General features: G+C 65.8%; 41 protein-coding genes (2 of these 41 running past the window's edge). 24 read left to right on the top strand and 17 right to left on the bottom strand.

All coding sequences use genetic code 11. The annotated features are described in order from the left end of the window. The 3 genes from NS6_RS28270 to NS6_RS28280 all read right to left on the bottom strand — a co-directional run. Window positions 1–1,854: the 5' portion of a serine/threonine-protein kinase gene (locus NS6_RS28270; protein ID WP_168443485.1), read on the bottom strand. It extends 480 nt beyond the left edge of the window; the window shows 1,854 of its 2,334 coding nt (coding positions 1–1,854); it begins with the start codon at window positions 1,852–1,854; its stop codon lies beyond the left edge, outside the window. 277 nt (window positions 1,855–2,131) lie between these two features. Continuing rightward, window positions 2,132–3,682, bottom strand: a complete 1,551-nt coding sequence (locus NS6_RS28275) for a flavin-containing monooxygenase (RefSeq protein WP_068048073.1) — start codon at window positions 3,680–3,682, stop codon at window positions 2,132–2,134. Between the two features lie 30 nt (window positions 3,683–3,712). Next, on the bottom strand, window positions 3,713–18,298 hold the full coding sequence (locus NS6_RS28280; RefSeq protein ID WP_084471491.1) for a type I polyketide synthase: 14,586 nt from the start codon (window positions 18,296–18,298) through the stop codon (window positions 3,713–3,715). A gap of 768 nt (window positions 18,299–19,066) precedes the next feature. Here NS6_RS28280 and NS6_RS28290 point away from each other — a divergent pair. After that, the gene (locus NS6_RS28290; protein WP_068048082.1) at window positions 19,067–20,005 is read left to right on the top strand and encodes an SAM-dependent methyltransferase; all 939 of its coding nucleotides are present in this window, start codon (window positions 19,067–19,069) and stop codon (window positions 20,003–20,005) included. Window positions 20,006–20,152: 147 nt separating this feature from the next. On the opposite strand, the gene NS6_RS28295 is transcribed toward NS6_RS28290, so the two are convergent. Further along, the gene (locus tag NS6_RS28295; protein ID WP_157112995.1) at window positions 20,153–20,377 is read right to left on the bottom strand and encodes a hypothetical protein; all 225 of its coding nucleotides are present in this window, start codon (window positions 20,375–20,377) and stop codon (window positions 20,153–20,155) included. 218 nt (window positions 20,378–20,595) lie between these two features. Here NS6_RS28295 and NS6_RS36070 point away from each other — a divergent pair, with 218 nt between their 5' ends. The 3 genes from NS6_RS36070 (at window position 20,596) to yczE (ending at window position 23,689) form a co-directional block, all read left to right on the top strand. Continuing rightward, window positions 20,596–21,342, top strand: coding sequence for a hypothetical protein (locus tag NS6_RS36070; protein WP_245669538.1), 747 nt, complete (start codon window positions 20,596–20,598; stop codon window positions 21,340–21,342). A gap of 574 nt (window positions 21,343–21,916) precedes the next feature. Then, entirely contained in the window at window positions 21,917–22,414 is a 498-nt protein-coding gene (locus NS6_RS28310; protein WP_068048092.1) for a MarR family winged helix-turn-helix transcriptional regulator, read from the top strand. Window positions 22,415–23,017: 603 nt separating this feature from the next. After that, a complete protein-coding gene (gene yczE, locus NS6_RS28315) occupies window positions 23,018–23,689 on the top strand; it encodes a membrane protein YczE (protein ID WP_210747141.1) in 672 nt (223 codons plus the stop codon). A 176-nt stretch (window positions 23,690–23,865) separates the two neighbouring features. Here the strand turns inward: yczE and NS6_RS28320 are convergent, their stop codons facing one another. The 5 genes from NS6_RS28320 to NS6_RS28340 form a co-directional block, all read right to left on the bottom strand. Beyond that, complete coding sequence (locus NS6_RS28320) at window positions 23,866–24,396, bottom strand: carboxymuconolactone decarboxylase family protein (RefSeq protein WP_068048098.1); 531 nt, start codon at window positions 24,394–24,396, stop codon at window positions 23,866–23,868. 112 nt (window positions 24,397–24,508) lie between these two features. After that, on the bottom strand, window positions 24,509–24,721 hold the full coding sequence (locus NS6_RS28325; protein ID WP_068048101.1) for a heavy-metal-associated domain-containing protein: 213 nt from the start codon (window positions 24,719–24,721) through the stop codon (window positions 24,509–24,511). A 96-nt stretch (window positions 24,722–24,817) separates the two neighbouring features. Then, window positions 24,818–27,190 carry a heavy metal translocating P-type ATPase gene (locus NS6_RS28330; protein ID WP_068048104.1) on the bottom strand — a complete coding sequence of 791 codons (2,373 nt, stop codon included), beginning with the start codon at window positions 27,188–27,190 and terminating at the stop codon, window positions 24,818–24,820. A 41-nt stretch (window positions 27,191–27,231) separates the two neighbouring features. After that, on the bottom strand, window positions 27,232–28,188 hold the full coding sequence (locus NS6_RS28335) for a DUF8832 domain-containing protein (RefSeq protein WP_084471494.1): 957 nt from the start codon (window positions 28,186–28,188) through the stop codon (window positions 27,232–27,234). A gap of 19 nt (window positions 28,189–28,207) precedes the next feature. After that, the gene (locus NS6_RS28340; RefSeq protein ID WP_068048107.1) at window positions 28,208–28,423 is read right to left on the bottom strand and encodes a heavy-metal-associated domain-containing protein; all 216 of its coding nucleotides are present in this window, start codon (window positions 28,421–28,423) and stop codon (window positions 28,208–28,210) included. A 210-nt stretch (window positions 28,424–28,633) separates the two neighbouring features. Between NS6_RS28340 and NS6_RS28345 the strand changes: the two genes are divergently transcribed. Continuing rightward, window positions 28,634–28,906 (top strand): CDGSH iron-sulfur domain-containing protein, encoded by a 273-nt coding sequence (locus tag NS6_RS28345; protein WP_068048110.1) that lies wholly within the window; start codon window positions 28,634–28,636, stop codon window positions 28,904–28,906. 73 nt (window positions 28,907–28,979) lie between these two features. Then, window positions 28,980–30,428, top strand: a complete 1,449-nt coding sequence (locus tag NS6_RS28350; RefSeq protein ID WP_068048113.1) for an MFS transporter — start codon at window positions 28,980–28,982, stop codon at window positions 30,426–30,428. Between the two features lie 168 nt (window positions 30,429–30,596). Here the strand turns inward: NS6_RS28350 and NS6_RS28355 are convergent, their stop codons facing one another. Beyond that, entirely contained in the window at window positions 30,597–31,157 is a 561-nt protein-coding gene (locus tag NS6_RS28355) for a GNAT family N-acetyltransferase (protein ID WP_068048268.1), read from the bottom strand. A 321-nt stretch (window positions 31,158–31,478) separates the two neighbouring features. On the opposite strand from NS6_RS28355, the gene NS6_RS28360 reads away from it, so the two are divergent. The 5 genes from NS6_RS28360 (at window position 31,479) to NS6_RS28380 (ending at window position 35,845) form a co-directional block, all read left to right on the top strand. Next, on the top strand, window positions 31,479–32,321 hold the full coding sequence (locus NS6_RS28360; protein ID WP_245669539.1) for an AraC family transcriptional regulator: 843 nt from the start codon (window positions 31,479–31,481) through the stop codon (window positions 32,319–32,321). A gap of 159 nt (window positions 32,322–32,480) precedes the next feature. Beyond that, the gene (locus NS6_RS28365; protein WP_068048119.1) at window positions 32,481–33,446 is read left to right on the top strand and encodes an alpha/beta hydrolase; all 966 of its coding nucleotides are present in this window, start codon (window positions 32,481–32,483) and stop codon (window positions 33,444–33,446) included. A 10-nt stretch (window positions 33,447–33,456) separates the two neighbouring features. Next, window positions 33,457–34,332, top strand: coding sequence for an enoyl-CoA hydratase/isomerase family protein (locus tag NS6_RS28370; RefSeq protein ID WP_068048122.1), 876 nt, complete (start codon window positions 33,457–33,459; stop codon window positions 34,330–34,332). Window positions 34,333–34,435: 103 nt separating this feature from the next. Further along, window positions 34,436–35,134 (top strand): type 1 glutamine amidotransferase domain-containing protein, encoded by a 699-nt coding sequence (locus NS6_RS28375; RefSeq protein ID WP_068048125.1) that lies wholly within the window; start codon window positions 34,436–34,438, stop codon window positions 35,132–35,134. A gap of 39 nt (window positions 35,135–35,173) precedes the next feature. Further along, the gene (locus NS6_RS28380) at window positions 35,174–35,845 is read left to right on the top strand and encodes an SDR family oxidoreductase (protein WP_245669540.1); all 672 of its coding nucleotides are present in this window, start codon (window positions 35,174–35,176) and stop codon (window positions 35,843–35,845) included. Between the two features lie 353 nt (window positions 35,846–36,198). Here NS6_RS28380 and ligA read toward each other — a convergent pair whose 3' ends face one another. Further along, complete coding sequence (gene ligA, locus NS6_RS28385; protein ID WP_068048131.1) at window positions 36,199–38,190, bottom strand: NAD-dependent DNA ligase LigA; 1,992 nt, start codon at window positions 38,188–38,190, stop codon at window positions 36,199–36,201. A 725-nt stretch (window positions 38,191–38,915) separates the two neighbouring features. On the opposite strand from ligA, the gene NS6_RS28390 reads away from it, so the two are divergent. Together NS6_RS28390 and NS6_RS28395 are read left to right on the top strand one after the other, a co-directional pair. Continuing rightward, complete coding sequence (locus tag NS6_RS28390) at window positions 38,916–40,169, top strand: cytochrome P450 family protein (RefSeq protein ID WP_068048134.1); 1,254 nt, start codon at window positions 38,916–38,918, stop codon at window positions 40,167–40,169. Between the two features lie 345 nt (window positions 40,170–40,514). After that, complete coding sequence (locus NS6_RS28395) at window positions 40,515–41,783, top strand: FAD-dependent oxidoreductase (protein WP_068048137.1); 1,269 nt, start codon at window positions 40,515–40,517, stop codon at window positions 41,781–41,783. A gap of 124 nt (window positions 41,784–41,907) precedes the next feature. Here NS6_RS28395 and NS6_RS28400 read toward each other — a convergent pair whose 3' ends face one another. Further along, window positions 41,908–43,020 (bottom strand): helix-turn-helix transcriptional regulator, encoded by a 1,113-nt coding sequence (locus tag NS6_RS28400; RefSeq protein WP_068048140.1) that lies wholly within the window; start codon window positions 43,018–43,020, stop codon window positions 41,908–41,910. A gap of 161 nt (window positions 43,021–43,181) precedes the next feature. On the opposite strand from NS6_RS28400, the gene NS6_RS28405 reads away from it, so the two are divergent. Next, a complete protein-coding gene (locus NS6_RS28405) occupies window positions 43,182–44,645 on the top strand; it encodes an FAD/NAD(P)-binding protein (RefSeq protein ID WP_068048142.1) in 1,464 nt (487 codons plus the stop codon). Window positions 44,646–44,949: 304 nt separating this feature from the next. Here NS6_RS28405 and NS6_RS28410 read toward each other — a convergent pair whose 3' ends face one another. Continuing rightward, complete coding sequence (locus tag NS6_RS28410) at window positions 44,950–45,837, bottom strand: SDR family oxidoreductase (protein WP_068048147.1); 888 nt, start codon at window positions 45,835–45,837, stop codon at window positions 44,950–44,952. A gap of 515 nt (window positions 45,838–46,352) precedes the next feature. On the opposite strand from NS6_RS28410, the gene NS6_RS28415 reads away from it, so the two are divergent. Then, window positions 46,353–46,820, top strand: coding sequence for a winged helix DNA-binding protein (locus NS6_RS28415; protein ID WP_068048150.1), 468 nt, complete (start codon window positions 46,353–46,355; stop codon window positions 46,818–46,820). 152 nt (window positions 46,821–46,972) lie between these two features. On the opposite strand, the gene NS6_RS28420 is transcribed toward NS6_RS28415, so the two are convergent. Beyond that, entirely contained in the window at window positions 46,973–47,977 is a 1,005-nt protein-coding gene (locus NS6_RS28420; RefSeq protein WP_068048152.1) for a helix-turn-helix transcriptional regulator, read from the bottom strand. An 83-nt stretch (window positions 47,978–48,060) separates the two neighbouring features. Here NS6_RS28420 and NS6_RS28425 point away from each other — a divergent pair, with 83 nt between their 5' ends. From NS6_RS28425 to NS6_RS28440, 4 genes are all read left to right on the top strand, one after another. Beyond that, the gene (locus NS6_RS28425; protein ID WP_068048156.1) at window positions 48,061–48,645 is read left to right on the top strand and encodes a VOC family protein; all 585 of its coding nucleotides are present in this window, start codon (window positions 48,061–48,063) and stop codon (window positions 48,643–48,645) included. A gap of 116 nt (window positions 48,646–48,761) precedes the next feature. Beyond that, window positions 48,762–49,790, top strand: a complete 1,029-nt coding sequence (locus tag NS6_RS28430; RefSeq protein WP_245669541.1) for an ATP-binding cassette domain-containing protein — start codon at window positions 48,762–48,764, stop codon at window positions 49,788–49,790. Then, the gene (locus tag NS6_RS28435; protein WP_068048159.1) at window positions 49,787–50,551 is read left to right on the top strand and encodes an ABC transporter permease; all 765 of its coding nucleotides are present in this window, start codon (window positions 49,787–49,789) and stop codon (window positions 50,549–50,551) included. The genes NS6_RS28430 and NS6_RS28435 overlap by 4 nt, the downstream gene beginning before the upstream one ends. A 16-nt stretch (window positions 50,552–50,567) precedes the next feature. Next, window positions 50,568–51,383: an NAD(P)H-binding protein gene (locus NS6_RS28440; RefSeq protein WP_068048162.1), complete on the top strand. Its 816-nt coding sequence runs from the start codon at window positions 50,568–50,570 to the stop codon at window positions 51,381–51,383. Here the strand turns inward: NS6_RS28440 and NS6_RS28445 are convergent. Together NS6_RS28445 and NS6_RS28450 are read right to left on the bottom strand one after the other, a co-directional pair. Then, entirely contained in the window at window positions 51,380–51,586 is a 207-nt protein-coding gene (locus NS6_RS28445) for a hypothetical protein (protein ID WP_068048165.1), read from the bottom strand. The genes NS6_RS28440 and NS6_RS28445 overlap by 4 nt on opposite strands. Further along, the gene (locus tag NS6_RS28450; protein ID WP_068048168.1) at window positions 51,579–52,226 is read right to left on the bottom strand and encodes a type IV toxin-antitoxin system AbiEi family antitoxin domain-containing protein; all 648 of its coding nucleotides are present in this window, start codon (window positions 52,224–52,226) and stop codon (window positions 51,579–51,581) included. Before NS6_RS28450 ends, NS6_RS28445 begins: the two co-directional genes overlap by 8 nt. A 198-nt stretch (window positions 52,227–52,424) precedes the next feature. Here NS6_RS28450 and NS6_RS28455 point away from each other — a divergent pair, with 198 nt between their 5' ends. Further along, on the top strand, window positions 52,425–52,820 hold the full coding sequence (locus NS6_RS28455) for a Gfo/Idh/MocA family protein (RefSeq protein WP_247610739.1): 396 nt from the start codon (window positions 52,425–52,427) through the stop codon (window positions 52,818–52,820). Window positions 52,821–52,992: 172 nt separating this feature from the next. On the opposite strand, the gene NS6_RS34985 is transcribed toward NS6_RS28455, so the two are convergent. After that, the gene (locus tag NS6_RS34985) at window positions 52,993–53,241 is read right to left on the bottom strand and encodes a hypothetical protein (protein WP_157112996.1); all 249 of its coding nucleotides are present in this window, start codon (window positions 53,239–53,241) and stop codon (window positions 52,993–52,995) included. Between the two features lie 26 nt (window positions 53,242–53,267). On the opposite strand from NS6_RS34985, the gene NS6_RS28465 reads away from it, so the two are divergent. The 4 genes from NS6_RS28465 to NS6_RS28485 form a co-directional block, all read left to right on the top strand. Next, on the top strand, window positions 53,268–53,705 hold the full coding sequence (locus NS6_RS28465; protein WP_068048273.1) for an NUDIX domain-containing protein: 438 nt from the start codon (window positions 53,268–53,270) through the stop codon (window positions 53,703–53,705). Between the two features lie 511 nt (window positions 53,706–54,216). Then, complete coding sequence (locus NS6_RS28470; protein ID WP_197986988.1) at window positions 54,217–54,552, top strand: helix-turn-helix domain-containing protein; 336 nt, start codon at window positions 54,217–54,219, stop codon at window positions 54,550–54,552. A 401-nt stretch (window positions 54,553–54,953) separates the two neighbouring features. Next, the gene (locus NS6_RS28475) at window positions 54,954–56,429 is read left to right on the top strand and encodes a hypothetical protein (RefSeq protein ID WP_043736662.1); all 1,476 of its coding nucleotides are present in this window, start codon (window positions 54,954–54,956) and stop codon (window positions 56,427–56,429) included. Between the two features lie 177 nt (window positions 56,430–56,606). Further along, window positions 56,607–57,671: the 5' portion of a metallophosphoesterase gene (locus tag NS6_RS28485; protein WP_228806990.1), read on the top strand. Its footprint extends 387 nt past the window's final position; the window shows 1,065 of its 1,452 coding nt (coding positions 1–1,065); its start codon is at window positions 56,607–56,609; its stop codon lies beyond the right edge, outside the window.

Raw genomic sequence — 57,671 nt, forward strand, 5'->3', positions numbered from 1 at the left:
GCGGTCGTAGATCTCGGGCGTGGAACCGCGCTCGGCGAGGACGAATCCGTCGACGAAGACATTCCAGTGATCGGCACCGATCTCCTCGACCGAATCGCGCCGGAACACCTCTTTCCCGTCTTCGAGCCGGATCACCCGGAATTCCCATTTCGACAGCGGTCGAGCCGGAGCCGGTGCGGACTTGATCACCGCCAGCCGGGCCGCGCCGAAAACGTCGATCCAATGGTGAGGTTCGAGCGAGGGCCGGGAATCGGGCCAGCTGATCGCCGGAAGTTCCCCGCCGTCCGCGCCGATCGACCGCAACGTCGGCGGCCAACCGTCGTCGGTGCTGTCCACGAAGACGAACCGATCACCAGCGGCAGTCAGATCGAAAACATGTTCTCTCGAAGCAATGGTGGTGATGATCCGCCCGGCGACGAGATCGATGACCACGACCGCATCATCCGGTACCGACGCACCTTGCAGAGAGCAAGCAGCAGCCGCACGGCTTTCGACGACGACGCAGCGGCCCAGGTTTCGCTGCGCTGTGTCCACCGGAATCGGCGCGGTACCGTCCCGGAGCCGACCGGTGTTCGCATCGACGATATCGAGGTAGTCGATGGTGGTTCCCTCGGCCAGGCGTACCTCACGGTTGACGAGAACGATCTCGGAGTCGCCGCCGAGCACTTCCGTATCCTGAGTCTCGGCACCGGGTGGTCCGGGGGTTTCTTGCAAGGTCCAGACAGGGGTGCCCGGTCGCGTATCCAGCGCCGGCAGGATCGGCGTCACAGGACGGCGGGGCAACTGTGCGGCTTCCCCCGCGACGGCGTCCTGTTGAAATGCCCACACCCCGAGCACACCGGCAACGACCAGCACCGACACGGCAGCAAGCGCTGCGATGAGCACCCCGGTCCGGCGCCGAGTCGCACCGGGTTCCGGGAGAGCCGAGCCCGGCGGCGGGTTTCGGTGGTGCGGTGCGCGGACGGTCGTCGACTGGTTGACAACCGTTGCCACATAGCGGCCGGCCGGCGATTGCGGCGGCCGCAGCGCGAGTGTATTGGCGAGGGCGGCCGCGAAATCCTTACTGCTGGGAAAACGCTCTTCCGGAGTTTTCGCCATCGCCCGCGTCAGCACCCGATCCACGTACGGCGAAAGATCGGGCCGCCGCTCCCGCACACTCGGTACCGGCTGCTGCGCATGAGCCATGATCACTGCGACCGGATTCGTTCCGGTGAACGGCTGCACCCCGGTCAGCAGATGAAACGCGGTGGCAGCCAGTGCATACTGGTCCGATCGCGGACCGACCGGTAGTCCCTGCATCTGCTCCGGAGACGCGTAGGCGACGGTGCCGACGGTCAGGCCGGTCCCGGTGAGATCCGAAGTCTCCGGCCCCATCCGGGCGATCCCGAAATCGGTCAGCAGGTAGTGCCCCGTACCCGCAAGCAAGATATTGGCGGGTTTCACATCCCGGTGAACCAGCCCGCGCGCACCCGCATAATCGAGCGCATCCGCCACCTCGGCGACAGCGCGCACCACATCGGTAACGGCTATCCCGGCCGGCGCGGCCCGCAGCAACGCCGACGCGTCGACACCGTCGATCAGCTGCAACGCGATCCATAGTCGCCCGTCGAATTCGCCACGATCGTGCACGCTGACGATACCGGGATGCGATAACGACGCCGCAAGATCGGCCTCCCGCTCGAAACGACGCCGGTACGAATCGTCATACGTGAGCGGCGCGGCAAGCACTTTCACCGCATCCGACCGGGGCAGCCGAGGATGCCGGGCCGCATAGACCTCCCCCATACCACCGGCGCCGAGCAGCCGTTCGATGATGTAACCGGCGAACACCGATCCGGGCGCCAACGCAGCCAACGTCCGATACCTCCCATATACGCCGGTGCGATGATCACACCGCATCCCGGACCCACAGGCAAACCCGCGCCCGGATCGAGCGGACAACCCGGACTTCATCAGGGATCAAGTGCCGGCCGCGCCGGAGGAGAATCTGCTCCACACACGGCTCAGAGCAGCCGCATAACCCCTGCGCAGCAAACGTGACGCGGAGCCGGGCGGACCCCTGTGCGTATCGATCGGAGTTGCCCCGCGCCGTTGCACTCTGCGTTGCACCTCGAGTGGAGCCGGGGGTACATCACCCCCCGACTGTGGGAGGGAACCTCAATTCCGCATCGAAGTGATAGTCGCTGAACGGAAAATGTCTGCCACGCCAGCGTGTTTCGAGAGCACCGGCAGGACGGAAATAGGGCATGTCCCCCTGGGAGTTGCGGTAATAGGTTCGAATGCCCTTGTTTTGCGTGCCGACGTAGTGCCGAAGGACCTGACCGCGCCGGCAGATCTCGGCATGGTAGGCGGCGTGCGCCTTCTCGCTCACCTCGACAGTCGACGCCTGCCGGCGCCGGGCCTCCACTATCGCTCGAATAGCGTGTGATGCAGTTGTTTCCACCATGCCGTGCCATCCGATATCGGCCATCGCGTACGGTCCGACCAGCATCCAGCGGTTCGGCAGGCCGGCTACGGCGACACCTTCGTAGGCCTGTAACCCATGGGCGCCGAAGAACCGACCGAGGTCGAATCCGTCCCGCCCGACGACGGTGCCTTCGGCGTAACTTTCCGGATCGGTGTACATCTCGTAGCCGGTTGCCAGCACGATGACGTCATAGTGATGCTCGGTGCCGTCGCCGGCCCGGATGCCCTGCTCGGTGAACCGCTCGATATCGTCGGTGACCAGGCGAACGTTGTCGCGATTGAACACCGCCGGATATCCGGTCGACAAGGTGGGTCGCTTCGCCATGGGGCCATAGCCGGGTGTCAGTGCGGCGGCCGTTTCGGGGTCGTCGATGATCCGCCGGAGATACGCTCGGTAAACCCGCTTGGCGAAGGCATCGAATGCGGCCATCAACGGTTTCGCCACTGTCAAGGGCATAATCGTGGCCAGTCTGGCAATAGGTTCCAACCCCAGCAGTAACATCCCGCACTGGGCCGCTGCCACGCCCGGCACCCGCAAGGCGGCTTGGAACCAGCGTGGGACCGGGAAGTTGGGTTTGGGTATGCACCACACAGGTGTGCGCTGGTAGACGTCGAGCTGACCTACCTCGGGCGCGAGCGCGGGCGTGATCTGCACGGAACTCGCGCCGGTCCCGACCACAGCCACGCGCTTACCCGACATATCGTGAGCATGGTCCCAGGCGTCCGGGCGCTGCACCGGACCGGCAAAATCACCGAGACCCTTTATGCCATCGACCTTGGGGCGCAGAAAGGCGCCGACCGCGCTGATCACGAACCTGGCCGTGATGATCTCGTCGTCAGCGGTGTGCAATGCCCATCGGCGGTGTGTCTCGTCCCAAACTTCGCGAACGATCTCGGTGTGGAACCGTAGATGCCGATAGAGACCGAAGCGGCGGGCGACATCCTGGTGATACGCCTGAACCTCGCCACCCGCCGGGAACGCCGTCGGCCAATCGGACTTGCGAGCGAACGAGTACTGGTAGACGAGCGCCGGTACGTCCACACTGATCCCCGGGTAGGTATTGTCGCGCCAACTGCCACCGACCTCGCCCGCGCGTTCCAGGATGGTGAACTCTTCGATCCCCGCGCGTTTGAGTAGCACACCTGCCGCGATGCCGCCGGGACCCGCCCCGATCACCACGATCTCGTGATCGGGGCGGGTTGTCCTGGTGCTCATTGCGTCTCCTTCACTGAAGTTGAGTCTCCCTCACCGAATGGGTCGTGCCCCGGCACTCAGCTGCGTGAGCCATCGGTCTACCAGCTGTGCCGTGGCTCCGACCTCGGATCCCTGCAGCGCACCGTGATCCGCATCCACGCTCTGGACCGTTTGCGTGGTCGACCACGCTTCTGCGGGCTGCTCATCGAGGCGCTGATGCCGAGACGACGATCCGGTGAACTCGACCGAAAGCGTTGTGGTTTCGAGAGGCCGGTGTTCGATCTGCATGGCCAGGTCGAACCACCAGCCGAATGCGGTCAACCGTGCGGTGGTGAAGCCGGCGAGGTCGGGGATGGTCGTGTGCATCTCGAGCATCTGCTTCCCACGGCCGTTGAGCCGGCCTTTATTCGCCTCGCGGGCGAGACATCCATCGAGGATGACCAGGCCTTGCAACTGGGTATTTCCTTGTTCCGATAGCCGAGCCGCCGCTGCGTGGGCGATGTTTCCGCCTACCGAGTAACCGCCCAGGACGAAGTCGTCCTGGCCCACGGTATGGAGGATCGTCTCGACAATGCCGTCGATGGCGGCATCGAGCGAGGCAGGGAGCGGCTCGTCCGGATCGTATCCCGACAGCGGGATAGCCGAGACACGGCGGTGACTGCCCAAATGGGCGGCAAGCTGGGTGTACTGAATGGATCCGCCGAGGAATTCCGGGGCATTGACGAACACCATATGTGGCGAGACATCCCCACCACTGTCGCCGGGCGAACCGCCGCTGATTCCGATGCCGGCCGGCATTCCCACAGTGAAGTGGTTGTACGCCGGGCGGAGCTTCGCTGCTGCTCGCAACAGCGCCACACCGTGTCCGAACCTATTGTCTGCGATCACCTGCCGGATGACACCGACCAAAGTCTCTGCGGAAGCATCGGGGTCTGCCGCCGGAGTATCGGCAGAATCGCAAGCTGCGTCCGGCAACTGCACCGGCGCTGCCACGCTTTCCCCGTGGGCTCCGCGTAGTTCGTGCAAAATGTGCCGGGCGACCGTGGCCGGCGTGGGGTGGTCGAAGATCAGGGTGGCGGGCAGTCGCAGTCCCGTGACCGTGTTGAGCCGGTTACGGGCCTCGATCGCGGCCAGCGAATCGAAGCCCAACTCCCGGAAGTGGCCGGCCGGATCGATCGCGTCGGGACCATCGTGGCCGAGCACCGCCGCCATCTGGTCTCGCACCACCCGCAGCAGCATCGGCAGTTGCTCGGCTTCCGCCAGCACTGAAATCCGCTCTCGCAAACCCGTGCGCTGCTCCCGCGACGGCTCCGGCACCGAACGACGTCGTGCACTCGATACCGATCCCCGCAGCAGCGGGATCAATGTACCGGCCCGGACCTGAGCATCCAGGACCACATGATCCAGAGGTGCCGCAAGAAGCGCGGCACGGTCCGCAACGATCGCGGAGTCCAACATTGCCAGACCTTGCCCGGTCGAGATGGGTGACAACCCAGCACGCGCCAACCGAGCGGTGCCGCTATCGCCGAGATGCCCGGTCATCCCGGTATCGGAAGCCCACAATCCCCAGGCGATCGAAGTCGCGACCAGCCCACTCGCCCGCCGATGCTCGGCCAATGCATCCAGGAACACATTCGCAGCCGCGTAGTTGCCCTGCCCCGCTGCGCCGAATACACCGGCCGCCGACGAGTAGAGCACGAACATCTCCACATCCGTCCGGCTCGTGGCCTCGTGCAGATACCAGGCCGCATCGGCCTTTGCTGCCAGCACCGCATCTATCCGGTCCGGTGTCAGTGACGCGATCACACCGTCATCGAGCACACCGGCCGCATGCACCACACCTGTCAACGGGAACTGTTCCGGCACCGCCGCCACCAACTCGGCCACCCCATCGCGAGTCCCGGCATCACAAGCCACGATCCGCACCCGAGCACCCAGCCGGCCCAACTCTGCCGCCAACAGCGACGCTCCCGGCGCAGCCGCACCACGACGACTCGCCAGCACCAGCGACCGCACCCCATGGTTGGTCACCAGATGCCGCGCCGACAGCGCACCCAAACCGCCCGTACCTCCGGTTACCAGCACCGTCCCGGCCGACACCACGCCACCCGTGCCCGATTCCGGCCGTGGCAAATCGGCGGGCACCGTGCGGACGCTCTTCCCGGTATCCCGGGCTCGAACAGGTAGCCGGGCCAATCGGGCTACGTGCAGGACACCGGTACGGATCACCACCTCGGGCTCGCCCGAATCGATCACCATCGCCAGTCCCTCGGCGGTCAGCTCTTCGGTGTCGATGTCGACCAGGACGATGCGGCCCGGAGCCTCCGATCGAGCCGAACGCACCAGCCCCCAGACCGCTGATCCGGCCAGATCGGTGACATCGTGCCCAGTTCGGCCCACCGCGCCACGAGTGACGACAACCAGGGTGCTCGCCGCGAACCGCAACCCACCCAGCCATGCCTGCAAGACGCTCAACATCTCGTGCGTCGCATCACGGACACGGCTCGGCACATCAGCACCGGCACCGGCACGGTCGAATACGACTACCGCAGGTACTGTCACGTCCTTGTTCTGCACCCAGCTACCGAAACCCTCACCATCGGCGAAGGTTTCGGCATCGACCGGCGAGGTGATCTGCACCGCTCGGGGCGTCCACTGCACAACGTGCAGCCCGTCCTGCACCGAGAAGGTGTCCAGCTGTGCGGGGGAAACCTCCTGCACGGTCAAGGACCGCGTGGTGAGCACCAACCGGCCGAACGCATCGACGACCTGGATCGATACTGCATCGACATCGCCGGGTACCGGAGTGATACGCGCCCGCAGCAGCGACTGTCCGGTGGCATACAAAGTCACCCCCTTCCAGCAGAAGGGCACCTTCACTCGCCCTGGATCCGGATCGGCATCGACCAGCTGTCCGTGCAGCATCGACTCCAGCAACGCCGGATGCACACCGAACCGCGAGACATCGGTCATCGACTCGGGCGGCTCGACCTCCACGAACAGTTCCGCACCACGGCGCCATACCGCTCGCAACCCCCGGAACGCCGGGCCATACCCGTCACCGGCTACCGCAAACCGGTCATACAGACCTTCCACAGGTACGGCGACCGCACCACCGGGCGGCCACACTGCCGGCGCCGCATCCTGTTCCGGCACACCCTCGATGCCCAACACACCTCGTGCGTGCAGAACCCAGATACCGTCGGCGGCCTCGGCACGGGAATAGACCGACACCGACCGGCAGCCGAGCTCGTCGGCACCGTCCACCACTACCTGCAACTGCATCCCGGCCGCGCCGGGCAACACAAGAGGCTTGATCACCGTCAGCTCGTGCAGCAGTGCACAACCCACTTCCGCTGCCGCACGCAACACCAACTCGAGGAAGGCGGCCCCCGGTAACAGCACGAACCCACCCACAGTGCGATCGGCCAGCCATGGATGGGTCGCCAGGCCGACTCGGCCGGTCAGTACTACACCGTCCCCGTCCGGGGACACCACCACCGCCCCCAACAAGGGATGTCCGGCAGCCGATAGCCCCAACGACGCTGCATCCCCACCATTCGATACTCCATCCAACCAATACCTGCGTCGCTGAAACGCATACGTCGGCAAAGACACCCCGCCCCCATGAACAGGGCCCAGCAAAGCCGCCCAATCCACCCCCGCACCCGACACCTCCAACTGCGCCGCCGACAGCAGGAAAGCGCCCATGTCCCCTTCGTCACGTCGCAGCGAACCCACGACGGTCACGGGATCGGCACCCACCCGAAGGTCACAGATCTGCTCGATATCGACCGTGAGCAGCGGATGCGGACTGACCTCGACGAAGGCGTTGTACCCGTCCTCCAGGAGGGCTCGAGCTGCTTGGTGGAAACACACCGGCTCCCGCAGATTCCGGAACCAGTAGTCCGCATCCAACTCGGTGCCGTCCAGTACACCACCGGTCACGCTGGACCAGAACGCCACTTGTGACGATCCGGGCCGAAGGCCGGCCAGCACCTTCAGCAGCGGTTCGCGGAGCACGTCGACCTGCGGCGAATGTGAGCCGTAGTCTACCGAGATCCGGCGCGCGTGAACGTTGTCTCGTGCGCAGGCTTCCAGGAAATCCTCGAGCTGCACTGCCACACCGGACACCACCGTTGCCTGCGGGCCGTTCACCGCAGCCACCGACAAGTCGTCGTATCCGGCCAGCAGCGTGGTGACCTGGTCGACCGGCATGGACACCGCCACCATCCCGCCCTGCTCAGTCAAGTCGATCAAGGCAGCCGACCGCAGGGCCACTACCCGCGCGGCATCCTCGAGCGACAGGGCCCCCGCCACATATGCCGCAGCAATCTCGCCTTGGGAATGACCCACCACCGCGTCCGGAACAACACCGACCGAGCGCCACAGCTCGGCCAACGACACCATCACCGCGAAAAGCACCGGTTGAACCACGTCGACGCGCTCCAGGGACGGCGTTCCTTCCGCACCCGCGAGCACGGCGGACAACGACCAGTCCACCAGCGGCGAAAACGCCGCATCACACTCGGCCATCTTCCGAGCGAACACCGGCGAGCAGTCCAGTAACTGTCTTCCCATGCCCCGCCATTGAGACCCCTGACCGGGGAATACCAGCACAGTTTTGCGCGGCACTCCAGTCACACCGGTAACCACACCGGGCCCTGGAGTCTGCTCAGACAGCGCAGTCAGCCCCGCAAGCAACTGGTCACGATCCGCGCCTACAACCACCGCACGGTGGTCGAACCGCGACCGCTGCGACACCAACGCCCGCGCCACCGCTTGCACATTCATCGACGGGTCACCGGCCACGAAATCCCGGAGACGCCGCACCTGCCCCGTCAACGCCTCCGGAGACCGACCCGATACCACCCACACCACCGGCCCATCCCCACCAGCACCAGCACCAGCACCAGTCACCGATTGCGGCGCCTGTTCGAGGATGACGTGCGCGTTGGTGCCACTGATACCGAACGCCGACACCGCCGCCCGACGCGGCCGATCGACCACCGGCCAATCACGCTGCTCGGTAAGCAACTCCACCCGCCCAGCATCCCAATCCACCTGCGAGGACGGGGTATCCACATGCAAAGTTTTGGGCAACACCCCATAACGCATGGCCTGCACCATCTTGATCACACCAGCCAACCCCGCCGCAGCCTGCGTATGACCGATATTGGACTTGACCGAACCCAACCACACCGGCCGATCCACCGACCGACCCTGCCCATAAGTCGCCAGCAACGCCTGCGCCTCGATCGGATCACCCAACCTAGTGCCGGTCCCGTGAGCCTCGACCACATCGACCTCACCCGCCCCCACACCCGCATTCGCCAGCGCACGCCGAATCACCCGCTGCTGCGACGGACCATTCGGCGCAGTCAAACCATTCGACGCACCATCCTGATTAACCGCACTACCCCGCACCACCGCCAACACCTGACGTTTATTACGCACGGCATCCGACAACCGCTCCAACACCAGCACACCCGAACCCTCACCGAATGCGGTCCCGTCGGCAGCCTCTGCGAAGGGTTTGCACCGGCCATCCGGCGCCAACGCCCGCTGGCGGGAGAACTCCACAAACGTTCCCGGCTTTGTCATCACGGTGACCCCGCCGGCCAATGCCAGCGAACACTCCCCCGCACGCAACGCCGCCACCGCCTGATGCAACGCCACCAGACCCGACGAACAGGCCGTATCCACCGACACCGCCGGCCCCTCCAACCCCAGCACATACGACACCCGCCCCGACACCACAGCGCCGGCTGTTTCGCTGTGCGGGTAGTCGTGATACATCGCACCGACGTACACACCGGTATCGCTGCCGCGCAGGGTGGCCGGCCGTATCCCGGCGTGTTCGAGTGCCTCCCACACCGTTTCCAGCAGGATCCGCTGCTGCGGATCCATCGCCATCGCCTCACGCGGACTGATCCCGAAAAACTCCGCGTCGAACTCTGCCGCGTCGTACAGGAATCCGCCCTCATCCGTATACGACTTGCCCGCCACACCCGGCGCGGGATCGAATATCGCGTCCCAACCACGATCGGTCGGGAACTTCGAGATCACGTCGCGACCGTCGACCACCGTCCGCCACAACTGTTCCGCGGAAGTCACCCCACCCGGGAACCGGCATCCGACCCCCACAATCGCCACCGGCTCCGACGACGACGGCGGCACCACCGGCCCCGATTTCGATGCGGCGGGGATATCGGTGTCAGTGAGCTGAGTGAGGATATATGCGGTCACCGCGTCGGGTGTCGGATAGTCGAAGACCAGAGTCGCGGGCAACCGCAACCCGGTGATCGTGTTCAACCGATTACGTGCCTCGACCGCGGTCAGGGAGTCGAATCCCAGGTCCCGGAAGTTGCGGCCGGGATCGATACCCGTGCCGCCGTCGTGTCCCAGCACTGCTGCGACCTGACCACGAATCGCATCCAGGACCAACGAATGTTGTTCGGTCGGTGGCAGCCCCACCACCCGCTGCCGCAGACCCACTGCACCTGCCGCATCCAGGGTGCTGCGTCGGCCCGTGGAGAGCATCCCCTCCAGTAACGGAGCAAGGACACCGGCGCGGGAACGCGCCGCCATTGCGGCCGAATCGATGCGGGCAGCCACCACGCTCGCACGTCGCTGGTCGAGCGCGGCGTCGAAGAACGCCATTCCCTGTTCGTCCGACATCGCCGGTACCCCGTCACGACCCATCCGTGCGGTATCTGAATCACCGAGGTGTCCGGTCATCGCGGTGCCGGTAGACCACAATCCCCATGCGATCGACACCGCGGCCTGTCCGCCCGCCCGGCGGTGTTCGGCAAGCCCGTCCAGGAATGCGTTCGCCGCCGCATAGTTGCCTTGCCCAGGGTTGCCCAGCACACCGGCGACCGAGGAATACATCACGAACAGTTCCGGATCCAGCTCGCGGGTCAGCTCGTGAAGATGCCATGCCGCGTCGGCCTTGGCCGCCAACACCGTGTGCACCCGCTCCGGGGACAACGACACCACTACACCGTCGTCGAGCACACCCGCGGTATGGACCACCCCGGTCAACGGCGCGTCCTGGGGGACTGCGGCCAGCAACTCCACGACCGCACCGCGATCGGACACATCACACGCCACGATCCGCACCCGGGCACCCAACCCGGTCAGCTCCGTGGCCAGATCCTCTGCCCCCGCCGCGGCCGGGCCACGGCGACTGGCCAGTACCAACGACCGCACCCCGTAATCGGTCACCAGATGCCGGGCCAGCATCGATCCCAGCCCGCCGGTGCCACCGGTGATCAATACCGTGCCCGCCGCCACCACACCCGAATCCACACCGGTCTCCCCGGCCGGGAGCCGGATCAGTCGAGCGGTGTGCAACACCCCGGAACGGATCATGACCTGGGGTTCACCACACCCCACGACTTCGGCGAGGCCCACTGACGGTGTGGCAGTACCGATCCCGGACGCAATGCCCGCGGTCAGGCCGTTGGGTAGGTCGGTGTCGACGAGCAGGATCCGGCCCGGGTCTTCCGATTGCGCCGAACGCACCAAACCCCACACCGCGGCACCTGCCAGATCGTCGACCTGCTCGCCGGTCCGCGCGACCGCCCCACAGGTCGACACCACCAACATGCTTCGGGCGAATCGCGACTCGCTCAGCCAGCCCTGTAACACGGCCAGTGTGTCGGCGACCGCCCGATGCACCCGCCCCGGCACATCGACATCGCCGGCAGCAGCGTCACCGTGGTCGCTGTCGCGTCGATCGAACACCACGACCGGTGGTACCGGCGTGGCCTCGTCCTTGGTCCAGGTCAGGAAGTCCTCCACCGTGGTGAACATCCGCGATTCCGGCACCGACACCGGGGTATCGACCCGGGTCGGGGTCCATTGCACCGCGCACAGCCGCTCGCGTGACGTGCGGGTGCCCAGCTGTCCGGGAGACAGGGGCCGTGATGTCATCGATGCGGCGGTCAGCACGGGCCGTCCGGTGGTATCGGTGACATGTATCGCGACTGCGCCCGTACCGGTCGGTGAGATCCTGGCCCGCACCGTGGATGCGCCGACTGCGTACAGGGTCACCTCCGACCACGCGAACGGCAGCATCACACCGGTGTCGGCATCGGTGATGGCGATCGCATGCAGTACGGAGTCCAGCAAGGCCGGGTGTAGTCCGTATCGTGGCGCGTCGGTGACTGTGTCGGGCAGCGCTGCTTCGACGAACAGTTCCTTGCCGCGGCGGCGGATCGAGTGCAGTCCTCGGAATGCCGGGCCGTATCCGTATCCGATGTCGGCCAGCGCCGCGTACATGTCGTGGACCGGGATCTCGACCGTGTCGTGTGGGGGCCACACCCCCATCCCCTCCGATACCGAGCCGCCGGGCAGCGTGTCCGGGGAATCGGTGCCGTGTCCGGCTTGCCCGGTCAGGACGGCCTCGGCGTGGATCATCCACTCTGCTCGCGGGTCTTCGGCGTCGCGGGAGTACACCACCAGCCGGCGCGTATCGCGTTCCCCGGCAGCATCGACCACGACCTGGAGCTGTACCGCGGTGTGACCGGTCAATACCAACGGGGTCATCAACGTCAGGTCCCGCACCACCGGGCATCCGACTTCCTCCCCGGCCCGCATCGCCAACTCCACGAACCCGGTACCGGGGAACAACACCACTGCACCGACCGCGTGATCGGCCAGCCACGGCTGCGACGCCGACGACAACCGGCCCGTCAACACCACCGCACCCGTGTCCGCGGACACCATCACCGCACCCAGCAGCGGATGCCCGGCCCCGGCCAACCCCAACGACACCGCGTCACCGGTCGCGGTCGAGGTCCGCCAGTAGCGGCGACGCTGGAACGCATACGTGGGCAACTCGACCCGGCGACCACGATCCGGACGTAGCGCCTCCCACACCACACCCACACCCGACACTTCCAACCGGGCCATCGAACGCGTGATCGAGACCGCGCAATCCTCGCCACGCAGCAGCGAACCCACGATCACCGGGTCATGGCGGATCGAGGGACTGCCGCTGTCGGGATCGGCGGCCGCACAGATTTGTTCGATGTCGACGGTAAGGAGCGGGTGTGGGCTCGCCTCGACGAACACGCTGTGTCCGTCGCGGTGCAATGCCTGCACGGCCTGCTCGAAACGTACCGTTTCCCGCAAATTGCGGAACCAGTACTGGGCATCCAATTCGGTCGGATCCAGAATCGTGCCGGTAACGGTGGAATAGAACACCACCCCCGACGAAGTCTTCGAACCGGTGGAACCTTTCGCACGCGGCCGGATTTCGGTGAGTGCATCGAGCAGGTGATCGCGGAGTAGTTCGACCTGGGGAGAATGCGAGGCATAATCCACCGCGATCCGACGGGCGCGAACATCGCGTCGCGCACATTCGTCCAGGAACAACTCCGCCTGCCCGATGTCACCGGACACCACTGTCGATCCAGGGCCGTTGATCACAGCCACCGCCAACCGATCGAAACTCGCGAGCAGTCGCTCGACCTGCTCGACCGCGAGCCCGACCGACACCATCGCGCCCCGTCCGGCCAACGCCGTCAATGCCGCCGAGCGCAGGATCACGATCCGGGCGGCATCCTCGAGCGCTAACGCACCGGCCACATAGGCTGCGGCGATTTCGCCTTGGGAATGACCCACCACGGCGTCGGGTTCGATACCGACCGAACGCCACAGCTGCGCCAGCGACACCATCACTGCGAACAACACCGGCTGCACAACCTCGACACGCTCCAGCGAGGGCGCGCCTTCACCTCCGGCGAGCACCTCGAGCAGCGACCAGTCCACCAACGTGGAGAACACATGATCACACTCGGTCATGGCCTGCGCGAACACCGGCGAAGAAACCAGCAACTCTCGCCCCATCCCCAGCCACTGCGCACCCTGCCCCGGGAACACCAACACCGTCTTGCCGTGTGTACCGGCACACCCCGACACCACCGCACCGGCACCAGCACCGGCTGGTAGCCCCCGTGCCACCGCGTCGAGCCCGCCCAGCAACTGCGCCCGGTCCCCGCCCACGATTGCCGCACGATGATCGAACCGCGAACGTCCCGACAACGTCGCGGCCACATCCGCCGCATCCACTTCCGGACGTTGCCCCAGATAGGTCGACAACCGAGCCGCCTGCCCCGCCAACCCATCCTGGGTCCGCGCCGACACCACCCACACTACCGGTACCGGCCTGGCCGTCGGGGTCTGCCGTTGCGGTGCCGGCTCGCTCGCCGGTGCTTGTTCGAGGATGACGTGCGCGTTGGTGCCACTGATACCGAACGCCGACACCGCCGCCCGACGCGGCCGATCGACCACCGGCCAATCACGCTGCTCGGTAAGCAACTCCACCCGCCCAGAATCCCAATCCACCTGCGAAGACGGCGTATCCACATGCAAAGTCCTGGGCAACACCCCATAACGCAACGCCTGCACCATCTTGATCACACCAGCCAACCCCGCCGCAGCCTGCGTATGACCGATATTGGACTTGACCGAACCCAACCACACCGGATCCACACCCCGACCACGCTGCCCATACGTCGCCAGCAACGCCTGCGCCTCGATCGGATCACCCAACCTAGTCCCCGTGCCGTGAGCCTCGACGACATCGACCTCACCCGCCTCCACACCGGCATTCACCAGCGCACGCCGAATCACCCGCTGCTGCGACGGACCATTCGGCGCAGTCAAACCATTCGACGCACCATCCTGATTAACCGCACTACCCCGCACCACCGCCAACACCTGACGTTTATTACGCACGGCATCCGACAACCGCTCCACCACCAGCACACCCGAACCCTCGGCCCACCCAGTACCATCCGCAGCCTCCGCGAACGGTTTACACCGACCGTCCACAGCCAGCCCCTGCTGCCGAGAAAACTCCACAAACATCGAAGGCGTGGACATCACCGTTACCCCGCCGGCCAAGGCCAGCGAACACTCCCCCGCACGCAACGCCCCCACTGCCTGATGCAACGCCACCAACCCCGACGAACAAGCAGTATCCACCGACACGGCCGGCCCCTCCAACCCCAGCACATACGACACCCGCCCCGACACCACACTCGCCGTACCGCCGGTCAATCCATAGCCATCGGACCCCGTCGAGTCGCCGAGAGCCGAACCGAGGTCGTACGATTGATCGGTTACGCCGACGAAGACACCGGTATCGCTGCCGCGCAGCGTGGCCGGCCGTATCCCGGCGTGTTCGAGTGCCTCCCACACCGTTTCCAGCAAGATCCGCTGCTGCGGATCCATCGCCATCGCCTCACGCGGACTGATCCCGAAAAACTCCGCGTCGAACTCTGCCGCGTCGTATAGGAATCCGCCCTCATCCGTATACGACTTGCCCGCCACACCCGGCGCGGGATCGAATATCGCGTCCCAACCACGATCGGCCGGGAACTTCGAGATCACGTCGCGACCGTCGACCACCAACCGCCACAACTCCTCCGGCGAGGACACCCCACCAGGGAAGCGACAGCCCACCCCCACGATCGCCACCGGCTCCGACAGCGACACCGGCCTCGAATCCGACCCCGCGGCATCCCCGGCATCCCCGGCATCGGTGAGTCGGGTGAAAATGTAGGTGGCGACAGAATCCGGTGTCGGGAAGTCGAAGACCAGGGTCACGGGCAATCTCAACCCAGTGATCAGATTCAACCGATTGCAGAGCTCGACCGCGGTCAATGAATCGAACCCCAGATCCCGGAAAGTACGGTCGGGATCGATTGCCGAGGCATTGTCACGCCCCAGAACCAGCGCACTTTCATCCCGGATGATTCCGGTCAGGAGCATCCGGGCTTCGTCCGCCGGAAGCTGGGCCAGCCGCCGCCGGTCTACCACCGCGTCCTCGATATCCGACGGCTTCGGGTCCAGGCGACCGACGTTCGCCGACCCCCCGGCCGCTTTGTATCCGTTGTCCAGCCAGAACCGATCTCGCCTGAAGGCGTAGCTCGGCAACGCTACCCGCCGGCCGCCCGGGAAAAGTTTCACCCACTCGACCGCAGTGCCCGCTACGAAGAGGCCGGCCAGCGCCCGCAGGACGGCCCGCGCTTCAGATCGCTCTTTCCGCAGCGTGACTACTGTCATCACATCATTTGCCGGTTCCAGCTGACCGACCGACCCCGTCAGGCCCGCGGCAGGGCCGAGCTCGACGAATTTCGTCACGCCGAGCTCACGCAGCAGTTCCAATCCGGATCCGAAACGCACCGGCTCTCGAACATGGCGCACCCAATATTCTGCCGACCCGTAGCCCGGCCCCGTCAACCGGCCATCTACATTGGACACCAGCGCAATCGTCGGTTCGGTCACGGTGATAGTCGCCGCCGATACCGCGAGCTCGTCCAACACCGGCTCCATCATCGAAGAATGAAACGCGTGTGAGACATTCAGACGGCTCACACGGATGGAGTGCCTTCGAAGATGGTCGGCAAGATCATCGATCGCGCGTTCGGCCCCCGCAACGACGACGGCCTCCGGTCCATTGACTGCAGCGATATCGACTTCGTCGACCGCCAAGTCATCGAGCACCGCCCGGACGTAGTCCTCGCCGGCTTGCACTGCGACCATCGCGCCACCCGCCGGTAGCGCTTGCATCAACCGTCCACGCGTCGCGACCAGCATCGCGGCATCCTCGAGGGACAACACACCGGCCAGGTGTGCGGCGGCTATTTCTCCGACGGAGTGCCCGAGCAGAAAGTCCGGTCCAACACCCCAATGTTCGAATAGCCGGAACAATGAAATCTCGACGGCGAACAAGCCTGCTTGGGCAAATTTGGTTTGTGCAAGCTTCTCGTTCTCCGACCCCCACAGCACTGCGCGCAAGTCGACCCCCAGATGAGGGTCCAGCGCGGCGAGGACCGTATCCAGCGCTCTGGCGAATGCCGGGAAGCTCTCATACAGCTCCCTGCCCAGACCAACCCACTGGGAACCCTGTCCCGGCAGAACGAACGCCGTCTTCCCAGACCTCGTCGCCGTTGTGTGCACAGGCATATACCCGGGCCGTGATTCCGCTAGTTCGCGCAGCTCACCGAGCAGCTCCGTACGATCGAATCCCACCATTACCGCGCGATGGTCGAACAACGACCGAGTCGTCAACAGCGAATAGCCCACATCCGCCGGCGACAGGCCGGGACGTTGTTCGACATACTCCAGGAGCCGTCGTGCCTGGCGGTGCAGTCCGTCGCGGGTGCGTGCCGACACAACCCACACCAACGGTGTACATTCCGGCGCAAGATCGGCTTCGGATGCGGTCGACGGCATCGTTTCCGCGGCCGCCGGAACCTGTTCTTCGTATACGGGTGCCTGTTCGAGGATGACGTGAGCATTGGTGCCACTGATACCGAACGCCGACACCGCCGCCCGACGCGGCCGATCGACCACCGGCCAATCACGCTGCTCGGTAAGCAACTCCACCCGACCCGCAGCCCAATCCACCTGCGAGGACGGGGTATCCACATGCAAAGTTTTGGGCAACACCCCGTAACGCATGGCCTGCACCATCTTGATCACACCCGCCACACCAGCAGCCGCCTGCGTATGACCGATATTGGACTTGACCGAACCCAACCACACCGGATCCACACCCCGACCACGCTGCCCATACGTCGCCAGCAACGCCTGCGCCTCGATCGGATCACCCAACCTAGTCCCCGTGCCGTGAGCCTCGACCACATCGACCTCACCCGCCCCCACACCCGCATTCGCCAGCGCACGCCGAATCACCCGCTGCTGCGACGGACCATTCGGCGCAGTCAAACCATTCGACGCACCATCCTGATTAACCGCACTACCCCGCACCACCGCCAACACCTGACGTTTATTACGCACGGCATCCGACAACCGCTCCACCACCAGCACACCCGAACCCTCGGCCCACCCAGTACCATCCGCAGCCTCCGCGAACGGTTTACACCGGCCATCGACAGCCAGCCCCCGCTGCCGGGAGAATTCGACGAACGTCGCCGGTGTGGACATGACCGTCACTCCACCGACCAGCGCCAGCGAACACTCCCCCGACCGCAACGCCTGGACTGCCAGATGCAGCGCCACCAGCGATGACGAGGCCGAAGTATCCACCGAGACCGCCGGGCCCTCCAACCCCAGCACGTACGAGACCCGGCCCGACACCACGCTGGATGTACCGCCGGTCAATCGATAGCCCTCGACGTCGACCGGAACCTGCTCACCGCCACCGGCCGCATAGTCGTTGTGCATCACCCCGCAGAACACTCCGGTGTCGCTTCCGCGTAGTGCCGATGGGTCGATGCCCGCCGATTCCAGTGACTCCCAGGCGGTTTCCAGCAGTACTCGCTGCTGGGGGTCCATCGCCAATGCCTCGCGCGGACTGATCCCGAAGAACTCGGCGTCGAACTCCGATGATCGATGGAGGAATCCGCCCGAGCGCACATAGGACTTGCCCGGTACACCCAGCTCGGGGTCGTACAGCTGTTCCAGGTCCCAGCCGCGGTCTGCCGGAAAATCCGATAGACCATTGCGACCGTCGATTACCAACTGCCACAGGTCTTCCGATGACTCCACGCCACCCGGAAACCGGCAGCCCATACCCACTATCGCGATCGGCTGCGTCCGCTGAGGTTGATCGTCGAGAAGGTCTGCGCACCCTGGATACAGCCGAGTCATACCAATCCCCTATCCAAGTCGAGTGAAGTTGGGTTGCGATGTGTTGTCGTAGGTGTCCGTCGGGATGAACCACGAAATGGTCGTGCACGGGATCGGCCATATCGAAGATCCGGCGCGTCGCGGGCGGCACCGGCCCGAGACCGGACTAGGCCCAGAATTTCTGGGTGTCGGCCCAGGCATAAGCCGCCGAAATCGGCTTCGGCCGAGGAACCATCCACGTTTCGTGCCGAGCGGTGGTCACCACAAGGTCGGCAATGCATTCGCCATGATCGGCGCAGGCATTCGATATCCGAAACGCCGCGATCGCCGATATCCGACTCCTCATACCTGATTTCCCACCCCTCAGACCTGGCCGAATCGGCAAGCAGAACCCGAAAGTCAGAACGGGTGCGCTCGCAGGGACGGTCGATCCCCCCGAAGCCGTTTTGCCCGTACCCGGCAGGATCGTCGGGCCCGTCAGAACCACTCCACCAAGTTAGAACACGTTCCTGTCCGGTGCAAGCACTCGCTACGAACGCCCACATGCAAGCCGTTACCATGTCTTCGTTTGCCACGACGATTGCTGGTAGACAGCAGCAATTCGTGAACTCGTCGACGACTCGCCTCCCGAAAGAGATCGGTTGGCCGCCGTCTCCAGGCCGGAGATTCCCTCGCCGGATTGTCGACCGCATGCGACTGAACACGTTCCGACGACGGTGCAGACACACTGCTAGCATCGGCAAGCGGCCCCGCAGTTCAGCTGGGTTCCATCGCCTGAGGGGGCAAACCATGACAGTTATGGAATTTCGTGACTCCGAGAGCTCGGCCCGGCGCATTTTACGGTGGGCTCGCGAATGGGGGCGGTTTGCCTCGTTGGCCTTCGTGCCCGCGATTCCCGATCGATTCGGTCGGCTGTACGACGATATTCTCACTGCATCCAACACGTTGGGTGCGGAATCGCTGTTTCTGAACCTGGGCTACTGGAAGGACAGTCCCCAGACCATCGATCAAGCGTGCGCGGCGTTGGCTCGGCTGGTAGCAACCGAAGCGCGCCTCGGATCCGATGATGTGGTCGTCGACGTAGGCTGCGGATTCGGCGATCAAGATTTTCTCTGGGCGGATGAATTCGGCACGAAACGAATAACAGGCGTGAATATCTCCGCGAAACAGATAGCGATCGCGACGGCACGGGCCGCAGAATCGGGACTCGGCGATGTCATCGATTATGTGCACGGGTCCGCAAGCGATCTGCCTCAATCCGATGCGTCCGCAACGAAAGTGACCGCGCTCGAATCCGCGCTTCACTTTCCGTCGCGTTCGCGATTTTTCGATGAAGCGTTCCGAGTTCTGGCACCTGGCGGCCGATTGGTCACCGCCGACGTTGTGCCGCTCGCACGTGAGTATGTTCCGAACAGGACCAGCCGGTTACTGGGCCGTGTGGTACACGGCATATTCACGACTGCCCGCCAGAACCATACCAATGCGGAAGAGTACCGCGAAGCGCTCACAGCAGCCGGATTCGAAGGTGCGAGAGTCTACTCGATACGCCATCACGTCTTCCCCCAATACGCGGAATGTATCAGTCGCGAACTCGGACAGCCGGAAATGAGGAGAGTCAATCCGTTGACTCGGATGTTTTTCGGCAGAAAGGGAGTCTCGCTTTGGGCCCCTTGGCTGGACTATATCGTTGCGGTTGCAGACAAGCCGCCTGCGGGGGATGGCCTTTAGCCTCGATCTTTCTCACTGATCCCGCGCCGCCGTAGCGGACGCAGGATCAGTGTTTTCCGGTAGCGGTCGCGGGGCACCGGCCGCGGACGTGCGGAACCTCGGCCGCCGGCCGGGGCAGCTTTCTTCGCCGCCTCGTTCGTCGGGCGCTCAGAGATCGCCGGCCATGCCACCCGATCGGCCGGTCACCACACCTACCTCCGGGGTGAACCCCCACCCGGACGGTATCTGGCCGGCGGCCGATGACACGTCCGTGCCGAGGTCGACGATCGCCCGCTCGACGGTGAGTGCCGGAAGACCCTCGACCGGCAGCACATCTCCGGGGGTCGGGTGCCTGATCCGGAGCCGCACACCGGACAGCCGAGACCCCTTCACGCGGGGACGATGTAGTCGAGAGAGAATGCCGCGCACGGTAACCATATGAAAGCTGGCGATCGGCAGAATGCAAATATTGTCAGGTCGGGCCCATATTCCAGCGAATTGCAGGCCTGTCGATCGCGTGGCGAGTCCGCCGATATACGAAAGAGGATATCGGGCCGTATCGGAAATCTTGCCGAACTTAACTATCCAGATCGAATATTTAATCGCAGATAATGATATTTTTCGGCACCCGGTTCGATGGTTTCGACCACGGAATGATTAGAACAGGCTATATTTTAAACACCCATTTCGGGTGTCCGACATCCAGTCGTACCGTTGCTCAACATTTCCTGGAGACAGCCATGAGATCGACCTCATCCCTGCTTCGTGCCGGCATTATTGCTCCGATCGCCGTCGCTACCACCTTTTGTTTGGCCGCACCGGCGAGCGCCGACCCCGTCAGCGTGAACTGGAGCTGCCGGGGCACGATCCTCGGTGTCGGCCAAACCTCGACCATGACCACATCGGTCACCGGCGAGGCGCCGAGCTCGGCAGCATCGGGTTCCGCGGTGGCCATCACAATCACACCGGGCGCCTCGTCGGTTCCCAGTTCGGCTTCCGGCTTCACCGTGAACAATATCAGCAATCTCAAGATGACCATTCCGACTCCGGTGAATTCGACATTGGTCTCGGCTACCGCCTCCGGGGGTACCGTGGCCGGCACCGTCACCACGTCGGGCGGGAATGTCGTCCTGACCGTGCCGGGTCCGATTGCCGGCGGCACCAGCTTCACCCCGCCCGCGGTGACCGTCAATGTCACCGCCGGCGCCGCCGGAACACCGATCACCAGCAAATACGCGGGGACCAGCTACACCAGCCCCGGCATGACCATGACAACCAACGTCGCCTTGGTCGGCAATGTCGCGACCTCGTGCTTCCCGGACCCATCCCCCACCCTCACCACCACAACCGTCAGCTGAGCCTGGGAACAGGCGCCACGACGTAATGACCGGTTCCCCCGCCGGCAACCTGTGGTGAACATGTCCGGGCCGGGTTGCGCCAGCAGCCCGGCCCGGATCTCACCCTGGCCGGAGCGGGCGGGACACGTTCCTGATAGTGATTGCCCCGCTTCGATTTTGGTGTGATGGCGACCACTTCGTCCGGATAATGAGAAGCACAGTATCGCATCGGCTGCCGTGTCGTACAGTGCATATCCGACACAGCCACGGTCGCTTCGACGGCCGCAGCGGTGCCCACTTTCGTGCTGATCGCCAGCTGCGGTTCGGGCTGCCGGTCGATCGATCGACAGGAGCCCACATGCCCGCTACAGACGCTCGGCGGCGATTCCTATCGCACGCAGGGAAAACGAAGGCATCCGCTCGCGATCACCCGGCCGCCCTCGATCCGGGCAGCGCCACCACACCCTGCGGCATTGATCGAGTCCACCGATCTCCCTGACTTCCCCGGACGGAATCGGGCGGCCGGGTATCGGCACGCCCCGATCGCTGAATTCTGCTGAGCATTCCATGTTTCAAGTGATCGAGGGGAAGGCCTATGTGCGCGAGAACCACCGAACCCGCCCGAATCTCGGTCGAGCTCAAAAGGGCCCTGGAGTTCTATCACGGAACCGTCGAGGATCTGATCCGCGAATTGATCAGAGTACTGGGTGTGAACGAGACCGATCGGCGGGCGCTGGAGATCGTTCTGCTGGAAGATGAAAAGGCCACGACGCCAGGAGTACTGGCCGAGCGGCTCGGCCTCACCGCCGGCGGCGTCACGATCATGCTCAACCGGCTGGAGAAACAAGGCTACATCGCCCGATCACTACACCCGACCGACCGTCGTCGCGTAATTGTGATGGCCACCGAACTTGCGGCCCATCGCGTACAGGAACTCGTCGTACCCATGATCGTCGAGAGCTACAAGATGCTGCTGAGCTCGTACAACTCCGCCGAACTCGACATAATCGCCGATTTCCTCACCCGCGCGGGCGAACTGCAACAGATCCACCGGCAACGGCTACGGCAAGTAGATCCCTACTCGAGATCCTGACACTTCGATCACGAAGCCTCAGCGGAAGAACGCAGTAGCCGGACCCGACGAGCCCGACTCCGCGACCACCCACGGCTTCCACCAGCAGGATTACTTCGGCGACCCACGCGGGGACGTTGGCCGAGGGCCCCTCTTTGTGTCGTGGACATATGACCTGGCGGGCGCTCGGCACAACCGTTGATACGAGCACTCGGATCGCGATCCGTAGTTCATTGACCCGCTGACTATCGGCAAGATCACATCCGGTTGCGGTGCCCGAGCAGGTGGACCATTACTGAACAGGCATTTTCTAGCCCCACCCCCGGTCACACACCTACCTCTTCCATGTGCCGTTAGATGACGGTACAGTTGGTGACGGTACAGTTGCGCAGGTCCAAGTACTGCGGACATCACTCGATCGACCGACAGGAGAGGAAGCACCGTGAGCCAACGCGCTGTCGCATATCGCCGATTGCCCGGCGCCCGGGTCCGGCGCGCTCCAGCAACCGGCATAGCTGAGCCGATGCCAACGATTGCCGAGGCCCGAGAGTTGACGCCGGCGAGCGCCGGAAAGGCCGGGAATCGGCCTGGAGGTACCTCGCCTCGTGAGCGGAAAGATGACGAATGACTTCCGTAATTGAATTGAACAAACCATCCGGCTTCACGCCGGCCCGGATGACCACGCCGGACCGGCTCCGGGCCGGGCAAATACCTCTCAGACTTTCCATGCTCGTCATCGGGACAATTACATTCGGTGTAGCCACGGAATTTCTGGTGAAATCTTCACTGGGGGCGGCGAGCTGGAATGTACTTGCGGAAGGTATTTCACTTCTCACCGGCCTGACTTTCGGGTGGTCCACCAACATTATTGCTGTCGCCGTCCTGCTCCTCTGGATTCCATTGAAGGAGAGGCCGGGACTGGGGACATTCTTGAATGTCTTTCTCGTAGGCATTGCCGCGGACGCGACAGCCGAACTGATACCCTACGCCCATTCTTTCCAGCATCAATTGCTGTATTACAGCGTCGGCCTGGTGATGCTGTCCTTCTCTTGCGCGCTCTATCTCGGAGCACAGTTCGGCGCCGGCCCCCGCGATGGTCTCATGACCGGACTCGTTCGAGTGACAGGTAAGCCCATCTGGATCGTTCGTACCATTATCGAACTCTTTGTCGTTGCTATCGGCTTTCTACTGGGTGGAGTGGTTGGCTTCGGCACCTTATTGATCGCGATCACGATGGGCCCCCTGGTACAGCTGTTCTTGCGGGTGACTATCCTGCGGCCGGCCCACAACGTGTAGAAGTCGCAGATAACAGCCTCGAGCCGAGGAAGAGCGACAACGGCGTCAGCTCTGACTCAAATCTTCGGACGGCTCGCTCTCGCTCGAGTGAGACGCCTTGCCTCGAGGACAGCGAATGATCAGATGCCGACCGAAACAAGGACTGCTGACACGAGGAAGTCGGGCCCTGGGAGGGTCTACTGCTCCGGATCGTCCTCGGGTGTGAGCCCGGCGACGAGGTTGAATGCGCCGGTGAGAAGGTTGAGCGCGACAATGCCGACTACATCGGCGATCTCGCGGTTGCTGTACCCGTGGTCGCGCAGGGCGGCGATGTGCTCGTCGGTGACCGCGGTGGGATTACGGTAGACCCGTAGTCCCAGATCGATGATCGCCGCCGTAGCAGGATCGGCCGAGGTGCCCGCCTTCGCGCGTTGGATCTCATCCTCGGGGATACCGTGGGCTCGTGCGGCGGCGACGTGGGCGTCCATGCACAGCCCGCAGCCCTGCTGGGCCTGAACGGCGATCGAGACCCGCTCGCCGGCCTTTCGGCTGAGCTTGGCGCGTTTCATAGCGCGGCTGAGCTGGAGGTAGCCGGTCAGCAGTGCCGGCGAGTGGGCCATCGTCGAAACCATCTCGCCGATCCGGCCGTGCCGGGTGGTCAGGTCGGTGAGCAGGTCGCGGGATACGCCGACGGCGGTTTCGGGGGTGAGCGGGGCGAGTCGTGACACGTTGATCCTCCTTGTCAGGGTGATGTCGCACCGAACCGGCTGTGCCCCCGGACACCCGCCGCCACAGGGGCGGCGGGGCGAGCGCCGGGGGCACAGAGTTCGCGGAGCGTGATCAGTTGGTGGCGAGCTGGTACCCGGCTTGCCGGACCGCGCGCTGCACGTCCTCGTCGCTGACCGGGCTCTCGGTGGTGAGGGTGATCCCGCCGGTGGCGAGGTCGACATCGACGTCGATGACGCCGGGAATCTGCTCGACCTGTCCGGTGACCTTCCCGGCACAACTGCCGCATGTCATTCCGGCGACGAGGTAGGTGCGGTTGGTGGGCATGGGCGAACCTTCTTTCTTCAGTGTCCTGTCCGGGCCGGGTGACCTGCACAGAGGAGCGGAGGGCGTCCGGCTCGACGCCGGGGACGACGCGGAGGATCAGACCTCGACGGGTGTGCGGCGCTGCGGCTGGGGATCGCCGGCGGTGGGTACCTCGGACGTGCTGTCATTTGCTGCCTGGAAACGGCGCAGCCGCTGGCTGTTGGAGACGACGAACACCGAGGAGAACGCCATCGCCGCGCCGGCCAGCATCGGGTTGAGCAGCCCGGCCGCGGCCAGCGGGAGCGCCCCGACGTTGTAGGCGAACGCCCAGAACAGGTTTGCCTTGATCGTGCGCAGCGTCTTGCGCGACAGGCGGATGGCGTCGGCGGCGGCGCGCAGGTCGCCACGCACCAGGGTCAGGTCCGATGCCTCGATCGCCACGTCGGTTCCGGTGCCCATCGCCAAGCCGAGATCGGCCTGAGCCAGTGCGGCGGCGTCGTTCACACCGTCGCCCACCATCGCCACGGACTTGCCCTCGGCCTGGAGCCGTTTGACGACCTCGACCTTGTCGGCGGGCATGACCTCGGCGATCACGGTGTCAGGTCCGGAGTCGATGCCGACCTGCTCCGCAACTGCTGCCGCGACCGTGGCGTTGTCGCCGGTGAGCAGTACCGGGGTGAGCCCGAGCTCGCGCAGTTGCCGGATGGCCTCGGCCGAGGTGGGTTTGATCGCGTCGGCGACGATGAGGACGCCGCGTGCCTTACCGTCCCAGCCGACGGCCACGGCGGTCTGTCCCTTCTGCGAGGCCGTGGTCATCGCGGCTTCCAGCTCAGCGGGTAGGTACTGCGACCATTCGGCCAGCAGCCGCGGCCGGCCCACCAGCACGGCTCGTGTCGTATCGCCATCGGCGACGACACCCTGCACGCCCAGCCCTTCCAGATTGGCGAAATCCTCCACGGTAGGCAGATCGCCGACTCGCTCGGCCGCGCCCTTGGCGATGGCCTGGGCGATCGGGTGTTCGGAAGCGTTCTCCAGCGCTCCGGCCAGACGCAGGAGCTCGTCGGTGTCCTCGCCATCCGCGACGATCGCGTCGATGAGGGTCATCTGCCCGGTGGTGACGGTGCCGGTCTTGTCCAGCACAACGGTGTCCACCCGCCGGGTCGTCTCCAGCACCTCCGGTCCCTTGATCAGGATGCCGAGCTGGGCGCCGCGGCCGGTGCCGATCATCAGTGCCATCGGCGTGGCAAGGCCGAGCGCACACGGGCAGGCGATGATCAGCACGGCGACGGCGGCAGTGAATGCCGAGGAGAGGGCGCCGCCCGTGCCGGCCCAGAACCCGAACGTGGCAAAGGCCAGCAGAATCACGATGGGCACGAAGATGCCGGAGAGGCGGTCGGCGAGCCGCTGAGCCTGGGCCTTGCCGTTCTGAGCATCCTCGACCATCCTCGCCATCTGGGCGAGCTGGGTGTCGGACCCGACACGGGTGGCCTCGACCACGAGCCGGCCACCGGCGTTCACAGTGGCGCCGACCACGGTGTCGCCTGCGCCGACCTCCACGGGCACGGACTCGCCGGTGATCATCGAGGCATCGACCGCGGAGGAGCCCTCCACGATCCGGCCGTCGGTGGCGATCTTCTCGCCGGGGCGGACGATGAACCGGTCGCCCACGGTGAGCTGGTCGATACCGATGCGCTCCTCGCGGCCGTCGCGCAGGACGGAGACCTCCTTGGCGCCGAGCTCCATCAGCGCGCGCAGCGCGGCTCCCGCGCGGCGTTTGGAGCGGGCCTCGAAATAGCGGCCGAGCAGGATGAACGTGATAACTCCTGCGCCGACCTCCAGATAGATGTTGCCCGCGCCGTCGCCGCGGGCGATGGTGAACTCGAACGGGTGGGTCATTCCCGGTTCGCCGGCCGTGCCGAAGAACAGGGCGTACAGCGACCACAGCAGCGCGGCGCCGGTGCCCATCGAGATGAGCGTGTCCATCGTGGCGGTGGCGTGCTTGAGGTTGGTCCAGGCTGCCCGGTGGAACGGCAGCCCGGCCCACACGATGACCGGTGCGGCCAGCGTCAGCGAGAGCCACTGCCAGTAGGTGAACTGCAGAGCGGGGATCATCGCCATCGCGATCACCGGCACCGCCAGCACTGCGGAGACGATCACTCGGTTACGAAGTGCGCGTACCGGCGCGTCCTCGTCGTCGGGCGCCGAGGCATCCGAGCCGCCGGAGCCGGTCGCGGAGGCCGCGGGTTCGGGGGCCTGCGCGGTGTAGCCGGCCTGCGCGACCGCCTCGATCAGGTCGTCTTGCTGGACACCCCCGTCATAGACGATCTTGGCTTTCTCGGTCGCGTAGTTGACCGTCGCAGTGACCCCGTCGAGCTTGTTCAGCCTGCGCTCGATGCGGTTGGCGCACGAGGCGCAGGTCATCCCGCCGATCGCGAGTTCGACCTGGTTAGCGGCGCTTGGGGCCGACGTCACGTCATTGGGCGCACCCATCGCTCATCCTTTCTCGTAGAACAATTCGCCGGTGGCGATCGTCAGCCGTGATTGCCGTGGCTGTCGGAGTCTTCGCTGCCCGGGGCACTTTCGCCGGGTCCGGAGCCTGTGGCATGCACCGTGAAATCCACGGTGTGCACGGTGCCTTCGTGCTGGAAGTCGAGGAACAGCCGGTACGCACCCGCCGAGGGAGCGGTGGCGACGAAAGTGACGTCCGGGCCGGGCTCGGTGGTGCCGTCACCCGGTTCCCCCTCCGGGTGGACGTGCAGATAGCCCAGGTCGCCGACACGGAGGGCGACGAGGTGGCCGTAGGCCGCCAGATACGGCTGAAGATCGGTGACCGGTTTGCCGTCCCGGCTCACCGTGAGGGTGAGCTCACCGGCTTCGCCGGGCACCATATCGCCGTCGAGGGTGACCGTGTAGTCGCCGGTCTGCGCGGTCCGGTTCGGCTTCGGGAGCGGTTTCGGGTCGTAGCCGCCGGCGACGGCGGTGTCGATCCCGAGCGTCATCGTCTCGTCGTGGCCGGTGGGGTGGAAATCGGCGAAGAACCGCCAGTCTCCAGGGGTCAGTTCGAGCTCGGCGCGCCACGTTCCCGTCTTGTCCATGACTGGATGCACATGCTGGAAGCCGGTGGTGTCACGCCGCACGGCGATCAGATGCAGCTTCTTCTCATGGGTCGGTTCGAACTCGGTCACGGGCTTCCCGTCGGGGCCGGTCACCTGGAAGGTCACCTTCCGAGTGCCCGCCTCGAAGATCGTGGAGGCCGGGTTCAGGGTGTAACCGTGTTCGGAGACCAGCAGGCCGCCGGGGCCGTCGTGTCCCTCGTGTCCGCCCTGGTCGCCGCCGCTTACTTCGTTCGTCATGTCCTGTCCGGCCGAATGGTGTGAGTTGTCGCTGTCCTGCCCGATCGGGCCGACTGCATTGCCCGCACCGAACGCGAGACCGGCCGCAGCGACCAAAGCGATCCCATAGCCGCCGAGCTTCATCGGTGTGTTCATGGATATACCTCCCGACTGCTCAGTGCTCGTCGGCGACGCCGTAGCCGGCGGCGGCGACTGCCTCGCGGATGTGCTCATCGCGGACCGATTTCTCGCTGGTCACGGTGAGTCGGCCGGAAGCCAGGTCGACGTCGACATCGGTGACGCCGGGGACCTCGCCTACTTCCTCGGTCACCGACAGCGCGCAGTGACTGCAGGTCATCCCGACGACGGTGTAGTCCTTCGCGGTGCTCATGGTCGGTTGTTCTCCTTCTCGATCGGTCTCGGGGTCAGGCTCGGACGAAGCGGGCGATGGCGCCGGAGACCCCCGACTGCCACTGTGCAGAAATACTATACCCCTGTTGGGTATTTATCTCGCACAGTACACCATACCCCCCTATGGTATGCAAGATGTACGCCGGGCACCACACCGACGGCGAGCTCGAGCGAGTGAGAAGGACCGCCCATGACAAACGACCCCACTCCCCCCTCGCCCACACCCGAGCAGCCACCGCCGACGACCATCAAGACCGTCGACAACGGGCCGCTACAGGTGAAGGGGCCGATCCGGATCGTCGACCACGACGGCACCAGCTACGACCTGGGCCGCAGGCGGACCGCCTTTCTGTGTCGCTGCGGGCGATCCGACACGAAACCTTTCTGCGACGGCGCCCATGCGAAAGCGAATTTCGTCGCCACCGAACGCGCTCCCGCACCTGAGCCGGACGAGAAGGTCTGACCCCTCACCGAGAACCGGAACGACCGGCTTCGGCGCCACGTCATATACCCCTTACGAGTACGGAGTACGAACCATGTCAACGGCAAACACACCCCAACGAAGCAATGCCAGATGGTGGGCGCTCGCCCTGATAGCCCTGGCGCAGTTCATAGTGATCATGGATTCCTCGATCATCGGAGTCGCGCTGCCGCATATGCAGGCCGACCTCGGCTTCACCCAATCCGGCCTGTCCTGGGTGTTCAACGCCTACGTCATCGCGCTGGGCGGCATGCTACTGCTCGGCGGACGGCTCTCCGACCTGTTCGGGCCACGGCGGATATTCACCACCGGATGGGTGGTCCTCGCCATCGGCTCGCTGGTGGCCGGATTCGCCACCGATGTCGGAGTCGAGCTGACCGGGCGCGTCCTGCAAGGAGTGGGATCGGCACTCATCGCGCCGGCGGCACTGACAATGCTGATGATGCTGTTCGGGTCGAACCCGAAGGAGCTCACCAAGGCAATGGCATTCTACGGCGCGGCTGCTCCGGCCGGTGGCACCGCCGGAGTGTTCCTCGGTGGCGTGATCACGGAGTTCATCTCCTGGCAGTGGGTGTTCTTCATCAACATTCCCGTCGCGGTCATCGCGCTGATCGCCACCGGCCCGCTGATGCCGGGTGGCAAGCCGGGCGCGCACGGTTCGGTCGACGTGTTCGGCGCGCTGACCGTCACGCTCGGCCTGGCCGCTGTCGTATTCGGCATCGTCCGCGCCGAGGTCGCAGGCTGGAGCTCGAGTGAGCCCTGGATCGCGATCGGGATCGGCGTGGTGCTGCTGGTCATCTTCTTCGTCTCGCAGAAGGTGAAGGCCGAGCCGCTGATGCGGTTGTCGATCTTCCGCAGCCCCAACCTGGCGTCGGCCAACGTGGCTCAATTACTGCTGGGGGCGGCGTGGATTCCGATGTGGTTCTTCCTGAACCTCTACCTGCAACAGGTACTCGGCTTCACCGCCTTCCCCGCCGGCGCGGCACTGCTGCCCATGACGATCCTGATCATGATCGGCATAATCGCATTGGCTCCGCGGATCATCGCAGCCCTGGGCCCGAAGGTGCCCATCGTCCTCGGCCTGCTCGTGTTCGCCGTCGGCCTGGGCTGGATGTCCTTCATCCGGCCCGACGGGAACTACTGGGTCGATGCCTTCGGACCATCGCTACTCGTAGCGTTCGGGCAGGTGCTGGCCTTCATCCCGTCGCTGGAGACCGCCATTTCCGCGGCACCGGCCGAAGAAGGCGGGCTGGCCTCCGGCATCGTCAACACCAGCTACCAGGTCGGCTCCGCGCTCGGCCTCGCCGTCGTCACCGCCGTTGCTGCGAGCTATGGCGCCGGCCGGCTCGGTAACCCCGAGGCACTCACCAACGGGTTCTCCGCAGCATTCATCGGTGCAGGCGTCATCGCCCTGGTCGGCGCGGTCCTCACGCTCATCACATTCCGCACCCGAAGTGGCGCACCCGAGCCCGACTCGACCGAGCCCAGCCCGGTAGCGGGATGAACACCTGGGTCCGGCCGGATCACATCACGACCCGGCCGGGCCCGGCGTACCTCCTCGGCGACGCCGGCCTGCCGCGCAGGCGGATCCGGATCGGCGGGACATCCACTCGAGTGTCTCGCTGATTATGAAGCAGCTCATCGAGCGGCTGCCGATGGTGGCGGAATTGGATCAAGCTTTGAAGGTGCGCAGGTGGGCAGAGGCGAGGGTCTGCTGCGCGCCGTGCGCCTCGAATGTAGTGACGGGTTGGAACCCGAGGCGAGTGGCGAGCTTCAGCGAGCGTCGGTTCGCGGTCTGGGTTATGACCAGGACCGGTTGGTCCGGTAGTTCGTCGGCGGCGGCACGAAGCGCTGCTGCCGACGCTTCGAAGGCGAGGCCCGCGCCCCAGGCACTGCGCAGAAGGAGATAGGTCAGCTCCAGCTCTTCGCCGTCTTCGGTGAGGTGGCCGGGTTCTTCGGCGGACCTGCGATTGAGCATCAACGTACCGATGAGAAGGTTCGTCTTCTTGTCCGCAATGACGAAGACGCCGGGTGCGGCCGTCACATTGACGATGCCGGCCGCATCGAGGTATTGCTCGACAGCGTTGCGAGGCCGCGGACCGCCGAGGTATGTCCGTACTTGGGGATCGGTCTGCAACTCGATGAATCCGTTGCGATCGCTGTCGAGTGCCTTGCGCAGTAGAAGGCGCTCGGTGGCGATTTCGGGGAGGGAGAGCGTAGACAGTTGGCTCACGAGGTGAGTATGGCTGAGGTTGAGCCGTTCAACCATGTCGGCCGTGCTTCAGCCGAGATCATGGCCCAGGCCGGCATCGAAGGCGGCGGCGCCGTCGCGGCGTTTGCCTGCCGCCGGGTTTCTGCCGACACTGGGAGACATTCCGCAGTAGCCGTTTCCCTGTGTCGTACCGAGAGCAGGCGCATGCAGACCCTCTTCGATTCCGGACAGTTCGCCCCGGCGGATCGCACCGAAGCATTCCAGACTGTGATGTCGGAGGCTTCGGGATTAGTACACCGAATCCGCTTCCTCACCGAGGAGCCGCCGTGCCATCGAGCCCGCATGTCCGGGAACCAACTGGACCGTGACGTCCTCTTCATGCACGAAGTCAGCACCGGCATCGTGCATGAACGCACCACAAAGCACCTACGCCGGACCGGACCCGAGCGGATCGCTTTCGTCCTCCCCGACGCCGGCCACGGCTACTACGAACATGACGGTGTCAGCCGCCCGTTGCGTCGCGGCGACCTCTACGTCACGGATCTGAACGCCACCTACAGCTACTACCGCCGGAACACGGGCGAGGCCAATATCATCCAGATCGAACGCTCCCGTCTGGAGGTCAGCGCCGAGACAATCCGCCGGGCCGATCGGCGTCTGGCGCACAGCCCCTTGTACGGCCTGGTCCGCGACCACCTGGCCTCGCTGTCCAACCAGGCCGCGCTGCTGATCACCGACCAGGCCCGTGCGGCTGCTGCCGAAGCGACCGTCGCCCTGCTGAAAGGACTTGTGACCAGCGCGTCACAGGACGATCCCCGGTATCACCCCGCGGTCCAGGACCATCTCATGGACCGGATCCTGCTCTACCTCCGCATGCACGCCACGGATCCCGACCTCAGCGTCACCGAAATCGCTGCGGCTCATGCCATCTCCACACGGAAATTGTTCCAACTGTGGCAGTCGCAACCGCTTTCGCTCAGCGAAACGATCATGCAGCTGCGTATGGAGTCCGCTCAGCGACGCCTGATTTCACAGCCGAACCTCACCATCGCCGCCGTGGCCCGCGCGTGCGGGTTCATCGACGCATCGCACTTCTCTCGCCGCTTTCGCAGTGTTCTGGGCTGCACGCCGACGGACTGGCGCGCCCGGCATCGCGATGATCCTCCCGGGCGCCGGCGCGAATAGGGCGGCGGCTCAACCAGATCAAACCACTTGGCGGATCAGCTGATTCGGATCTGTGCACGCTTGGACCCGGGTCGTGCACGATCAGCACATCCGGGTATCCACGGCTTGTGCCACGCTTGCCACGACAGCGATCATCCGTCACCAAAGGGAGCCGCAATCGTGCCCGAATACGTTCCGACGCCTCCAGTACTCGAGCCCGCAGCCGCCGAGTTCGCGGCGGCGACCGCGAAGCCACCGTTCCTGTTCGATCTGGGCCCGGTCGAGGGCCGCAAGACTGTCGACGAGGTCCAGTCCGGCGATATTGCCAAGCCCGCAGTCGATGACGAGTGGGTCTCGGTCAGCGGTGGGCCCACCGGCTCCGTGGATGTGCGCATAGTCAAGCCCGCCGGAGCCACCGGCCCGCTTCCCGTGATCATCTACATCCATGGCGCCGGCTGGGTGTTCGGCAATGCCGGCACCCATGATCGCCTGGTCCGTGAGCTCGCTGTCGGCACTGGCGCCGCAGTGGTCTTCCCCGAGTACGACCTGTCGCCGGAGGCCCGATACCCCGTCGCCATCGAGCAGAGCTACGCGGCGGCGGCATGGGTGGCGCGGCAAGGCGCCGAACGCGGGCTGGACAGCACGCGCATCGCGATCGCGGGTGACTCGGTGGGCGGCAACATGTCCGCCGCGGTCACCCTGCTCGCCAAACAACGCGGCGATATCGAGTTCCGCCAGCAGGTGCTGTTCTACCCGGTGACCGACGCCGCCTTCGACACCCCCTCGTACCACGAGTTCGCCGAGGGCTACTTTCTGCGCCGCGACGCCATGCCTTGGTTCTGGGACCAGTACACCACCGACCCCGCAGAGCGCGCGGAGATCACCGCGAGTCCGCTGCGCGCGAGTGTCGACGAGCTCGCCGGGCTGCCGCCCGCACTGATCATCACCGCCGAGGCCGACGTGCTGCGCGACGAGGGCGAAGCCTATGCCAACAAGCTGCGCCGCGCCGGGGTGCCCGTAGTCGCCACCCGCTACCAGGGCGTCATCCACGACTTCGTCATGCTCAACGCCCTGCGCGATACCCACGCGGCCGAAGCCGCGATCGGACAGGCCATCGCCACACTGAAGAACGCACTGACGGCCTAGGAAAACACCGATGACATACAGCGGCTATCAGACCCTCGTCGTCCGTGTGGAAGACCGGGTCGCCCGGGTGACCATCGACAACCCGCCCGTCAACACTCTCGACGGCGCGCTGGCCCGCGACCTCGGGGCATTCGCCACCGAGGCGCGTTCCGACGACGATATCGCCGTAATCATCTTCCAATCGGCGAACCCTGAGTTCTTCTGCGCCCACGCGGACTTCGAGTGGTCGTTCGACCCGAGCATGCTCACGGCACTCGCCGACCCCGATTCCGACTCATCGCTCAACCCGTTACAGCAGCTCAACGAGCGGATCCGTGCACTTCCCCAGGTGACGATCGCGAAGCTGCGCGGCTACGCCCGCGCCGGCGGCATCGAGCTGGCGATGGCCGCGGACATGCGATTCGCCGCAGCCGACCGGACGTGGCTGTCGCAGCCGGAGTCGCTGATGGGCATCTTCCCCGGCGGTGGCGGCACCCAGTACCTCAACCGCCTGGTCGGACGGGCCCGCGCGCTGGAGATCGTGCTCGGCGCGGAACTGTTCGAGACCTCGCTCGCCGAACGCTACGGATGGCTCAACCGCGCAGTGCCCGATGAGCACCTCGACGCCTTCGTCGACTCGCTTGCACGGCGCATCGCAGCGTTGCCGCCCGGAGTGGCCGCCGCGGCGAAAGAGGCACTGGACGCGGCCGAAGCGAGCGGACCTGTCCCGAATCTCACGGAGGAGGCGGCCGCCCATGCGAAGGTGTACCCGTCCCCTGACGACGTCGTCGACCGGCTCCGGGTGGTGATGACCCACGGCGGGCAAACCCGTGACGGCGAAGTTCGGCTCGAACACCTGCTCGAGGCCGTACCTTGGGCGCACAGATCCCCGACGACGCACCGCTGACCATCGAGTTCGGCCATGAATCGCTTTTTCTTGCGCCACCCGACCGCGTACTCACCCTCGTCGTCTCATCCGAGTCGACCGACCCGATAGAAGGAGCCATACCGTGAAAGTTGCCCTCATTCTGACCTCGCACGACGAACTCGGCACCACCGGCCGCAAGACCGGCTTCTGGCTGGAGGAGCTGGCCGCCCCGTACTACCTGTTCAAGAACGCCGGCGTCGACGTCGTACTCGTCTCTCCCAAAGGCGGGCAAGCGCCGCTGGATCCCAAGAGCAACGAGCCCGGCTTCCAGACCGACCTGACCCGGCGTTTCGAGACCGATGCCGAGGCCATGGCCGCGCTGGCGAACACAGTGCGCCTCGACTCGATCTCGGCCGACGACTTCGACACGGTCTTCTACGCGGGCGGGCACGGCCCGTTGTGGGATCTGGCAGAGGACGAGCACTCCGCCCGGCTCATCGAGACCATCCTGCGTGCGGGCAAGCCGCTCGCTCTGGTCTGCCACGCGCCCGGTGTACTGCGCCACACCACCAATCCCGACGGCACCCCGCTGGTCGAGGGTAAAAAGGTCACCGGGTTCACCAACTCGGAGGAGGCCGCCGTGGGACTGACCGAGGTGGTCCCGTTCCTGGTCGAGGACGAGCTCACCAGGCTCGGCGGCATCTACTCCAAAGTCGGCGACTGGGAGCCCTACGTCCTCCAGGACGGCCTGCTGATCACCGGGCAGAACCCCGCTTCCTCCGGGCCGGCGGCCGACCGGCTGCTCGAACTGGTCGACGAGGTCAACAGGGCGCGCGCATGAGCGGCTACGTCGTGATGCCGCTCGCGCAGCGCTGGAAAAGTGAGTGACGAAGTGAAGGTCTTCATCGTCGGAATCGCCGGTGCCGTCGGTTCACGCCTGGCGCGGCTGCTGGTCCTCGCCGGTGACCAGGTAGACGGACTCTACCGACGCCCCGAACAGGGCGAACGCCTCGCCGCGGACAACATCCACGCCACCCTGGGCGACCTGACCCGCCTCGACGTGCCCGCCCTGGCCGACCTGCTGCACGGCACGGATGTCGTGGTCTTCGCCGCCGGCGCCGGCGGCGAAGGTGGCGCCGGCGCCACCACGGCCATCGACGGCGCGGGACTGACCACCGCCATCGAGGCGGCCCGCCTGGCCGGCACCCGCCGGCTCGTACTCGTCTCGGTTTTCCCCGAAGCCTGGCGTGGGCGTGAAGTGTCCGCCACCTTCGAGCACTACATCGCCGTGAAGAAGAAGGCCGAAGCCGAGCTGGCAGCCACCGACCTGGACTGGGTGATCCTGCGCCCCGCCGCGCTGACCGACGAGCCCGGCACCGGCCGGATCAGCCTCGCCTCCGCACTGATCCACACCGAGATCACCCGTGACGATGTGGCCGCCACCCTCGCCGGACTGGTTCACACGCCCGGAATCCGCCACAAGATCCTCGAGCTCACCGAGGGCTCGACACCGATTACGGACGCCGTCCGGGAACACACCACCACAGGGTGAGATCTCCGGCCCCCACCAAGAGATTCATAGGACTCGGTGGCCCGGCAAGGCCCCAGCAGTGGGCACCGTCTCCATCAACGGCCCCGTGACATATCGCCGCCGGTCGACCCAGCGATCCGTGATGTCCGAATAGACGGCTGCATAGGAAGGAGCTGTGCAACCACACCATGGCCCGCGAAACCACCACCGCACAACACACAGAATTGGTACCCAACCGTGGGCAGGTCATCGACCGTTGGAGTGCACCGCGACGCCCTGCTCGTAGAAACCCGATCAGCGGGCGACTCGCTTCGACGGTCCGCGCCGGCTCACAAGAGAGTGGCGAGCCGGCAGCTAACGCCCACGCACCGGGGTCAAACGACTCCGGCAGCGATCAGCAGCGTCCAGATCTCGCCCTGGTCCACGACCTCGACGCCGAGTTTCTCTGCCTTGGCCAGCTTGCTGTCGCCGACACCCGCACCGGTGATCAGCAGGTCGGTGCTCGCCGACACCGAGGACACTGCCGTGGCGCCCGCCTTCTCGCACAGCCGTTGAAATATCGGGCGCGCAACCTTTTCCCCGGAACGCGGATCGCTGATCGCGCCGGTGATAACCACCGTTTTGTCTGCCAGCGGCGCACCGGACGCGACGACCGGCGGCAGGTCCTCCGCGCGGACGTCCAGGCTCACGCCCGCAGCCCGCAGTCGCTGTAGTTCCGGACGCAGGCGGGTGAGGTGCTCGTTCAGGGAGGCAGCGACCTTCGGGCCGATGTCCTCCACCGCCACGAGCCGTTCCGTGCCCGCGTCGGCCACGTCTTCCAGGGAAGCGAAACCCGCGCGGGCGAGGCGGGCGGCCGTTCCCTCCGAAGCCATCGGAACAGCCAGCCCGATCAGCGCACGGCGCAGCCCGACCGTGCGGCTCGCATCGATCGAATCGATCATGCGTGCAGCCGACACTTCGCCGATCCGGTCGAATTCGAGCAGACGTTCCTTGGTCAGCGTGTAGAAGTCCGAGGGATGTTCCAGGATCCCGGCGTCGGCGAGGCGTTCGATCCACACCTGTCCGACAGCGTCGATATCGGCCGCCGGTCGCGAGGCCCAGTGGATGAGCCGGCGCACGGTCTGCGCGGGACAGGAGACGTTGGTACAGAACAGTTCCCGGCTGTTGCCCTGTTCGATCACCGGCTGCGAGCACGAGGGACAGGCCGAGGGCGCAACGATCTCGCGTTCCTCTCCCGTGCGTTTCGAGGCGTCGAGCACGCCGGCGACGAACGGGATCACATCACCCGCCCGGCGCACCAGCACGGAATCGCCCACCTTGATATCGCGGGCACGGATCACTTCCTGGTTGGCCAGCGTCGCCTTGGTGACCGTGGTGCCGCCCACGAACACCGGTTCGAGCCAGGCGACCGGGACGATCTTCCCTGTCTTGCCGACATCCCAGACCACCTCGTTGAGCAGGGTGGTCTTCTCCTCGGCGGCGAACTTGAAGGCCAGCGCGCCGCGCGGAGAACTCGACCGGGTCCCGGCGGCGGCATATGCGTCCCGGTCCGCCAGCCGTAGCACCGCACCGTCGATGTCGTAGTCGAGATCGTTGCGGCGCTGTTCGATCACGGTGATCGCCGCCTGTGCCTGCCCGGCGTCGGTACACACCCGCATCTGCGCGCCCTCGATTCCCAACGCCTGCAGACCCGCCTCGAGGTCGGGCGCAGCCTGCCCTTCGGCCTCGTCCAGGTCGAAGCCGAAGAACTGCAGTCGCCGCTGAGCGACGGTGGCGGGGTCCTTCGCCCGCAGCGTCCCGGCGGCGGCGTTGCGCGGGTTGATCAAGGGTTTGTCCGGGTGAGCGGTGTTGTAGGCAAGGAACGTCGAACGCAGCATCACAGCCTCGCCACGCACCTCCACCCGCCCCGCAACATCGATCCGGCCCGGCACACCGTCGACCAGCGCCCGCACCAGCGCGGTGACATCGTCGCCGGTGGTGCCGTCCCCACGGGTCACCGCACGCATCAGCCGCCCGTTCTCGTAGACCAGGGCCAGCGACAGGCCGTCGAGTTTCGGCATCACCACCACCGGCTGTCCGGGAAAGCGCTCGAAGAACGCCGCCACCTGCTCCGGCGTGGTCGCCTTCTCCAGTGACAGCATCGGGCGCGAATGCCGGACCGGGGCGTGCAGCACGGTGGGCGCCCCGACCTGCTCCAGCGGATTCGGGTCGGGCGTCAGGTCGGGATGTGCCGATATCAGGGCCCGCAGTTCGTCTTCGACGTCGTCGTACTCGGCGTCGGCCACGTGCGGCGAGCCCTGGTAGTAGGCATCACGCAGCATCATGACGCGGTCCGCGAGCTGCTGAATACGTTCCCCAATGTCCACGGCATCAGACGCTACCGAGGTCCACCGACACCGTGGTTCACCGGCGGCACCGCGCAGTTGTGCGCATTGTGCTGTATACGGCTGTGACCGTCGCCGCCACGCCGCGCCGCGCACTCCGAGATCGGCATCGATGGACAGGCGTTCCAGAGGGGCGCCACAATGGGGCCCCGCGGCAATTCAACTACCCGAACGGTACGAACGCGGGCTACGTGCTGCCCGGCCGCGGCCACGCACCGAACAAGCTATCGGCGGCCCGGTCTGGGTGGTGATTGCCTCGGCCTGCCCGAAGTCGAGGCGGGATCGGCCGCACCACAGCCGGTCTCGCGCTCGCCGAGGGCGGGGGCCGATGCCGACGCGACGCGCCCGGCCCCGGGGCCATATCCAGTCCGTCTCCGCAGCCGCGAGACGAACGCTGCCGACCTGTTCAGCGGCGTTGTCCCGCCCCGTCCACGCTCATTCACCGGCTCACACCGCGGATTTGCACCTGTCTGCGTCACGCGGTTGGAGGTTTAGTAGACAGCGACCAAGGCTAGTCCGTGAGCGGGCTTCCTGGTTCACCCGATCGAAACTGCTCGACCGCTCGCTGATGCACTCCTGATTGATAACTCGTTCCGGACGGCATCGCTCGCAAGTCAGATCGTTCGCCGAAAGGACTGAGGGACTGTGCACTACATGGATTCGAGCTCGGCCACCGTTTCGCCCGATGGCCGGCGGTGACCGGCGCAATGGAAATCCTCGAGCTGACCGACGACTTCTACCAAGATCCGCATGCCACCTACCGGGCGCTGCGTGAGCGCGGTCCCCTGCACCGAATTCGATTGGACGGTGTACTCGGCTGGCTGATCGTCGATCACGACGTAGCCAAACAGGCCTTCGCGGAGCCGACCATCAGCAAACGCATCGGGTCGCCCGAGGGGCAGGCTGTGCTGGCCAAAAACGGTGCAGCCGAGATGTTCAACACCGCCATCAGCGACAACATGTTGTTCGCCGATCCGCCACAGCACACCCGGCTGCGCCGTCTCGTGGCCAAAGCATTCGCCGGTCCTGCCATCCGCGATCTCCAGCCGAGAATCACCTCGATCGCCGACACCCTGCTCGACGATATCAGCGCGCGAACGACCGTGGACCTCATCGACAGCTACGCGTTCCAGCTACCGACCGCGGTGATCTGTGAACTGCTCGGAGTCCCCGATGAGGACAAGGAAGATTTCCGTTCGTGGACCGCCGTCGTCGTCAGCGACTCGGCCACGCTCGAGGAACGCGCCACCGCCGGGGTCAGCTTCTTCACCTACCTGACGAATTTGATCGCCACCCGCACCGACGACCCCCGCGACGACCTGCTCTCCCAACTGATCATCGCGAAAGACCACGAAGACCGCCTGGACGATCACGAACTGATCGCCATGCTGCTCCTGCTGCTGATAGCCGGGCACGAGACCACCGTCAACCTCATCGGTAACTCGGTACTGGAGCTGCTCCGCGATCCGGCACTGGCCGGGCGGTTGCGCACCGATCCCGAGGCGATACCCGCCTACCTCGAGGAGATCCTGCGCTGTCACGGGTCGTTGCACGTGGCGACGGCTCGCTACACCACCGCTCCGATCACATTGGGCGGTCAGGACATCGACGCGGGCGAATTCATCCTGATCTCGCTCGCCGCCGCCAACCGCGACCCGGCGCGCTTCGCCGACCCGGACCGGATCGACCTCGAAAGAACCGAGAGCCGGCATATCGCCTTCGGGCACGGCATCCATCACTGTCTCGGCGCCGCCCTGGCCCGCGTGGAGGCCACCACCGCGATCTCACGACTGCTGGCCAAGTTCCCGGAGATATCGCTCGACGGGGAATTCAGTGATCTGACGTGGCGAAAAAGCCTCCTGATCCATGGCTTGACCAGCCTGCCGGTTCGACTGTCCGCACCCACTGAATCCCATCCCGTGTCCATCGCTGACGCGGACCGCTTCTCTTTGTCGGTCTGACCCCAGCGGTGGAACAACTCCAGTGTCGCCCCGCGATCCCGTCCGCTGGCGATCAGGCGCCGTAACCCGCTTCCGGAGCACCCGGCGAGAGCCACACCGCCTGCGCCGTGGTCGCCGACAACGGCTGCAAGCTTGCTTACGTAGGGGCTCGCCACTCGCGGCGACGACCGGGTATCCAACGCCCTGGATGAGCAGCAGCCACCACCGGACAGCCGAGCCATATCGCCGACCCCTGGATGGCGGTCGGACCATGATTCGGCCCGAAAAAGCCGGCCGGGGTCGTTACGTGACCGAGTAGCATTTCAGGGAGACCTCCCGGCCCGCGGCGATCGAAGGAGGCGTCTCGTGGAACGGACAACCTGCTTGGTGGCCGGCGGCGGGCCGGCGGGACTGATGCTGGGTCTCCTACTCGCCCGAGCCGGTGTCGAGGTCACCGTGCTGGAGAAGCACAAGGACTTCCTGCGCGATTTCCGTGGCGATACTGTGCACCCCACCACCCTCGACCTGCTCGACGAGCTGGGCCTCGGTGCCGAGTTCGCGAAACTGGGCGCCCGCGAGTTACGGCAGATCGTGTTACCGATCGCGGGCGGTACACAGCCGCTCGCGACGTTCGAGCACCTGCCCGGCCCGCACAAGTACATCGCGATGGTGCCGCAGTGGGACCTGCTGGACCTGCTGGCCCGCACCGCCGTACCGGAACCGACCTTTCATCTACGGATGAGTACCGAAGCGACCGAACTGATCCGGGTCCAGGGCAAGGTCACCGGCTGCGCCTACCGGACGGCCGACGGCGCGACCGGCACGATCCACGCCGACCTCACGGTGGCATGCGACGGCCGCGCCTCGGTGCTCCGGGCTTCGACCGGACTACCCGCGCGGAGCTGGCCGACACCGATGGACGTGTGGTGGTTCCGTCTCCCGCGCACCGCTACCGACCCCGCCGGAGCGCTCCCCGTCGTCACCGCGCGCCGCGCCGCCGTCATGCTCGACCGCGGCGGCTACTGGCAATGCGCCACACTCATCGCCAAGGGTGCCGACGCGGAAGCCCGGCGTGGCTCGGTCCAGGACATCATGCACAGCATGGCCGATGCCGCACCCTGGCTCGCCGACCGCCGCGACGCCCTGACCGGCTGGGACGAGGTGAAGCTACTCGATGTCCGGCTGGATCGGCTGAGTACCTGGTACGTCGACGGCCTGCTCTGCCTCGGCGACGCGGCGCACGCGATGTCCCCGGTCGGAGGCGTCGGCATCAATCTCGCGATCCAGGATGCCGTCGCCGCCGCCCGGATACTGGCCGCACCGTTGCTCGCGGGCACCACGACGACCCGCGATCTGGCCCGGGTACAGCGCCGCCGCCTGATCCCGACTGCGGCGATCCAGGCCGTACAGCGGGTGCTGCACGCCCGCCTGATCATGCCGGCTCTCACCGGCCGGGTCGAGATCGCGGGCGCCCCGAGCGCTCCCCGGAGCCTGCGATTACTGCGCCGGACACCGGTGGTGCGCAGCATTCCTCCGTATCTACTCGGCCGCGGGGTGTTGCCCGAACACGCGCCGGATTTCGCGCGCCGTCCGCCCCCACGGACCGCCACCGGGCCGGACGAGCCGGGTACCTGACATCCGAACTCAGCGTTTCCGATGCTGCGCAACGCGGCGTCGCCGGGATGGTGGCGGACGCTGAGGGTGGTACCGAATCTGTGACAACCAGCAGAAGAAGTCTCGAAGTCAGTCGAGGGAACACCTAGTTCCTTTCGACACGAAGGGTGTCGCGGGCATTGAGGGGTTGCCGGAACTCGGTGAAAAGAAGCGCTACCAGCTCGCCGCGGCTGCTGACGTCGACTTTGTCGAAGATGGCCTTCAAGTGATCACGGACCGTGTGCGGTGACAGGTGCAGCTGGGCGGCTATTTCGCGGGTCGACACACCGCGCGCGACGAGTTCGATGACGTCGAGTTCGCGGCGGGTCAATTCGAAGGCGGCCGTCACCAATGCGGCGATCTCGGAGGGTTTGGCGGGTTCGATGACCAGCGCGGTCGAACTGCCGCTGCCGTCGGCGGCGCGCAAGCACGACGCATGGCAGACCAGCCAGTGGCCGGTACTGGCGCGGATCCGGATGCGGGCGCTGCCGCCGGTGAGCCGGGCTCGACCGGCCGTACTGAGAATCCATACCGGCAGCGGGATCTCGATGCCGAGCGGTGTGGTGGTGGACGGGCCAGGCGGCATCCGGTCCATGAGTTCCCGGGCTTCGTCGTTGAGCGACACCAGATTGCCGTCGGCGTCGAAGAGCAACATGCCGGGCGCTCGGGCAGTGTCTTCCGGCGTCGCCGCGGTCGAGGGTTGGAGGTAAGAACGTAGCCGCTGTGCCAGTGGGGCGGAAAGGGATTGGATGAACGCGATATCGGTGGCGTCGAATTCGGCGCGTCCGCGCTCCCGGAACAAGCTGAGCTGACCCCAGGGTTGGCCGTCGATTCGGAAGACCGCGCGTAGTTCATCCTCGAGACCACGGGGGCACATGAAATTACGGTAGAGCGGGCTACGGGCTGGGTTGCGCCCAGTCGCAGCCTGTAAGCCCACAACCGGGACCGTTGCGTGCGCCAGGTCGCGGAAGCGATTGACGTGTTCGGCGAACAGTTCCGATTCCCAGTAGGTGCCGCAGCCGCCCTCGTGCAGGTTCTCCACCCGTACCGGGGCAGTGGTCAAGCCATTGATCGGATCGGTGGCCACCCACACCGCGGCGTCGAAGGGCACGATGCGGCGCAGGCGTGTGGAGGTGTCGGCGAACAGCGTGTGCGGGTCCGGTGCGGCCGCGATGTCGCTCAGCATTGCCACTTTCGCATGGCGGGCCGGTGTGGTCATGCCTGCCATCCTGCTGGGTTCACCGCTTGTCCGCCCTCCCTCATATGAGGGGGAACCGGCATTTCGTCCCGCGCATTCCCCTCATTCGGGGGATGGGATCGGAAGCCGGCAGCACGGACGCTGGTCGAGGCATCGGACGGTGCCGGACAAGGAGTTGTGCCATGCGTATCGGATTGGTTGGGGCCGGAGCTGCCGGAGTCGGGCTGCTCGACGCACTCGCAGCGACGGAAGGAAGGCCGGACAGCATCATGGTATTCGATGGCTCACCGGCGGTGTGGCGAGGACGCCCATATCAGCCGGATGTCGAGGCGGTGCGGGTGAACGCGCCACCCGTGATCATGTCGATTCGGGCCGCAGACCCGACGCACTACCAGCGGTGGCTGGAGTCACATACCGACGCGGCGGGCTACCGCGACGAAGCGCTGGGGCAGATTCTGGTGCCGCGCGCACGCTACGGCGAATACCTCGAGGACACGGCCCGAGCGGCGATCGACGCACTACGCAGCGCTGACTGGCAGGTGAGTGTCGTCAACTCCCGCGTCACCGGATTCACGCGGCGCGCCGAGGATGGTGGCGCGCTGTTGCACACCGAGGGCGGCGCCCGGGTGCCTGTCGACCGCGCGGTGCTGGCGGTCGGAAACGGCCGCCCCCACGACCACTACGGCCTGACCGGCGCACCCGGGTATGTGAACGAGCCCTACCCCATGGCCCGCACGCTCGCCGATATCGAGCCCGGAGCGCATGTGGCGGTGATCGGCAGCGGGTTGACTGCCGTCGACAGCGCAGCCACCTTGGCGGCGAAGGGGCACACCGGCCCGATCAGTTTCGTATCCCGCAGCGGGACACTGCCGTCCGTGCAGAAGCGCCCGGCCCGACTGGAGTTGCGGCATCTCACCCCCGCTGCGGTCCTTGCCGCAGCCACCAGCGGAGCTCTCACCTTCGACCATCTCGCCGGCCTCATGCGCGCCGAACTTGCCGGCCTGGGCCAGGATTTCGACACCTTCGCCGCCGAGATCCTGGCCACCGAATCCGAACCGCCCGTCGACCGGCTGCGCCGGCAATTGGCGGAGGTCGAGTCCCCGCACCATGGGTCGCGACTACTCACGATGGCCATTCGCGTGGCCGGACCACTGGCCTGGCAACTGCTGCCGGAGTCCGATCGAAGCATGTTGCGAGATCGGCATTTCCGCACCATCAACGGCCTGAGTTCACCGATGGTGCCGCACAACGCGAAGATCATCCTGCGCCTCCTGGATTCGGGACAGCTACGCCTGCGGCCCGGGGTGACCGAGATCGAGGCGCGGCCGAGCGGCGGCTTCACGATCGTCGACGGACGCCGGTGGACCGCCGATGTGGTCGTCAATGCCGTCAACCCGACCGCGTATACAACACCTGCCGACACCGAACCGCTGATCAACGCGCTACTCGCGGCCGGTGCCGCCGAACTCCATCCGACGGGTGGACTGACCGTCGACCGAGATACCCGCGCCACATCGATACACGGCCACCCGGACCCGACCTGGCACGTACTCGGCAACCTGGCCGCCGACTCCATGTTCATCGCCACCAACCCACCCGGCCTGGCTGCCGAGGCAAACCGGCTGGCCCGCATACTGGCGGCGTAGCCGATCGCCCTGCCCGGCAGCCGCGCCCCCGCAGCAGGCCGATGTCGGCGGCACCGGCTCAGGCCGGGTCCAGTGGGTGGATCGAGGCGAGTTCGGCCGGCCAGGGGGGTCATCCAGCCCGCCGGGTTGTCGATGGGCGCCCGCCCGCCGATGCCGGCCGGCTTTCACACCGGCAGGTAGCAGTGGTTTCGGGATCGCCCACTGGGCATCGGTCAGATTCGCACGGCAAAAGGTTGCGCTTTCGCGTGGTGAGTATGCCGGTCCGCCGACCGCAGGCAGTGGAGGGAGACCGGGCGTGATGCCGTTACGAAGATCGTTTCCGCCGAGCGCGCAGTCGACCGAGAAGGGACCAGGTGATCATCTTGGTGGTGGCGACCACGCCATAGGAGACACCGTCCGAGTAGGGTTCGTCGCTGCGGAGGGTGGCGTCCGCTCCGCCGTCGATGAAAATGATCTGGCCCGCCATGAAGGAGTTTTCCGCACTGACTGCCCAAGCGATCGCATCGGCTATGGGTTGGACAGGGCCGGGAAAACCGAGTGGTTGAGGAAGTGCCTCGGCGAGTACTTTGACTCGAGCGGAATCGGTCAGCATGGTTCGACGAGCGGTGTCGGTATCGACGATTCCCGGAGCGATTACGTTGACCGGTATACCGCTACCTGCCCAATCTTCGCCTGCGGCATGCCGCCTCACCCAACGATTGAGCGCGATCTTGGTAGACCGGTAGATCACCGCGCCCCGCTTGCGTGCTACGGCCCGCTGGGCCGCTGCAACCGCGGCAGCCTCGTCGCCACCGAGTGCCGCTGCCACCAGATCCGAGTCTCCCGATGACAGCGAAGAGGCCGACGAGACCAGCACGACCCGGGGCGCGGCGGATTCGAGCAGCGATGGCCGAAGGCCCTGCAGTACCGCGAGGGTTCCGAAGTAGTTGACGCTGACCGTCGCCGGTGTCGGGGCGGCAATGCCGGCGACCAGTGCCAGCCCGTCGATGCCGGTGGAGGCGAGCCGGGTCACGCTCTCGACGAGGGCTTGCCGGCCGTTCGCTGTGCCGATGTCGGCCCGGACGTCCATATCCTCGCCGACACCGCAACGGATCACCAGCCCTCCCGCTTCCTCCAGGGTTCGCGCGGCTTCGGCGCCGATACCGCTATCGGCGCCGGTAACTACGTAGGTGCGTTTCCTGTGGTCGCTCATGACACCCTTACATCATTGATTGCACTAGTGTATTTATACACTAGTGCAATCAATTGCTGGGCTGCCGTAGGCGATGCCGGGAGGTTTCCAGCCCGCGCGAACGGTCGATGTGGACGCGCGCCCTGGAGGCCGAACCAGTCCCGGCCTACCGCGAGTCGGGAGTCACGCCGACGGGGCTGGTACGACCCCGCCGGGATACCGGTCTACGACCTGAACTGTGGCCACGCCAGACACGAGACGAGAGCTCGCGATGACCGGCCGGGCAGAGTCCTCGCCTGTGCGGGCAACACCGCCTCCAAACGCAACCGGTGTTCGTCGTCAGATCTCCACAAGCCATCCCGTGATCGGTTTCACGCGTCTGATCAACGCCCCATGCTCAGGGGGCTTTCAGGTGTTGGCTCCGGTCGCATCCGGAAGATCCCCCTTTGACCTCAACCACACTCGAGGTCATACGGTCTCTTCACGACCTGCACGACGTGCAGGCTCCGCACCGAAGTACCAGAAGGGGACACCACATGACGACCCAGCAGATCTCCGACGCCGAACTCGCCGGACAGCCCGCTGCATATTGGACCGGTGTCGCCTACGAAGCGCTCATTGCGTACACCCGGACCCAGCAAGCCGAAAAGGGCTACACCCAGCCCCAGTTCTGGCTGCTGCGCAATCTCTCGGAGAACGACATCTCACCAGACGGCGAGGGAATGACCCTTCCCGAGCTGCAGGTGGCCATGACCTCCTACATACGGCCCGAGGATGACCTCGCGGCGGAGGCCGAGGTGCTCGTGGAGCGCGGCTGGCTGACCCGGGATGCCGAGGACCGGCTGTGGCTGACCAAGGAGGGGGAACAGGCCCGCGTCGACCTCGCGCGCAACGCCCCCGCGATCCGCGCCGCCCTCCACGAGGGCATCGACGACGCCGACTACGTCACCACTCTGAAGGTGCTCCAGCAGCTGATCCGCAACTCCGGCGGGACGGCCGCCTAACAGACGGCGGGGCCGGGCACAGCACCCGGCCCCGGGGTCGTGGCAGGTCAAATGACACCGCTGCCCATCGAGGTCACCGCCGCATGCGCACCCCGCCCGGTCTCCCGCGCGAGGAGCACCGGGGGTAACGCCGGTAGCGAAGATCACCCGTCCTACGCTCGGTCGCCGATCGACCTGTCGCAGACGAGTCCGTTTCCGGTCGCTCGTGTGGCGGCGAGGAGCCCGGATCCCCAGTCCTTCATGAGGTCGATGGCTTCGGGTGGTCCGTGCACGATGAACGGTGCACCGATCGAGACGAGGCAGAAGGCCGCCCAGTCCAGGGATTCGGCGGCGATATGGACCTCGCACGAGCCGGAGTCGATGGCGGTGACGGTGCCGTAGTGGACGATTTCGGCTCTGACGCGTTCGGCGCGAGCCTGGATGGTGGCGTGCACCCGGTACTGCGATGGCATCGACCCGATCCGGTCGCGGACATATTCCACCGGATCGCCGCCGGGCAGGCGGCGCGGTGCGAATCGTGCGCCGGTGCGGCGTGGTTGCGCGATCCGGTCGATCCGGAAGGTGCGCCAGTCGGTGCGATCGACATCCCAGGCCACCAGGTAGAGGCGGCTTTCGACATTGACGATCTGATGCGGTTGGACGGTGCGCTGCGAAGTGGCCGCGTCGCTGCCGCGGTAGGAGAACGAGACGGTATCGGCGTCCCGGCAGGCAAGCGCGAGGGTGGTCAACGCGGTGACATCGTCGATCCCGGCCCGATGGTATCCATCACCGGTGGGTGTCGCGACGGCCCGCAGACTGTCGATCCGGCGACGGATACGAGCGGGAAGGACCTGGACGATCTTGGCCATGGCACTCATAGCGGCTTCCGCGGAGGCGGGATGGACGCCGGTGGCGATCTCCTTCAGCCCCAGCACCGTCGCGGCGGCCTCCTCCTCCCCCAGGACCAGTGGCGGCAGGCAGGCACCCGCACTGAGCTGATAGCCGCCGCCGGTCCCGCGCGTCGTGACGATCGGATAACCGATCTCCTGGAGACCGAGCACGTCACGCCGGACGGTCCGCTCACTGACATCGAGCCGGCGCGCGAGGTCGGCACCGGACCAGTGGCGACGGCTTTGCAGGAGACCGAGAAGCTCGAGAGTGCGAGTGCTGGTGGACACACCCCCGAGGCTAGGCGCCCTTGTGGCCATATCCTGTCCGCAACTGCGGCGAATCTGGGGGGCACCAACCGAAAGGAGACAGTATGTCCACCACTCCCGCCGTCCCCCCGGCGCCCGCCGGATCCGCGACGGTCGACCCCTTCATCTGGACCGACGACGCGGCAGGTCTGCTCGACTTCCTGGTCGATGTGTTCGGGGCGATCGAGGTCCCCGAAGCGCGGACCGCCGATACCGACGGCCTGATTCTGCATTCCGAACTGCGGATAGGCGATTCGACGCTGACGATCGCCGACCGCAAACCGGACTGGCCGTATATGCCGTCCTTCGTCCGTGTATACGTCGACGATCCGGCCGCCACGCTGAAAAGAGCCGCCGCGCGTGGTGCGCGGATCGTCACCGAGCCGACAGATTTCTGGGGCGACGTACTGTCGCGCTTCGCCGATCCGTTCGGCCACCTGTGGTGGGTGTACAAGCACAATCCGGATAACGCATCCTGGGAGGAAGGATCGGCGGACGGAACCGGCGGAGGCGACTGGGGGCAGGCCGATTCCGCCGAGGCCGGTGCGGGCGAGCAGTCCTGGGAGTCGTTCGCGACACCGGAGTTGACCGCCGTTCATTCCTCGCTCATGGAAGCGATGGCGTCACTGCGGGATCCGCGCACCCGCTGACCTATCGGCTATGCCCTGCGGCCTCGTATGTGCCGCAGGGCATTCGGCATTTCCGGGGCAAGGACTTCCGGGCCACCCTTTCGGCTTGTGGCCGTATACCGTCCGTAACGGAGGTTTTGATCGTCCTGTTCCCCATCGAGAGGCAGGACGTGATCAACACCCGGAATTTGACCAGGACCTTCCACGGTCCCGGCGAATCAGAAGTCCGCGCGGTCGACGGCATCGATCTGACCGTCGCGCGGGAAGAAGTCTTGGCGATCCTCGGCCCCAACGGGGCCGGCAAAACGACCTTGATGCGCATGCTCACGACGCTGCTGCCCCCGACCGGCGGATCCGCGCAGATCGGTGGCCACGACGTACAGCGCGAACCGGGCCAGGTGCGGCGGGTGATCGGATACGTCGGTCAAGGCAACAGCGCGGGGCATACCCAGCGTGCGATGGACGAGGTGGTGACCCAGGCCCGTATCCACGGACTGGACCGGAAATCGGCGCGGATCCGGGCGGGTGAGCTGTTCACGGCCCTGGGTCTCGACGGACTCGGAAAGCGGAAGTCCCAGGCCATGTCCGGCGGCCAGCGCCGGCGCCTGGATCTGGCGATGGGGTTGGTCCACCAGCCCGCGCTGTTGTTCCTCGACGAGCCGACGACCGGCCTGGACCCACACAATCGGGCCAACCTGTGGGACCACATCGCCCGCCTCCGGGCGGAATCCGGCATGACGATCGTGGTCACCACCCATTACCTCGACGAGGCCGACCAGATCGCCGACCGGGTCGTGATCGTGGATCACGGCCGCATCATCGCCGACGGTTCGCCCGAGGCGCTGAAGAGCGAGCACGCGGGAGACCGGGTCACGCTCGAAGCAGGCGACCCGGCCCGGGCGGGCGAACTGGCCGCGCTGGCGCGCCGGACCGAGTGCGTGAACCGCGTGACTCACACCGGCACGACCGTCGTCGCCCACGCGGCGAACGGCCCGAAAGCCGTACCCGCACTGGTCACCGCAGCCCAGGCGCGCGGCATCGACGTCGTTTCCGCCGCCACTCGGGTGCCCACCCTCGACGACGTCTTCCTCGAGCTCACCGGACGCAGCCTGCGCGACCCCGGCACGGCCGAGAGCGGCAACCACGATCCGGAGGAGTCCCGATGACCGCCACCGAACCGCGCCGAAATATCGTCGCCGACACCCTGCTCGTCACGGTCCGGGAACTGCGCCCTGTGCTCGGCGATCCGTTCTCGGTCGTGTTCGGCCTGGTCCAACCCCTGTTCTTCCTGTTGCTGTTCGGGCCGCTGCTGGCCCGCGACGGTGAGTCGCCCTGGGCTTGGTTCGTTCCCGGACTCCTGGTCATGACGGCGTTGTTCGGTACCGCCGGCACCGGCTCCAACCTCCAGTTCGACCTCCAGAACGGCACTCACGAGCGCCTGTTGGTCACGCCGCTGTCCCGGCCGGCCCTCTTCCTGGGCCGCGCGGTCAAGGAATTCCTCCCCCTGATCGCACAGGCGACCCTGATCATCCTGGTGACCATCCCTTTGGGGCTGCGGCCGGATCCACTCGGCGCGGTGCAGGGCCTGCTACTGCTGGGTGTCCTCGGACTGGGCATCGGCTCGTTCAGTTACGCACTGGCCATCGTCGTCCGGGAGCAGGACTGGGTTTTCTGGACCGTGCACCAGACTTTGTTATTTCCCTCGATGATCCTGTCCGGCATGCTGCTGCCCCTCGAACAAGCTCCGGGCTGGATGCGCGCGCTCTCGGTGGTGAACCCGCTGACCCACGTCGTGAACGCCGAACGCGATCTGTTCGCCGGCCACCTCACAACGGCCGACGTCGGCTGGGGCTGGCTGGCCGCGATCCTCACCACAGCCATCGGCATCGCGGTGGGCCTGCGCGCACTGCGCAAGAGCACCAGCTGACCAGGAAAGGACCACCATGGAAATCCTCGTATGCGGCGCCACAGGGCATATAGGCCGCCACCTCGTCGACCAGCTACTCGCCGACGGCCACCAGGTCCGGGCGCTGACCCGCACCCCGCATTCCGCGGACCTGCCCCCGGCCGCGCGGCGTGTGCGGGGCGACCTGACCGACGCCTCGACCCTGCACGAGGCGTTCACCGGTGTCGACGCCGTCCACCTCATCACCTTCGGCGGAGACGACGGCGCAGATCTCACCACCGGCCCCGAGATCATCGACCTCGCCCGGCGATGCGGAATCGACCGCGCCACCGTCCTGGGTGGCTGGTCCCGGACAAGCGTCGAAGACGCGCTGTCGGGCAGCGGTATCGCCTGGACCCGCCTCGAACCCGTCGAGATCATGCTCAACACCCTCGACTGGCTCGACGAAATCCGGGAACACCGCACCGTCTCCGCTTTCATCGAATGGCCCAGTGCCATGGTCCACGAAGCCGATATCGCGGCGGTCGCACTGACCGCCCTGACCCGAGGCGGCCACGACGGCAAAACCTACCGCCTCACCGGCCCCGAGGCCCTCACCCCGGCGCAACGCACCCGGATACTCGCCGAGGCGACAGGAGTTCCACTCACCCACCGCCAACTCAGCGAAGCCCAGGAACGGGACCGCTTGGCCGGCCACGGATTCGGCGACGAATACGTCGAATTCGGTCTCCGCTTGGCAACTCACCCACCTGCCGCCGCGGACAAGGTCCTCGACACCGTAGCGACAGTGACCGGCCGATCGGCCCGCACATTCGCACAATGGGCCACCGAACACGCACGCTTGTTCACCTAGCCGAGACATTCCGGGACCGGCAGCCACCTCCTGGTGCTGCCGGTCCCGGCCAGATCGCCGGCACCGAACCGTGCCTGCCGGATCTGAGCGTCGATGGTTGCGGCACTGATACCGGGACCGGCGTCGCGGGCAGCCTGCTTGGCCCCATCCTTGATCGCCAGTTCCAGAGATCGCCAGTCCGCGTAGCCGGATCGGTCAGTCACCGCGGAATCCTTCCGGACGAATACCGGACAGTTCGAACAGATCCGCTGCGACCTCGCAGCCGGTGCGACGGCCGATCACGTCGAGATGCTCGGCGAGCCGATCGGCAGACAGTAACTTTCCGGCGCGCACAGCATCGCGTACGGTACCGGCGACCAGTGACATGTCCGTGCCGAGGTCGACGAGGTCGGCGATCGTCCGCTCGACGGTGAGTGTCGGCAGACCGTCGACCGGTAGCACATCGTCCGGGGCCAGGCGCCGGATCCGCAGGCGCACACCGGGCAGGCGAGTGCCCTTACGCGCGGGGACGATGTAGTCGAGTTCGTCGAGGAGGAAGTCTCCGATACCGTGGACAGTGGCCGCCGTGGTACCGGCGGCCACGAGCGCGGGCACCCCGGTATCGGCGCGAGGGGCAGTCGCGCCGCCGAGCGCGAGCCATGTCGCATAGATCGTCTCGTGTCCGACCGAGGGCGCGCCGGCCATCCGGTAAACCCCATGCGCGACGCGCTCGATCGCGCCGGCGGCGGCCATCCGTGAGAGTTGTTTGCGAGCGATACCGACAGTGGCCGCCTGAGCGGTCGTGAACAGGCCCCACCGCTGTTCCGCGATGACGCCGAGCCGCGCCAGTGTCACATCCGCCACGACAACAAATGTACCTATTCAAGGGGACAAATGTTGCCATCGGGCTAGTTTCTGCGGGCCTCGGCACCTGGAGCCACCGCCAACGCCGCGACGCATGCCGGGACGAGACGAGACGCTCCCGGAGGCGCCGACCAGTACCGGTGCCGGGTCCCCGGATACACCGACTTCACCGCCATGCTGGGCTAGGAACACCTGGATCTGGTCGTGGTGTGCGTTCCGCACTGCGTCGGCCGCCGGGTGATCGAAGCCGCCGCCGAGCACCGCGTCCACGTACTGAAGGAGAAACCGTTCGCCACATCGCTGACCGAGGCCCGGGAGCTGGCACGGCTGTGCGAGGACGCCGGGATCGAGCCCATGGTCACCCTGCAACGCCGCTTCAACCCGATCTACACGAGCTTCCCGCAGCTCGCCGATCAGATCGGAACGCCGTTCGTCATCGACGCCCGCTATACCCTGCACACCGCCAACCCCTCCGACGAGTGGCGCGGCGACATCGCTACCGCCGGCGGCGGCTGCGTGATCGACATGGGCCCGGCGCCACCATCGGCGACCTCAAGGTCGGCACCTTCGGCCGCGCCGCAGCCTTCAGCATGAACGGCCCCAAACCACTCTCGGCCGGCGAAGGCCGGGTTCATCCTCACCGACGATGACAACCTCTACTACCGGCTGCTCCTGCACGGCCAATACAACAAGCGATGCCGCACCGAGATCCCCGAACACCACTCGCTGCACCGCTACGCGGTGACCGGCATGGGTCCACCAGGCGCTACTGGCCGAGGGATGCCGCGAAATCGACCGACCGGGCTCCACCTGTCCCCTCAACCAGCTCGAACTCTTCCAGGCACCCAGTACCCCCTTCCCTGAACACGCAGGCGAATTCGCTTATCGCCCTGGCGAATTCCCGCACGCCGAACACCTGCACCACCACTCCCTCAAACTCCCCGTTTGGCACCGCGAACACGACCTCCCCCTCTCCGACCGCTACCTCGACGCCATCGAGAAAGTCATCCACCACGCCGACCACCTGAAAGGATGAACACCATGACGACCCATCTCGAAGACCTCACCACCGAAGCCGAACGCGACGGTGTCCAGCAACTCGTCGTCGGCGCGGTCGTCGAACACGACGGGCGTGTCCTGCTGCTGCGCCGACCGGGCGACGACTTCATGGGCGGCATCTGGGAACTGCCCAGCGGCAAAGTCGAACCCGGCGAAAACCTCGACCAAGCCCTCGCCCGCGAAGTCGAAGAGGAAACCGGCCTCCAGGTCACCGGCATCGGTCGCTACATCGACAGCTTCGACTACCGCTCCGGCAGCGGAAAACACAGCCGCCAATTCAACTTCACCGTCCAATGCGCCTCCCCCGAACCCGTCCGGCTCACCGAACACGATGCTTACACCTGGACCCCACTCACCGAAGAACCGCCCGTAACCGACGCCGTCAAACAGACTCTCACCACCTACCGAAACGCCGCCTGAACGGCGAAACCATCGTGGACGCGGGCGGCACCGGGTGAGCGGCGACGAGCGGCCGGTCGGCCGCCCGCGGCGCCTCGGTCACGATTCTGCCGGTCGGCAACTTCGAACAGCACGGCTACCACCGGCCCCTCATGCCCAGGGTCCCGGCGTCTTCGTGGCCGCCGAACGGACCGCGCGGTGCAACCCGCCTTACGACGTCGGTGTTGCTTCGGTCACATGCCGTAGGAGAATGCGTCCGTCGAGAGGAGCAGCTGGGCCCCGGTCCGGTGACCACCACACCGACAGAAAATGACCCTCACACCGGCTTCTTTGGTGTGAGGGTCATTGTCGTAGAAAACTGTCGTAAGACCCGGCAAATCGGGCATACCAAAAAGACATACCCCTGGTGGACCTTGGGGGACCTTACTACAACCCTAAAAGCGCAGGTAGAAGCCCTGAAACGCAGGCGGAAGCCCTGGAAAACCTGATCCAGAAGCTACCCGACCCCACAACATCGGCCCCACCGCCTGTGGTGAGAATCAGACCCCGGCGGGCACGGCAACTCGACGCCGATGAAGTCGCGGAGCTGATCACCGGCTACCAGGCCGGAGCAACCGTGTATGAACTGGCTGCCCGATTCGGTATCGAACGGCGCACAGTCAGCAATATCCTCCACCGACACGAGGTACCGATGCGCCGCCGCGGGCTGTCCCCCGACCAGGTCGACACCGCCATCCATCTCTACAAGCTCGGCTGGTCACTCGCCCGGGTCGGCAACCATCTCGACGTCAACCACACCACCGTCCTGACGGCACTTCGTCGGCGCGGAATACCCACGCGGGATCCTCATGGGAGAGCGCGAGTGTAATCGGTGGCTACGCTATCGCCTCGTAAGGAGAGGTGTTCCGAGACTGCGGCCCGGATGACCGGTCGGTGGCGGATCGTGGCGATGAGCCCCTGGGGTAGAGATGCCATCGGCCGATGGAGCCGGGCTTTATCGAATGAGACGCGGACGGCCCGGCCAGCTCCGATTCATCGCCGTCCGCGGCTGGTTCGACGGCCGCCGGGCCCCGCCGGAGCACGGCGACCGCCGACGAGAAACCAGAACAGGCGGCTGGCCGAACCACCACCAGGCCGACCCGCTACACCGGGCGCTGTCATCGAAACAGATGTAGCGCCGGACTGCCGTGGCGGGAGAGACTTTCGGCGTGACCGGCACTGAGGGGCTGGTACTGCCCCACGACGCGCCGGAGCATCGCTTCATGAGGTATGTCCGTGCACCACATGGCGAGCATCGGCCGTTGTATCCACTCGTCCCGGCGACGCGGCCCGCTGCGAGTCGGCCTGGATCTGTCGACCCTGGGGGCCGAGCCGCCCGATATCGCCGACTTCGTATCGGTGCTGCGACGGCGCCCGGAAATCGAGCCCGCGTTCCTCGTATTCGGCGAGCAACACGACGATCTGACCGAACCGTGGAGGCAGCGCCTCGATTGCGCGATCGTGCATGTCGTGGACTATCACAGCTTCGGCGAACTGGAAAAGATCGCCGACGCGTCGCAGGTCTGGGTGACCACCTACACCGCAGGCGAGCAGACCTTCGGCGGCTGGTGCCCGTTCTTCGGCGTCTACGCCAACCTCGACGCCCTACAGTCGGCAGAATCCGACCTCACCGAGGAAGACCGCTACCGCGCCGCAGCGCTGGCGGCCGTGGCCCTCAAACTCGGGCTAGACGTTGTGGTGACCGAGGCGCCGACCGCGGGCCGACCCGAAGTCGCCGACAACGATATCGCCGCCATGATCACCCCTCCCGACCTGCTACCGATATTCGGTCACTATCTGCGCATGACGGGAAACCTGAGCCTGCGGTACAACCGAACGGGCGTCATCGTCTACGACGATCTGCGCGCCGGATCGGTCAGCGGGGTCTACCACATCGGGATCGAGAGCCACATCCCGCATCTTCGCCACCTGATGGTGGCCGCCCTGATGGGCAGGCACACCGATGTCGTCTCCGACCTCGGCTCGATCTCGGCACGGGCCCAGCGCGCGCTGCGCGCGCTCGACGAGTTGCTGGCCGCACTGTCGACCCACAACGGGCCGCACACACCTACCGCCGATACCACCGAGCGGGTCAGCGAGGCATTCGACCGCGAACTGCTCTACCTGACCGCAGTATTCGACACATTCGGCCGACTGTTCAGACGGCTGCACGACGGCCGGGGACCGAAGAGGAACGAACCCAAGAGCCTGCACTCTCTGCCCCTAATCACCAGCCACATCGTCGAGAAATACGCCGCCGGTGAGATCGTGGACCGGATCGTCGAATACAGAACCTACGCCTACATCACCTCGACACTGCGCAACTACATCCATGAGGCCGTACTGCCGACTGGGCCGGTACCGAGCCGTGGATACGGCAGCGCTACCACCATCGCCGTAAACCTCGACCTGCTCGACGACGTGAAACTCACCCAGCAACAGGTCGCCAAACTCGGCGTCTGGAAGGCCAGCACCACGGTCCTGTCGGCCGAACCGACGACCGTCGGCGACTTGGCCACCTTCGCGGTCACCTTGATGACCACGGCGCTCGCCTACGTCGACACAGTGATCGAATTGATCCTGTTCCACCACCCCACCGACCCCACCGCAGACGCCCACCCACTCCTCGGATGCGCGCCAAAAGACCTCCATATACCCGAGCCACGCCCGGACGAATTGCTCATCCGCAGCTACTTCGGCTGGTAATCGGAGCAGCGAAACGGCCGGCGCCTGCCGCACGAAGGCCCACCGCTGGAACTCCTTGCGGGTACCCCTGGGCACTGTGACCCCGGTCCGCGAGAGTTGTCAGTGGCGCGGAATATCCTGTCGCGCATGCGGATCCTGCACACGTCCGACTGGCATATCGGGTTCCGGATGCGTGGCATGCCCTTGCTGGCCGCTCAGCGGGTCATACTCGTCGGGGAGATCCCAGCACTCGTAGAGGAGTGGGAAGTCGATCTCGTGGTCGTCGCTGGCGATATATACGACAGAACCGATCCATCTGAGGCCGAGGTTGCTGTGTGTCAGGACGCGTTCGCCGCGATCCGAGCTGCTGGCGCGCAGCTGCTGATAATAGCAGGTAACCATGACTCACCGATCCGTCTGGGAGCCGGAGCAGTGTTCTCTGCCGCAGGCGGGTTGCACTTGGTGACCAGCGTGGCCGGCATCGGCAGGCCGGTGTTGTTCGACGACGAGCACGGGTCTGTCGCGGTGTACGGGGTTCCATGTCTGCAGTTCACTGGATCCGCGCTCGGTTGTGGTGCGGGCCGGTCGCACGCCGATCGCTGGCTTACCGCGATGACGCGAGTGCGTGCGGACCTGGCGGGCCGTCCGGAAGCGCGTTCGGTGGTGGTCGGTCATGTTCCAGTGGCCGACCCCACCGAACGCGGTCCGGAACGGTTGCGGGTCGGTAGCCGTCACACGGTCCCGGTCGAGGTGTTCGCCGGAATCGACTATGTCGCGCTCGGTGACCTACACTGGCCGCACGCGGTCTCCCGCGCGGTCCGCTACTCGGGCTCGCCTCTGCCCTATGTCTACGACTTCGGCCCGCGGCCCATCGATTTCGACCCGCCGAAATCGGTCTGCATGATCGACCTCGGCGCAGACGGGCTGACCTCGACCACCGAAGTCCCTCTACTCATGCCGTCTGGACTGGTCCGGGTCGAAGGCACCCTCACCGAGCTCACGGCCGCCACGCGGTCGCTGGACTACGTGCACGCAACGCTGACAGACGCCTTTCGGCCATCCGGGGCATGGAAGCAGCTACGCAGGCGGTTCCCGTTCCTGGTTCGCGCGGAATGGGTCGATCCCGTCACCGCGAGCGTGACTCCACTTCATCCTGATGAAGCCGAACCACACGCGTCCCTCGCCACAAGCATGCCTGTGACCGGCGAGCTTTGGCGCGGGTTCTACGGCGAAATGGACCAGCCGTGCCTACGCTGCGGCGCG

This window comes from Nocardia speluncae NBRC 108251 (assembly GCF_001613245.1).
GTDB classification, from domain to species: domain Bacteria; phylum Actinomycetota; class Actinomycetes; order Mycobacteriales; family Mycobacteriaceae; genus Nocardia; species Nocardia speluncae.

Coding starts and splice junctions, on each gene's coding strand:
- NS6_RS28335 (WP_084471494.1), bottom strand. CDS start 28,188: ATGAACACACCGATGAAGCTCGGCGGCTATGGGATCGCTTTGGTCGCT.
- NS6_RS28360 (WP_245669539.1), top strand. CDS start 31,479: ATGTCCGGGAACCAACTGGACCGTGACGTCCTCTTCATGCACGAAGTC.
- NS6_RS28370 (WP_068048122.1), top strand. CDS start 33,457: ATGACATACAGCGGCTATCAGACCCTCGTCGTCCGTGTGGAAGACCGG.
- NS6_RS28415 (WP_068048150.1), top strand. CDS start 46,353: ATGACGACCCAGCAGATCTCCGACGCCGAACTCGCCGGACAGCCCGCT.
- NS6_RS28290 (WP_068048082.1), top strand. CDS start 19,067: ATGACAGTTATGGAATTTCGTGACTCCGAGAGCTCGGCCCGGCGCATT.
- NS6_RS28390 (WP_068048134.1), top strand. CDS start 38,916: ATGGAAATCCTCGAGCTGACCGACGACTTCTACCAAGATCCGCATGCC.
- NS6_RS28435 (WP_068048159.1), top strand. CDS start 49,787: ATGACCGCCACCGAACCGCGCCGAAATATCGTCGCCGACACCCTGCTC.
- NS6_RS28280 (WP_084471491.1), bottom strand. CDS start 18,298: ATGACTCGGCTGTATCCAGGGTGCGCAGACCTTCTCGACGATCAACCT.
- NS6_RS28425 (WP_068048156.1), top strand. CDS start 48,061: ATGTCCACCACTCCCGCCGTCCCCCCGGCGCCCGCCGGATCCGCGACG.
- NS6_RS28410 (WP_068048147.1), bottom strand. CDS start 45,837: ATGAGCGACCACAGGAAACGCACCTACGTAGTTACCGGCGCCGATAGC.
- NS6_RS28475 (WP_043736662.1), top strand. CDS start 54,954: ATGTCCGTGCACCACATGGCGAGCATCGGCCGTTGTATCCACTCGTCC.
- NS6_RS28350 (WP_068048113.1), top strand. CDS start 28,980: ATGTCAACGGCAAACACACCCCAACGAAGCAATGCCAGATGGTGGGCG.
- NS6_RS28310 (WP_068048092.1), top strand. CDS start 21,917: ATGTGCGCGAGAACCACCGAACCCGCCCGAATCTCGGTCGAGCTCAAA.
- NS6_RS28405 (WP_068048142.1), top strand. CDS start 43,182: ATGCGTATCGGATTGGTTGGGGCCGGAGCTGCCGGAGTCGGGCTGCTC.
- NS6_RS28440 (WP_068048162.1), top strand. CDS start 50,568: ATGGAAATCCTCGTATGCGGCGCCACAGGGCATATAGGCCGCCACCTC.
- NS6_RS28340 (WP_068048107.1), bottom strand. CDS start 28,423: ATGAGCACCGCGAAGGACTACACCGTCGTCGGGATGACCTGCAGTCAC.
- NS6_RS28325 (WP_068048101.1), bottom strand. CDS start 24,721: ATGCCCACCAACCGCACCTACCTCGTCGCCGGAATGACATGCGGCAGT.
- NS6_RS36070 (WP_245669538.1), top strand. CDS start 20,596: ATGATATTTTTCGGCACCCGGTTCGATGGTTTCGACCACGGAATGATT.
- NS6_RS28275 (WP_068048073.1), bottom strand. CDS start 3,682: ATGAGCACCAGGACAACCCGCCCCGATCACGAGATCGTGGTGATCGGG.
- NS6_RS28345 (WP_068048110.1), top strand. CDS start 28,634: ATGACAAACGACCCCACTCCCCCCTCGCCCACACCCGAGCAGCCACCG.
- NS6_RS28400 (WP_068048140.1), bottom strand. CDS start 43,020: ATGACCACACCGGCCCGCCATGCGAAAGTGGCAATGCTGAGCGACATC.
- NS6_RS28330 (WP_068048104.1), bottom strand. CDS start 27,190: ATGGGTGCGCCCAATGACGTGACGTCGGCCCCAAGCGCCGCTAACCAG.
- NS6_RS28465 (WP_068048273.1), top strand. CDS start 53,268: ATGACGACCCATCTCGAAGACCTCACCACCGAAGCCGAACGCGACGGT.
- yczE (WP_210747141.1), top strand. CDS start 23,018: ATGACTTCCGTAATTGAATTGAACAAACCATCCGGCTTCACGCCGGCC.